The 56,966-nt window shown below is 64.2% G+C and carries 54 protein-coding genes and 1 pseudogene (2 of these 55 cut by a window edge); 21 read left to right on the forward strand and 34 right to left on the reverse strand.

All coding sequences use genetic code 11. From position 1 onward, the window contains the following. The 3 genes from gltB to ABH922_RS23755 all read left to right on the forward strand — a co-directional run. Positions 1–933, forward strand: partial view of a glutamate synthase large subunit gene (gltB, locus tag ABH922_RS23745; protein ID WP_424809269.1) — the final stretch only. It extends 3,666 nt beyond the left edge of the window; only the last 933 of its 4,599 coding nucleotides appear in the window; its start codon lies off the left edge, out of view; its stop codon occupies positions 931–933. Beyond that, positions 926–2,377, forward strand: a complete 1,452-nt coding sequence (locus tag ABH922_RS23750) for a glutamate synthase subunit beta (RefSeq protein WP_424809270.1) — start codon at positions 926–928, stop codon at positions 2,375–2,377. Before gltB ends, ABH922_RS23750 begins: the two co-directional genes overlap by 8 nt. A gap of 387 nt (positions 2,378–2,764) precedes the next feature. After that, positions 2,765–3,499 (forward strand): hypothetical protein, encoded by a 735-nt coding sequence (locus ABH922_RS23755; RefSeq protein ID WP_424809271.1) that lies wholly within the window; start codon positions 2,765–2,767, stop codon positions 3,497–3,499. Positions 3,500–3,514: 15 nt separating this feature from the next. On the opposite strand, the gene ABH922_RS23760 is transcribed toward ABH922_RS23755, so the two are convergent. Next, a complete protein-coding gene (locus tag ABH922_RS23760; RefSeq protein WP_424809272.1) occupies positions 3,515–4,381 on the reverse strand; it encodes an SDR family NAD(P)-dependent oxidoreductase in 867 nt (288 codons plus the stop codon). Positions 4,382–4,464: 83 nt separating this feature from the next. Here ABH922_RS23760 and ABH922_RS23765 point away from each other — a divergent pair, with 83 nt between their 5' ends. Then, positions 4,465–4,755, forward strand: a complete 291-nt coding sequence (locus ABH922_RS23765; RefSeq protein ID WP_424809273.1) for a putative quinol monooxygenase — start codon at positions 4,465–4,467, stop codon at positions 4,753–4,755. Between the two features lie 30 nt (positions 4,756–4,785). On the opposite strand, the gene ABH922_RS23770 is transcribed toward ABH922_RS23765, so the two are convergent. Further along, positions 4,786–5,106, reverse strand: a complete 321-nt coding sequence (locus tag ABH922_RS23770; RefSeq protein WP_424809274.1) for a UBP-type zinc finger domain-containing protein — start codon at positions 5,104–5,106, stop codon at positions 4,786–4,788. A gap of 26 nt (positions 5,107–5,132) precedes the next feature. Here ABH922_RS23770 and ABH922_RS23775 point away from each other — a divergent pair, with 26 nt between their 5' ends. Further along, positions 5,133–6,728, forward strand: coding sequence for a Na+/H+ antiporter (locus ABH922_RS23775; protein ID WP_424809275.1), 1,596 nt, complete (start codon positions 5,133–5,135; stop codon positions 6,726–6,728). On the opposite strand, the gene ABH922_RS23780 is transcribed toward ABH922_RS23775, so the two are convergent. The 3 genes from ABH922_RS23780 to lysX all read right to left on the reverse strand — a co-directional run bounded on the left by ABH922_RS23780 (position 6,729) and on the right by lysX (position 11,689). Continuing rightward, positions 6,729–7,328 carry a histidine phosphatase family protein gene (locus ABH922_RS23780; RefSeq protein ID WP_424809765.1) on the reverse strand — a complete coding sequence of 200 codons (600 nt, stop codon included), beginning with the start codon at positions 7,326–7,328 and terminating at the stop codon, positions 6,729–6,731. It abuts the gene before it with no gap. A gap of 157 nt (positions 7,329–7,485) precedes the next feature. Beyond that, a complete protein-coding gene (locus ABH922_RS23785) occupies positions 7,486–8,361 on the reverse strand; it encodes an alpha/beta fold hydrolase (protein WP_424809276.1) in 876 nt (291 codons plus the stop codon). A 10-nt stretch (positions 8,362–8,371) separates the two neighbouring features. Continuing rightward, entirely contained in the window at positions 8,372–11,689 is a 3,318-nt protein-coding gene (lysX, locus tag ABH922_RS23790; RefSeq protein ID WP_424809766.1) for a bifunctional lysylphosphatidylglycerol synthetase/lysine--tRNA ligase LysX, read from the reverse strand. A 125-nt stretch (positions 11,690–11,814) separates the two neighbouring features. On the opposite strand from lysX, the gene ABH922_RS23795 reads away from it, so the two are divergent. Continuing rightward, complete coding sequence (locus ABH922_RS23795) at positions 11,815–12,042, forward strand: RNA-binding S4 domain-containing protein (protein ID WP_424809767.1); 228 nt, start codon at positions 11,815–11,817, stop codon at positions 12,040–12,042. An 18-nt stretch (positions 12,043–12,060) separates the two neighbouring features. On the opposite strand, the gene rraA is transcribed toward ABH922_RS23795, so the two are convergent. The 6 genes and pseudogenes from rraA to ABH922_RS23825 form a co-directional block, all read right to left on the reverse strand. After that, positions 12,061–12,537, reverse strand: coding sequence for a ribonuclease E activity regulator RraA (rraA, locus tag ABH922_RS23800; protein WP_424809277.1), 477 nt, complete (start codon positions 12,535–12,537; stop codon positions 12,061–12,063). A gap of 23 nt (positions 12,538–12,560) precedes the next feature. Continuing rightward, the gene (locus ABH922_RS23805; protein ID WP_424809278.1) at positions 12,561–13,457 is read right to left on the reverse strand and encodes an oxygenase MpaB family protein; all 897 of its coding nucleotides are present in this window, start codon (positions 13,455–13,457) and stop codon (positions 12,561–12,563) included. Between the two features lie 114 nt (positions 13,458–13,571). Then, entirely contained in the window at positions 13,572–15,218 is a 1,647-nt protein-coding gene (locus ABH922_RS23810) for a long-chain-fatty-acid--CoA ligase (protein WP_424809279.1), read from the reverse strand. Then, a pseudogene (locus tag ABH922_RS23815) lies at positions 15,215–16,168 on the reverse strand (cyclase family protein). The gene ABH922_RS23810 and the pseudogene ABH922_RS23815 overlap by 4 nt, the downstream one beginning before the upstream one ends. Positions 16,169–16,330: 162 nt before the next feature. Then, on the reverse strand, positions 16,331–16,708 hold the full coding sequence (locus ABH922_RS23820; RefSeq protein ID WP_424809280.1) for a DUF5313 family protein: 378 nt from the start codon (positions 16,706–16,708) through the stop codon (positions 16,331–16,333). Between the two features lie 28 nt (positions 16,709–16,736). After that, the gene (locus ABH922_RS23825) at positions 16,737–17,309 is read right to left on the reverse strand and encodes a TetR family transcriptional regulator (RefSeq protein ID WP_424809281.1); all 573 of its coding nucleotides are present in this window, start codon (positions 17,307–17,309) and stop codon (positions 16,737–16,739) included. A gap of 91 nt (positions 17,310–17,400) precedes the next feature. On the opposite strand from ABH922_RS23825, the gene ABH922_RS23830 reads away from it, so the two are divergent. After that, complete coding sequence (locus ABH922_RS23830) at positions 17,401–18,237, forward strand: SDR family NAD(P)-dependent oxidoreductase (RefSeq protein WP_424809282.1); 837 nt, start codon at positions 17,401–17,403, stop codon at positions 18,235–18,237. A 14-nt stretch (positions 18,238–18,251) separates the two neighbouring features. Here the strand turns inward: ABH922_RS23830 and ABH922_RS23835 are convergent, their stop codons facing one another. Beyond that, a complete protein-coding gene (locus tag ABH922_RS23835; RefSeq protein ID WP_424809283.1) occupies positions 18,252–19,259 on the reverse strand; it encodes a GlxA family transcriptional regulator in 1,008 nt (335 codons plus the stop codon). A gap of 70 nt (positions 19,260–19,329) precedes the next feature. Between ABH922_RS23835 and ABH922_RS23840 the strand changes: the two genes are divergently transcribed. The 4 genes from ABH922_RS23840 (at position 19,330) to ABH922_RS23855 (ending at position 23,145) form a co-directional block, all read left to right on the forward strand. Continuing rightward, positions 19,330–20,646: an MFS transporter gene (locus ABH922_RS23840; protein ID WP_424809284.1), complete on the forward strand. Its 1,317-nt coding sequence runs from the start codon at positions 19,330–19,332 to the stop codon at positions 20,644–20,646. 78 nt (positions 20,647–20,724) lie between these two features. Beyond that, entirely contained in the window at positions 20,725–22,278 is a 1,554-nt protein-coding gene (locus ABH922_RS23845) for a succinic semialdehyde dehydrogenase (protein ID WP_424809285.1), read from the forward strand. A gap of 3 nt (positions 22,279–22,281) precedes the next feature. Then, positions 22,282–22,725 carry an SRPBCC family protein gene (locus ABH922_RS23850; protein ID WP_424809286.1) on the forward strand — a complete coding sequence of 148 codons (444 nt, stop codon included), beginning with the start codon at positions 22,282–22,284 and terminating at the stop codon, positions 22,723–22,725. Positions 22,726–22,854: 129 nt separating this feature from the next. Further along, positions 22,855–23,145: a hypothetical protein gene (locus ABH922_RS23855; protein WP_424809287.1), complete on the forward strand. Its 291-nt coding sequence runs from the start codon at positions 22,855–22,857 to the stop codon at positions 23,143–23,145. A 9-nt stretch (positions 23,146–23,154) separates the two neighbouring features. Here the strand turns inward: ABH922_RS23855 and ABH922_RS23860 are convergent, their stop codons facing one another. Genes ABH922_RS23860 through ABH922_RS23870 form a run of 3 tightly spaced genes read right to left on the reverse strand, consistent with a single transcriptional unit; the run spans position 23,155 to position 27,947 of the window. Beyond that, positions 23,155–23,967, reverse strand: coding sequence for a siderophore-interacting protein (locus ABH922_RS23860; RefSeq protein ID WP_424809288.1), 813 nt, complete (start codon positions 23,965–23,967; stop codon positions 23,155–23,157). 57 nt (positions 23,968–24,024) lie between these two features. Further along, a complete protein-coding gene (locus ABH922_RS23865; protein ID WP_424809289.1) occupies positions 24,025–26,343 on the reverse strand; it encodes a molybdopterin-dependent oxidoreductase in 2,319 nt (772 codons plus the stop codon). 8 nt (positions 26,344–26,351) lie between these two features. Continuing rightward, positions 26,352–27,947, reverse strand: coding sequence for an ABC transporter substrate-binding protein (locus ABH922_RS23870; RefSeq protein WP_424809290.1), 1,596 nt, complete (start codon positions 27,945–27,947; stop codon positions 26,352–26,354). A gap of 142 nt (positions 27,948–28,089) precedes the next feature. On the opposite strand from ABH922_RS23870, the gene ABH922_RS23875 reads away from it, so the two are divergent. Both ABH922_RS23875 and ABH922_RS23880 read left to right on the forward strand, forming a co-directional pair. Further along, positions 28,090–28,887, forward strand: a complete 798-nt coding sequence (locus ABH922_RS23875) for a TauD/TfdA dioxygenase family protein (protein WP_424809291.1) — start codon at positions 28,090–28,092, stop codon at positions 28,885–28,887. A 336-nt stretch (positions 28,888–29,223) separates the two neighbouring features. Beyond that, a complete protein-coding gene (locus ABH922_RS23880) occupies positions 29,224–29,661 on the forward strand; it encodes a PAS domain S-box protein (RefSeq protein WP_424809292.1) in 438 nt (145 codons plus the stop codon). Between the two features lie 11 nt (positions 29,662–29,672). On the opposite strand, the gene ABH922_RS23885 is transcribed toward ABH922_RS23880, so the two are convergent. Further along, positions 29,673–30,299, reverse strand: a complete 627-nt coding sequence (locus ABH922_RS23885; RefSeq protein WP_424809293.1) for a TetR/AcrR family transcriptional regulator — start codon at positions 30,297–30,299, stop codon at positions 29,673–29,675. A 50-nt stretch (positions 30,300–30,349) separates the two neighbouring features. Between ABH922_RS23885 and ABH922_RS23890 the strand changes: the two genes are divergently transcribed. Beyond that, positions 30,350–31,273 carry a hypothetical protein gene (locus tag ABH922_RS23890; RefSeq protein WP_424809294.1) on the forward strand — a complete coding sequence of 308 codons (924 nt, stop codon included), beginning with the start codon at positions 30,350–30,352 and terminating at the stop codon, positions 31,271–31,273. On the opposite strand, the gene ABH922_RS23895 is transcribed toward ABH922_RS23890, so the two are convergent. The 9 genes from ABH922_RS23895 to ABH922_RS23935 form a co-directional block, all read right to left on the reverse strand. Further along, positions 31,257–32,126, reverse strand: coding sequence for a DUF1684 domain-containing protein (locus ABH922_RS23895; protein ID WP_424809295.1), 870 nt, complete (start codon positions 32,124–32,126; stop codon positions 31,257–31,259). The two genes, ABH922_RS23890 and ABH922_RS23895, sit on opposite strands and share 17 nt — an antisense overlap. A gap of 32 nt (positions 32,127–32,158) precedes the next feature. Then, positions 32,159–33,460, reverse strand: a complete 1,302-nt coding sequence (locus ABH922_RS23900) for an acyl-CoA thioester hydrolase/BAAT C-terminal domain-containing protein (protein ID WP_424809296.1) — start codon at positions 33,458–33,460, stop codon at positions 32,159–32,161. Beyond that, positions 33,457–34,425, reverse strand: a complete 969-nt coding sequence (locus ABH922_RS23905; RefSeq protein WP_424809297.1) for an Ldh family oxidoreductase — start codon at positions 34,423–34,425, stop codon at positions 33,457–33,459. The genes ABH922_RS23900 and ABH922_RS23905 overlap by 4 nt, the downstream gene beginning before the upstream one ends. Before the next feature lie 38 nt (positions 34,426–34,463). Next, complete coding sequence (locus ABH922_RS23910; RefSeq protein ID WP_424809298.1) at positions 34,464–35,123, reverse strand: GntR family transcriptional regulator; 660 nt, start codon at positions 35,121–35,123, stop codon at positions 34,464–34,466. A gap of 65 nt (positions 35,124–35,188) precedes the next feature. Then, complete coding sequence (locus tag ABH922_RS23915; RefSeq protein ID WP_424809299.1) at positions 35,189–36,010, reverse strand: ABC transporter permease; 822 nt, start codon at positions 36,008–36,010, stop codon at positions 35,189–35,191. Then, positions 36,007–36,777, reverse strand: a complete 771-nt coding sequence (locus tag ABH922_RS23920; RefSeq protein ID WP_424809300.1) for an ABC transporter ATP-binding protein — start codon at positions 36,775–36,777, stop codon at positions 36,007–36,009. The genes ABH922_RS23915 and ABH922_RS23920 overlap by 4 nt, the downstream gene beginning before the upstream one ends. Beyond that, positions 36,774–37,814, reverse strand: coding sequence for an ABC transporter substrate-binding protein (locus ABH922_RS23925; protein WP_424809301.1), 1,041 nt, complete (start codon positions 37,812–37,814; stop codon positions 36,774–36,776). The genes ABH922_RS23920 and ABH922_RS23925 overlap by 4 nt, the downstream gene beginning before the upstream one ends. A 180-nt stretch (positions 37,815–37,994) precedes the next feature. Further along, positions 37,995–38,279 (reverse strand): SHOCT domain-containing protein, encoded by a 285-nt coding sequence (locus ABH922_RS23930; RefSeq protein WP_424809302.1) that lies wholly within the window; start codon positions 38,277–38,279, stop codon positions 37,995–37,997. Beyond that, positions 38,276–38,713: a DUF6325 family protein gene (locus ABH922_RS23935; protein WP_424809303.1), complete on the reverse strand. Its 438-nt coding sequence runs from the start codon at positions 38,711–38,713 to the stop codon at positions 38,276–38,278. Before ABH922_RS23935 ends, ABH922_RS23930 begins: the two co-directional genes overlap by 4 nt. Before the next feature lie 113 nt (positions 38,714–38,826). Here ABH922_RS23935 and ABH922_RS23940 point away from each other — a divergent pair, with 113 nt between their 5' ends. The 3 genes from ABH922_RS23940 to ABH922_RS23950 are packed head-to-tail and all read left to right on the forward strand — an operon-like array spanning position 38,827 to position 44,013. After that, positions 38,827–39,417, forward strand: coding sequence for a DinB family protein (locus ABH922_RS23940; RefSeq protein WP_424809304.1), 591 nt, complete (start codon positions 38,827–38,829; stop codon positions 39,415–39,417). Beyond that, positions 39,393–42,596, forward strand: a complete 3,204-nt coding sequence (locus ABH922_RS23945) for a carboxyl transferase domain-containing protein (RefSeq protein ID WP_424809305.1) — start codon at positions 39,393–39,395, stop codon at positions 42,594–42,596. The genes ABH922_RS23940 and ABH922_RS23945 overlap by 25 nt, the downstream gene beginning before the upstream one ends. A 46-nt stretch (positions 42,597–42,642) precedes the next feature. Beyond that, positions 42,643–44,013, forward strand: a complete 1,371-nt coding sequence (locus tag ABH922_RS23950) for a sulfatase family protein (RefSeq protein ID WP_424809306.1) — start codon at positions 42,643–42,645, stop codon at positions 44,011–44,013. Here ABH922_RS23950 and cysC read toward each other — a convergent pair. The 8 genes from cysC to ABH922_RS23990 form a co-directional block, all read right to left on the reverse strand. Continuing rightward, positions 44,010–45,890: an adenylyl-sulfate kinase gene (gene cysC, locus ABH922_RS23955; protein ID WP_424809307.1), complete on the reverse strand. Its 1,881-nt coding sequence runs from the start codon at positions 45,888–45,890 to the stop codon at positions 44,010–44,012. The genes ABH922_RS23950 and cysC overlap by 4 nt on opposite strands. Beyond that, positions 45,890–46,804 carry a sulfate adenylyltransferase subunit CysD gene (gene cysD, locus ABH922_RS23960; RefSeq protein WP_424809308.1) on the reverse strand — a complete coding sequence of 305 codons (915 nt, stop codon included), beginning with the start codon at positions 46,802–46,804 and terminating at the stop codon, positions 45,890–45,892. The genes cysC and cysD overlap by 1 nt, the downstream gene beginning before the upstream one ends. Next, the gene (gene stf0 / locus ABH922_RS23965) at positions 46,801–47,610 is read right to left on the reverse strand and encodes a trehalose 2-sulfotransferase (RefSeq protein ID WP_424809309.1); all 810 of its coding nucleotides are present in this window, start codon (positions 47,608–47,610) and stop codon (positions 46,801–46,803) included. The genes cysD and stf0 overlap by 4 nt, the downstream gene beginning before the upstream one ends. 87 nt (positions 47,611–47,697) lie before the next feature. Further along, the gene (locus tag ABH922_RS23970; RefSeq protein WP_424809310.1) at positions 47,698–48,639 is read right to left on the reverse strand and encodes a copper resistance D family protein; all 942 of its coding nucleotides are present in this window, start codon (positions 48,637–48,639) and stop codon (positions 47,698–47,700) included. Positions 48,640–48,643: 4 nt separating this feature from the next. After that, positions 48,644–49,162 (reverse strand): copper resistance CopC family protein, encoded by a 519-nt coding sequence (locus ABH922_RS23975; RefSeq protein ID WP_424809311.1) that lies wholly within the window; start codon positions 49,160–49,162, stop codon positions 48,644–48,646. Beyond that, on the reverse strand, positions 49,159–49,818 hold the full coding sequence (locus ABH922_RS23980) for a YcnI family protein (RefSeq protein ID WP_424809312.1): 660 nt from the start codon (positions 49,816–49,818) through the stop codon (positions 49,159–49,161). Before ABH922_RS23980 ends, ABH922_RS23975 begins: the two co-directional genes overlap by 4 nt. Positions 49,819–49,871: 53 nt before the next feature. Then, a complete protein-coding gene (locus ABH922_RS23985) occupies positions 49,872–50,393 on the reverse strand; it encodes a hypothetical protein (RefSeq protein ID WP_424809313.1) in 522 nt (173 codons plus the stop codon). Positions 50,394–50,401: 8 nt separating this feature from the next. Continuing rightward, positions 50,402–51,055 (reverse strand): DUF6474 family protein, encoded by a 654-nt coding sequence (locus ABH922_RS23990; protein ID WP_424809314.1) that lies wholly within the window; start codon positions 51,053–51,055, stop codon positions 50,402–50,404. Positions 51,056–51,258: 203 nt separating this feature from the next. On the opposite strand from ABH922_RS23990, the gene ABH922_RS23995 reads away from it, so the two are divergent. The 4 genes from ABH922_RS23995 (at position 51,259) to ABH922_RS24010 (ending at position 56,271) form a co-directional block, all read left to right on the forward strand. Next, entirely contained in the window at positions 51,259–52,812 is a 1,554-nt protein-coding gene (locus ABH922_RS23995; protein WP_424809768.1) for a TM0106 family RecB-like putative nuclease, read from the forward strand. A gap of 62 nt (positions 52,813–52,874) precedes the next feature. Then, positions 52,875–53,219, forward strand: a complete 345-nt coding sequence (locus ABH922_RS24000) for a hypothetical protein (RefSeq protein WP_424809315.1) — start codon at positions 52,875–52,877, stop codon at positions 53,217–53,219. Then, positions 53,216–55,486 carry a hypothetical protein gene (locus ABH922_RS24005; protein ID WP_424809316.1) on the forward strand — a complete coding sequence of 757 codons (2,271 nt, stop codon included), beginning with the start codon at positions 53,216–53,218 and terminating at the stop codon, positions 55,484–55,486. The genes ABH922_RS24000 and ABH922_RS24005 overlap by 4 nt, the downstream gene beginning before the upstream one ends. Positions 55,487–55,488: 2 nt before the next feature. Next, the gene (locus tag ABH922_RS24010) at positions 55,489–56,271 is read left to right on the forward strand and encodes a hypothetical protein (RefSeq protein ID WP_424809317.1); all 783 of its coding nucleotides are present in this window, start codon (positions 55,489–55,491) and stop codon (positions 56,269–56,271) included. Positions 56,272–56,343: 72 nt separating this feature from the next. Here ABH922_RS24010 and ABH922_RS24015 read toward each other — a convergent pair whose 3' ends face one another. Next, on the reverse strand, positions 56,344–56,966 hold the 3' portion of the coding sequence (locus ABH922_RS24015; RefSeq protein ID WP_424809318.1) for an SDR family NAD(P)-dependent oxidoreductase. It continues 145 nt past the right edge of the window; the window shows 623 of its 768 coding nt (coding positions 146–768); its start codon lies off the right edge, out of view; it ends in the stop codon at positions 56,344–56,346.

Consider the following 56,966-nt stretch of genomic DNA (forward strand, 5'->3'; position numbering starts at 1 on the left):
CTGTCTCCGATCCTCACCCAGGTCGAGTCCGCGTTCATGGACCAGGACGTGCACTGCACCACCACGCAGGATCACGGCCTCGAGAAGGCGCTCGATCAGAAGCTGATCGTCGACGCCCGAGATGCACTCGACAAGGGCGAGGCCGTCACGATCGAGTCCCCGATCACCAACGTCAACCGCACGGTCGGCACCATGCTCGGCCACGAGGTCACCAAGGCGTTCGGTGGTGAAGGTCTGCCGGACGGCACCATCGACATCACGTTCACCGGTTCCGCCGGAAACAGCTTCGGTGCTTTCATTCCCAAGGGCATGACGCTGCGCCTGCTCGGCGACGCCAACGACTTCGTCGGCAAGGGTCTCTCCGGTGGCCGCATCGTGGTGCGCCCGCCGCTGAACTCCGCGGAAGGCTTTGTCGCCGAGGAGAACATCATCGGTGGCAACGTGATCCTGTTCGGCGCCACCAGTGGTGAAGCACTGCTGCGTGGCATCGTCGGTGAACGCTTCGCGGTCCGCAACTCCGGCGCCACTGCCGTCGTCGAGGGTGTGGGCGATCATGGTTGCGAGTACATGACGGGCGGAAAGGTGGTCATCCTCGGAGCCACCGGACGTAACTTCGGTGCCGGCATGTCCGGTGGCGTCGCGTACGTCTACAACCCTGACAAGACGTTCGACAAGAACCTCAACACCGAACTGGTGGATCTCGAGGAACTGTCGGGCGACGACTTCACCTGGTTGAAGGGCGCCGTCGAACGTCATCGCGACGAAACCGGTTCCGAGGTCGCCTCGCGCATCCTCACGGACTGGTCACAGCAGGTGGGTCACTTCGTGAAGGTGATGCCCCGCGACTACAAGAAGGTTCTTTTGGCCATCGCGGCCGCAGAGAAGGATGGCAAGAACGTGGACGAGGCAGTGATGGAGGCAGCTCGTGGGTGATCCAAGCGGTTTCCTGAAGCACACGTCCCGCGAACTTCCGGTTCGCCGGCCGGTACCGTTGCGCCTGCTCGACTGGAAAGAGGTGTACGAGGATTTCCCGAAGGAGAACCTCCAGACCCAGGCCAGCCGTTGCATGGACTGCGGAATTCCTTTCTGCCACAACGGTTGCCCGCTGGGGAATCTGATTCCCGAGTGGAACGACCTGGTGTACAAGGATCACTGGCACGACGCGATCGAGCGTCTGCACGCGACCAACAACTTCCCGGAGTTCACCGGCCGGTTGTGCCCGGCACCGTGTGAGGCGTCCTGCGTCCTGGGAATCAACCAGGATCCGGTGACCATCAAGCAGGTCGAGGTCGAGATCATCGACAAGGCGTTCGACGAGGGTTGGGTCAAGCCGGTTCGCGCCGCGCACGCCACCAACAAGAAGGTCGCCGTCGTCGGCAGTGGTCCGGCGGGTCTGGCTGCGGCGCAGCAGCTCACCCGCGCCGGTCACGCGGTGACGGTCTTCGAGCGCGCCGACCGCATCGGCGGCTTGCTGCGCTACGGCATCCCCGAGTTCAAGATGGAAAAGCGGCACATCGACCGCCGGCTCGAGCAGATGGAAGCCGAAGGCACTGTCTTCAAGACGAACGTCAATGTGGGAGTGGACATCACCGCCGACGAGCTGCGCGAGCAGTTCGACGCCGTGGTGCTCGCCGGCGGCGCCACCGCGGCCCGCGACCTGCCGATCCCGGGCCGCGAACTCGGCGGCATCCACCAGGCCATGGAATTCCTGCCGATCGCCAACCGGGTGCAGTTGGGTGACCTCGACGCTCCTACCATCACTGCCGAGGGCAAGAAGGTCGTCATCATCGGTGGCGGCGACACCGGCGCCGACTGCCTCGGCACCTCGCACCGACAGGGCGCAGCCAGCGTCCACCAGTTCGAGATCATGCCGCGCCCGCCGGAAACCCGCGCCGAGCAGACCCCGTGGCCGACCTACCCGTTGATGTACCGAGTCGCCTCGGCGCACGAAGAGGGCGGCGAGCGTGTGTTCTCCGTCAACACCGAGAACTTCGTCGGTGAGAACGGCAAGGTCACCGGACTCAAGGCCCACGAGGTCCAGATGAAGGCCGGCCGATTCGAGAAGGTGGAGGGCTCGGACTTCGAGCTCGAAGCCGATCTGGTGCTGCTGGCGATGGGTTTCGTCGGACCCGAGAAGCCGGGACTGCTCACCGATCTCGGTGTCGACCTCAACGAGCGTGGCAATGTGGCCCGCACGTCGAAGTGGAACACCAATGTCGACGGCGTGTTCGTGGCCGGAGACATGGGTCGCGGTCAGTCCCTGATCGTCTGGGCCATTGCCGAGGGCCGTTCGGCTGCCGCTGCTGTGGACACCTACCTCGAAGGTGTCACCGCTCTGCCCGCGCCGATCCACCCGACGGCCGCGCCACAGCGCTGATCCGGAAAATCTGGGCTGCACTCCCGAGTGATCGGGGGTGCAGCCCAGATTTCGTTTCGGGGGTCGTCGGAGGTCTGTGCCGGCCCGGGACGCGAGGCCCAGTCGTGCGGTGGGCTCGAACCCGGCAGCGGCGACACGGTCGGACATCGAACAGCTCGAATGCGGTTGCCGCGATCTACTCGGAGGCGTCGGGAACCTGGCTTACTTCGACCTCGACGGTTTGCGGAGGGCTTTCGATCATGAAAGTCCGCAGTCCGTTTCGCCGCAAACCTCTCCCGGAGTGCTGTTCGGGACCCACCCGAACGAGTGCAGTTCCGTTTGACCGGAATTAACTTGTCGCTCAATATTATCGAAGATCGACACATAACTGATGGGGAGTCTTCGAAGATGAGTAGAGATCGAAACCGTATCGTTTTACGGCGTTCCGTGATAGCGGCCGCTGCCACTTTTGTTGCGCTGGGCACCGCATTCTCCGGTTCGAGCGCACTGGCCGCGCCGGTGCCCGCACCGCCTGCCGCAGATGCAGTCAGTTCTGATTCCATTGCGGCAGCACGTATTCTGCCGATCGGGACGACGGTGACCGTCACCGGCACCGCGACATCGCCGTCGGGTGTGTTCGAATCCAGCTTCTACGACAAGGGCTTTGGTCTTCAAAGCGGCAACTCTGGCATCTATATCAGCGATCCGGAGAACTCCGGCATCGCCGTCGGTGACCGCGTGGAGGTCACCGGAGCCCTCGCCGACCAGGAGGGGCTGCTGGTCGTCCGCCCCACCGCGGTGAAGCGCCTGGGGTCGGGAGTCCCCGTGCAGCCGAGGCCCGTTCTGCTCGGCGACATCGGTGAGAACACGGAAGGTCTGCTGGTGTCGGTGACCGGATACGTCACCGGACCGGCCACGGACGACCTTCCGTACGGCTACAAGGTGAACATCGCCGGGGTCACCGGAAGCACCGTCGTCTTCGTCAACACGCAGACGGGAATCGACGTCGGCGCCATCCAGATCGGGCGACCCCTCACCGTCGTCGGTATCAGCGGCCAGTACGCCGACACCTACGAGATCCTGCCGCGCTCCTCCGCTGATCTGAGCCAGAGCTTCACGGGTATCCCGGGCTTCGGCAGCTGACCTGCTGTCACCGGGTCACGTCACCTTCAGCCGAGCTCCGACGCGCATCGCGCCGGGCGACAATCGGCTCAGGGCGCGTCCGATCTTCGCTTCGGGGGTGACGGGTACAACGGCCTTGTTGCTGCGGACGGCCTTCACCACGGCTGTGGCGACACGGTCCGGGGTGAAGTTTCGGCGACGGTAGAGATTGTCGGCGCGGGTCTGCAGCCGTGTCTGCTCCTCGGCGGTGGTCCCACCGAATTCGGTGTTCTTGACGATATTGGTGTGTACCAGTCCGGGGCAGATGGTGCTGACGCCGATGCCGTGTGGAAGTAGTTCGGCGCGGAGGCAATCGGAAAACATGAAGACCGCTGCTTTGCTGGTGGAGTACGCGGTGAGGGTTTTCTGTGGGGTGTATGCGGCTGCCGACGACAGGTTCACGACATGCCCGCCGGTCCCTCGTTCGATCATCATGGGGGAAAACGCCCGACAGCCGTGGACGACGCCCCAGAAGTTGACGTTCATGACGCGCTCGAACTGGTCCTGCGGAGTATCGGCGAACGTTCCCGAATACCCGATCCCGGCGTTGTTGACGACGATGTCCGGTATGCCGTGATTTGCGGAAACCGTGGCGGCGAACCGGATCACAGCCTCTTCGTCGGCGACGTCCACCTGGTAGGAGTGCGCAGGCCCGTCTATCAGTGCCGCGGTGTCTTGCGCGCTCTCGAGATCGACGTCGCACAGCACCAACACGGCACCCTGCGCCGCGAACGCCAGCGCTGTTTCGCGACCGATGCCGCTGCCCGCGCCCGTCACGACCACGAGACTGCCGGTGAGATCGCGCAGTCGCCGCCGAGTTCTGGTTCCGTGGCGCCAACTTCGAAAATCCTTGAGTAGGCCCATGACTGCTCCCCTTTCGTGTCTACTGGTGGAGTGTGCCACGACAGTGGGCGCGCGCAGTCCTGTCAACACGTGAAAGGTATTCGATGAGTGAGCTCCGCGTTGTGGCGACGATTCCGGCCAAGTCAGGTTCCGAGAACGAAGTCCGATCAGCTCTCTCGGCACTGGTCGAGGCCAGCCGAGCCGAAGAGGGCAACGTCTCCTACGAACTCTTCGAGTCCGAGGCGGCACCGGGCACCTTCGTCACCATCGAGACCTGGCGCTCGCAGGACGATCTGAACGCCCATATGCAGTCGGCGCACCTTCAGGCCGCACTCGCGGCAGCGGGACCGCTGCTCGACGGCGCTCCGGCCATTCACCCGCTCAAGGCTTCCTGAATTCCGAGAATCGGCGGTGCGCGTCCGCGCTCAATCCATCAGATCGTGGACGTAGCACCACCGCCAGGACTCTCCCGGTTCGTGCGAGCGCATGACGGGATGCCCTGTCTGGCGATAGTGACCGGTGGCGTGCTGGTGTGGGCTGGAATCGCAGCAGCCTACGTGCCCGCAGGTCAGGCAGATTCGGAGATGAGCCCAGATTGTTTCTCCGGTCTCGGTGCATTCTTGACACACTCCCGGCGTCAATGCCGCCGGATCCGTATCAGGCGTATTGTCCAATTCTTCGCAACCTGCTGGTGAGGCCGCCGGTCGGGGAGTGCGAGCACCGGCTCGCTTGAGGATTTTCTTCATCGCCTTCCATACTGCATGCTGCCAAGGTGAACGGCATACTTTTGGGGGTAGTAGTAGCTGCACTGCTGGTAGCCGCGTTGGCGCGCCGATTCGGATTGCCGTCGCCGCTGATCCTGGTCGTGGTCGGATTGATCGCCTGCCAGATTCCCGGTGTACCCGCTCTCGAGCTCGATCCGGATCTCGTCCTGTTCGTGGTGCTACCACCGCTGCTGTACTCGGCGGCCCTCGACAGCTCGTATCTGGCCTTGCGGTCGAAAGTGCGCCCGATCGGCCTCCTCGCCGTCGGACTCCCGCTCGTCACCACGGCAGCTGTCGGCGTGGTGGCCTATCTGATCGTGCCGGAGTTCTCCCTTGCCGCCGCCCTGGTGCTCGGTGCCATCGTCGCGCCACCGGATGCGGTCTCCGCCAGTGCGATCGGCCGCAAACTCGGCTTGCCACGGCGCATCATGACGTTGCTCGGCGGTGAGAGCCTCCTCAACGACGCCACCGCCTTGACCGCCTACAGGGTCGCACTCGCCGCCGCCGTGGGCACCGGCGCAACGCTCGTCGGCGGTTTCGAGACCTTTGTGGTCGCGGCCGTCGGAGGTACGGTGATCGGCCTCGTCGTCGGCCTGGTGATCTCCAGGGTTCGCGGCAAACTGAAGGATCCGCTGATGGAAAGCGGAATCGGGCTGGTCGTCCCGTTCTTCACGTACCTGGCGGCCGAAGAGGTGCATGCCTCGGGAGTGATCGCCGTCGTCGTGGCCGGCCTGGTCCTCGGGCAGCGCTCCACTCGGGCCTCGTACGCCACCAGACTGCAGGACACCGCCGTCTGGCGAGCTGTGGACCTGATCCTGGAATCGTTCGTGTTCTTGCTGATCGGACTGCAATTGCCGAGCGTCGTCGAGGGACTGCAGGGCTACAGCGTCGCCGTCGTCGTATGGGCATCTGCGGGCGTACTGGTCACCGTCGTGCTGGTGCGCATCGCCTGGGTCTTCCCGGCCACGTACGTGCCGCGTTGGGTCTCGCCGCGAATCCGGGCCCGTGAACCGCAGCCCTCGCCGCGGTCGGTGTTCATCGTGTCCTGGGCCGGTATGCGCGGTGTCGTCTCGTTGGCGGCGGCGTTCGCCATCCCGTTGACGGTCAACAGTGGCGAGGATTTCCCCGGCCGCTCCCTGATCTTGTTCCTGACCTTCGTGGTGGTGGTGGGAACGCTGCTGCTGCACGGACTCACCTTGCCGTGGGTCATTCGCACACTCGGAGTCCACAGTGACGAGTCGCAGTCCGATGCGCGGGCCGAGGCCGCCGCCCAGGACCGGGCGGCGCGGGCCGCGTCGGCGCGCCTGGACGAATTGGTACCGCCGGAAGCCGACGACATCCCGGCCGTTCGCCGCCGGGCCGCCGGAGTGCTGCGCCACCGCAACACCAGTCGCGCCAACTCGGCGTGGGAGCGGCTCGGTCGCAGCGACGCCGACGCGGGGGAGAGCCCGTCCTCGGCGATGCGAGCGCTGCGGCTCGAGATGATCGAGGCCGAGCGTGAGGTGTTCGTCGCCGAACGCGATGCCGGGCGTATCGACGACGAGGTACTCCGGCGGGTGTTGCGCGAACTCGACCTCGAAGAGGCCGCCTTGGATCGGGACTGACTACACCCGCAGCATGTCGCGGACATGACCGGTCTCGTTGACGGATGCGAGTCGCTTGTTCCCGTTGCGCGAGATCAGCACTCGACTGATCGAGGTGTACTCGACCGGGAAGGTCATGGGCCGCTCGAGGCCGAGGAGTTCTTGCGCGACGATGTTGACGACGCCGCCGTGGCAGAACACTGCTGCGGTGTCGTCGTGGTCACCGGCCGCGGCGATGTCGGCGAGTGCGCCGAAGACGCGGGCCCGAAAGGCATCGGCGTCGACGGACTCGGGTAGAAATCCGGCTTTGATCCGCGCATAGGCCTCGGGATTGCGTGCGGCGGCCTCGTGAAACGGGATGTAGTGGCTGTCCTCGAAGTCGTACTCCACCAGTCCGGGGTGCTCGGTGACCGGCAGATTCAAGGCGGCGGCAACGGGGGCGGCGGTTTCGACGGCCCGCTTCTGCGGGCTGCTGTGGAGCGCGGAGATCCGATACGGAGCCAACGCGGCCGGTAGTCGCTCGGCCTGGGCTCTGCCCTCGGCGGTCAGCGACGGATCAGCTCGACCGACCGTCGCTTCGGCGAGTTCGGGGAGCGCGTGGCGGATCAGGAGAAGTTGCACGCTCGACAGCTTGCCATTGCCACGGTCGTGTCCGCTTCGACGTCCCTGCGAGGACACGTCGGTATTGGAACGTACGTTCGAGTCATCGCGACTATCCGGAGCTGTACTGACACTTCTGGACAGTTGAGCGGCCCGAGGTGCGACCTCGCGCCGATCCTTACGGCGCGAGGTCGCGGATCAATCCGGCGAGTTCTTCCGGCTGGTCGATCATCGCGTGGTGGTGTGCCGGGCGCAGGACACGAAACTGCCCGCCCAGATAGGTGGCGAGTCTTTGCTGTTTGGCGGTCCACGCCGTCGACCAGGGTGTGGTGTGGCCGGTATGAGCGGCGACGACGGCAATTGGTATCTCCGGCAACGGATGTTCGCCGCCGTCGCGCAGTTCGCGCAGTTCTTGCGCCATGTCCGTGTATGCGACGTACTCGATCATCGCGGCCTCGAGGTAGTGCGGTTCGCGGTAGATCCGACGCACCCATGCAAGCGTTACCTCGGACGGGCCGCCCGGAGGGACGGACTGATTGAGAATCTTCCTGGTCGTGGTGCCCAGCAGTCGTTGGAGTCCAGTGGTGCTGAACGACACGGCTGCGGCGCGGGATGCGCTGATCAGCAAGTCGCGGGGCAGGATTCGTCGGGGATCGCGGTCGGCGCTGGAATCGAGGAGGAGCATCCCGGCGGCCCGCTCGGGGTGAAGCCTGGCGAAGCCTTCGACGTAGAAGCCGGCGATGGAGTGCCCCACGACGACGGCCGGTCCGGGGAGTGCGAGCATGTCGAGAACGTCGACGATGCGTTGGGCCTCGCCGCGGGTGGTCGGGATTTCCGTCGACGGTTCGCTCAGTCCGAAGCCGGGCCGGTCGAACCGCACGACAGTGTGGTCGGTCCGCAGGTGCCGGGCGCAGTCGTCCCAGTCGAACCAGTTGCCCGCCAAGCCGCCGCACAGGACGACGACGGGGCCGGCGCCCTCGGCGAGAACGTGCAGCCTGTCCTCGCCGACCGTGATGACGTCACCCGGTGGTTTCACGTGAAACATTTCCGGCATGAGAGCCTGCTTACTGGCGTGGTTTCGCGAGCGGGAAGGCGAGCGTCTCCCGGATGCTGCCGCCGGTGATCAGCATGACGACGCGGTCGACGCCCATACCCAGCCCGCCGGTCGGTGGCATCGCGTGTTCGAGAGCCTGCAGGAAGTCCTCGTCCAGCTCCATGGCCTCGGGGTCGCCGCCGGCCGCCAACGTCGACTGCTCGGTGAGCCGGTTGCGCTGATCCACCGGATCGGTCAGTTCGCTGTACGCCGTACCGAGTTCGACTCCCCACGCCACCAGGTCCCATTTCTCGGCGACGCCGGGGATGGTGCGGTGTGGCCGGGTCAGCGGCGACATGGAGGTGGGGAAGTTGGTGTAGAACGTCGGGAACTCGGTGTAGTCCTCGACCAGGTGCTCGTACATCTCCTGGGCTGTCGCGCCTGCGTCCCAAGTGGATTGGTACGGGATCTCGTTGGCGTCGCACAGTCGCTGCAACTCTTCGAGGCTGGTCTCGGGGGAGACGTCCACTCCGAGTTTCTCGGAAACGGCGCCGTGCATGGTCTTGACCGGCCATTCGCCGGAGATGTCGACCTCGACCAGTTCGCCGTCCGGTCCCGGCCGCATGATGATCTCGCGACCGAACGCGGCGACGGCTGCGGCTTGGATGAGTTCGCGGCACATCCGCATCATGGCCTCGTAGTCACTGTGCGCTTCGTAGGCTTCGAGGATCGTGAACTCGGGGTTGTGCTTGAAGTCGACACCCTCGTTGCGGAAGACACGACCGATCTCGAACACCTTTTCCATCCCGGCCACGCAGAGGCGTTTGAGGTACAACTCCGGGGCGATACGCAGATACAGATCGAGGTTGTACGCGTTGATGTGCGTCAGGAACGGTGCCGCATTCGCGCCGCCGTGCACCTGCTGCAGGATGGGGGTCTCCACCTCGAGGAAGCCGCGCCCACTGAGCGAATCGCGCAGCGACTTCACGACGGCGCTTCTGGCCTCGAGTAGCTGACGGGCCTTCGGGTTGAGAGCGATGTCGAGGTAACGCTGACGTACCCGCGTCTCGGGGTCCGAGAGTCCCTTCCACTTGTCGGGTAGCGGATGCAGGCATTTGCCGTTCATCCGCCAGTCGACGGTGATGAGGGAGAGCTCGCCGCGTCGGCTGCGCCCGATGGTTCCGCTGACTTCGATCAGGTCACCGAGATCGAATTCGGCGTCGAACGCGGCCACCTTGGCGCGGCCGACAGCGTCCTGGTCCACCAGGATCTGGATGTCACCGGACCAGTCGCGGACGTCGGCGAAGGTGACTCCGCCGTAGTCGCGGATGCGCAGGATGCGTCCCGCGATGCGCACGCGGGTGCCTTCGGGCGATTGGGTCGCTCCGGCGATGGTGTGAGTCGGCGGGTAGGCGACGGGGTACGCGCTGATGCCGTCGTCGGTCAGTTGTGCGAGTTTGTTCATCCGCACCCGCACCTGCTCGGGTCGGCGAGGCCCCTTCGGCGCGGTCACCGTGACGGAGTCGGGCAGGCTGCCGTCCGCGTGCAGACCTTCGGAGGCGACCAGTGCCTGCGGTACGGCGACATGCGTGCCGGTGTGTTTGACCACCTGCCTGGATTTGCGTCCGATGCTGGGAAGGACCACGAAACCTTCGGCGACGGCGGACGCGAACCCCACTCGGGGAAGCTCACGGTTGTCCTCGAAGCACAGGAATCGTGGTTCCCAGTCGGGTTGGTACTTGACGTTGGAGCGGTACAGCGCTTCGAGTTGCCACCACCGTGAGAAGAACACCAACACGCTGCGCCAGACTCGCAGGATCGGTCCGGCGCCGATGCGCGAGCCTTCCTCGAACACCGAACGAAACACCGCGAAGTTCAGAGATACCCGGACGACGCCGATTTCGTCCGATCGGGTGGCGAGTTCGGCGACCATGAGTTCGACCACCCCGTTGGGGGCGCTGGGCTTGCGACGCATCAAGTCCAGCGAGACGCCGTTCGGTCCCCAGGGCACGAGCGAGAGCATGCCGACCACCGATTCGTCCGGGGTGCCTTCGCCGATGACGGCTTCGACGAGCAGGCAGTCGCCGTCGAGACTGTCACCGAGTCGGCCCAGTGCCATCGAGAAACCTCGCTCGGTTTCGGTGTCACGCCAGTCGTCGGCGCGGGTGATGGCGGCCGCCATGTCTTGCGCGCCGACGTCGCGGTGTCGTCTCATGCGGACGGTGACGCCGTGCCTGCGGACACGGGTGACGGCTTGGCGCACCGGGCGCATGTCGCGTCCGTTGAGATTGAACTCACGGGTGCGCAGGATGGCTTCGTCGCCCAGTTGCAGCACGCTCAGGCCGGCGCGTTTGTATGCGGTGGCACCGGATTCGCTTGCTCCCATGACGGCGGTGGCCCAGCCGTACTGGGAAGCGAGGTCCTGCCACGCGCGGATGGCGTGTGGCCAGGCTTCCGAGTCGCCGATCGGATCGCCGCTGGCCAGGCATACGCCGAGTTCGACCCGATAGGTGATCGCAGCTTTGCCGGTCGGGGCGAAGATGACGGCTTTGTCGCGTCGGGTGGCGAAGTAGGCGAGCGAATCGTCGGCTCCGTAGTTCTGGATCAGCCCGCGGATCGCGGATTCGTCGTTACCGGTGAGAGCGTTGTTGGAGCGTTGCGCACGAAACAGCGTGGCGACGGCGGCGAGTAGGGCGAGAGCGCCGAGGAGCCCCAGGAAGGTGTTGACGAAGGGTCGCGGATGGCCGTCGAAGATCTCGTTGTCCACGGCACCGGCAGCGGTGACGCGGTTGAGCGACCACAGGAATCGCTGATTCTGTGGAAGGTCGCCGGGGAACAGTTCCACCACACCCCAACCGATGACGGTGGCCAGGGCCATGCCGCCGAGCAGCACCCCCAGCGCTTTCCATCCCGCGCCGCGCCGTACCCGGGTGTAGAACTCGGGGCGGGCGGCGATCAGGAGTCCGATGACGACGAGCATGACGACGACGGCCACGGCGTTGTTCGGATTCTTGTCTTTGATCGCCGACGCGACGTTGGTGAGCGTCATCAAGATCAGGTAGACGGTGAGCAACCACCACGCGATTCGCTTGCGGCTGGCGAGGGCCGCGGCGAGGAGACCGACGACCACTGCCCACAGCAGGCTGGTGTCGGGTGCGTCGAAATAGTAGTTGTCGATGTACTCGCGGGGCACGTGCACGATGTGGCGCAGCAGGGGTGAGAAGCTCCACAGGAAGACCAGCACGGAGAAGACTCCGAGGATCAGGCCCGAGATGTGTGGAACCTGGCTCAGTCGGCCTTTGCGAAAGCGACGTGCCTGTCGTGGATTTTCCGGTGGTGATTCCACCAACTCCGCGGTCGTATCGGTCGCATCGGTGACCAGTGACATCGAGTGGTCCCTCCTCTTGATCGGATTCCCACCGACCAGTGTGGTCTCTGGCAGGTCACTTTGGTGGGAGGAGGAAGATGAGTCTCATGACCGACAACGTTCCTACAGTGCCGATTCGTGACGCGATGATCCGACTCGGGCAGTTCCTCAAACTCGCGAACCTGATCGAGTCGGGGGCCGAGGCGAAGGAAGTGATTGCCGACGGTCTGGTGTCGGTGAACGGTGAAGTGGAAGAGCGGCGCGGCCGGCAGTTGCACAACGGTGACGTGGTCGAGATCGGCGGGATGGTTGCCAAGGTGGAAGCACCCGCCTGATCTCGACCGGTTTCTCGGTTACTTCTCGCGAACTACGACGCCGTCCTGGTCGCTGTAGACGATGTCGCCGGGGTTGAAGGTGACGCCGCCGATCTCGACGGGCACGTTCTTCGCACCGGATCCGGTCTGCGTGCTCTTGCGTGGATTGGTGCCGAGTGCTTTGACGCCGATGTCGAGGGTGCGCAGGATCGCCGAATCGCGAACGGCACCGTTGACGATGACACCAGCCCAGCCGTTGTCGACACCGCGTCCGGCGATGATGTCGCCGACCAGTGCCGTGTGGATGCTCGCGGCACCGTCGACGACGAGGACGCCGCCGTTGCCCGGTTCGCTGAGCGTCTGCTTGACGAGCAGATTGTCCTGGAAGCACGTGATGGTGGTGATGGGGCCTGCGAACACCTCGCGGCCACCGAACTGGATGAACTGCGTGTCGCAGCTGCGGATGTCGGGTCCGATTTCGTCGGCAAGGTCAGCGGTGGCTACGGGCTCGGTCATGTTCGACAGGATAACCGGATGGTTCAGGCTTGGGCGCGCCCGTCGGTGTCGAGGTGTCGGACCGGGCAACCGCGCGGGAACGTGCCGAGTTCCTCGACCCGGTAGCCGCCGGGATAGCTGCGGATGTTGGGCAGTTGGCGGGCGAATTTGGGTGTGGTCCTGGCGGGGAAGAAGCGCAGTACCCGAGCGCGGGCTTTCAGGGCACCGCGCGAGAGAAACTGCATTGCTTTGGACGGATGGTGGTACCCGAACGCGTCCAGCAGTGGATCGTCCATGAGTGAGAAGGAGAATTTCCTGATCAGCGCCTTGGGCGCGTAGTTGTTCGGCGGAAAGGTGCACATCAGGTCGAGCGTGGAGTCGGCGACGGCGCGGGCTCCGCGGTCGTAGGCGAAGTGATCCCGCTCGTAGGTGTCGAGGAACGTCGCGAACTCGTCGAAGGTCTGCGGGGTGTCCTTGATGTTCATGTGACGCCCGAGTCGGCGGTAGTAGTTGGTCGATCCGGTGATCTCGTTGGCGGTCATCTTCCGCCAGCCGTACTGGTCGAGCCAGCGGACGGGTGTGACCACGAAGGTCGACAACACGTAGAGCATGTCGTCGTTGGAGATGTCGTAGCTGCCGTGCATCTGATTCATCCGGCGCACGCTCTTGCGCCCTTCGGTGCTGCTCAAGCCGTGCTCGAGGATGGCGTCGAGGATCAGGCTGGTGTCGTCGTAGCGTTTTTGGACTTGGCGGGTGAACTGCCCGGTCTCGTAGAGCAACTTGCCGATCGACGGCACGGCATAGGTGCGGAACAGTGCGAAACTCAGAGCCTGGTTGATGTCCCAGGGGAATTCCTGCGCGGCGAGAAGGCGTGACATTTCCTCGTAGTCCGTCTCGGGATCGAGTCGATCGGTGCGATCACGGATGTCGTAGCGCTTCATGGAATAGCTCCTCGAGATTTCGAAGTGTGAGCTGCACCACCGACCATAGTTCTGACAACATGCGTTGTCCAGCCATTCGGTGGGTCCGGTTGTTCGGTGATGCAGCTCCACATCTCAACTGGTACGCAGCGCCCGCCGCAGGATTTTCCCGGTGACCGTTTTGGGAAGCTCGTCGACCAGTTCCACGGCTCGCGGGTACTTGTACGCCGCCATTCGCTCCTTGCAGTGCTCGATCAGTTCCGCCTCGGTGGCCGCTGCCCCCGCGATCAGGCTGACGAACGCCTTGACGGTCTCGCCGCGGTACTCGTCGGGGACGCCCACGACGGCCGCTTCGCGCACGGCCGGATGTTCGGCCAGAACGTCTTCGACTTCGCGTGGCCACACTTTGTAACCGGAGGCGATGATCATGTCCTTCTTGCGGTCGACGACGAAGAACCAGCCTGCCTCGTTCATGAACCCGACGTCGCCGGTGTGGAACCAACCGTCGCGAATCGCCGAGGCGCTCTCGTTCGGCTTGTTCCAGTAACCGCGCACGACCTGCGGACCACGGACGACGAGCTCGCCGACTTCACCGATCGGGAGGATGTTGCCGTCCTCGTCCTCGACACGCACGTCGGTGTTCGGTACCGGAACCCCGACGGACAGCGCCCCGGAGGTGGGGTCGACGGGTGTGTCGGCGCCCAATGGAACGGCGTGCGTCGGCGAGGTGGTCTCGGTGAGACCGTAGATGTTGTGCAGCGCAACACCTGTCATGGCACGGACGGCTTGTGCTGCCGTCGGCGAGATGGGGGCACCGCCGGAGTAGAGCAGCCGTAGCGACGCGAAGTCCTCCGGTGAACACCCCGGGGTGTTCAAGAGTGCGGTGAACGCGGTGATCGCGCCGATCGTGAAGGTGGGGCGGTGTTCTCGTATGGCGTCGAACACCACGTCCGGCTGGAAACGGTATGTCAACACCAACGGTAGTCGCGCCAGTGCCGATACGGCGACGTGCCCGATCAGGCCGGTGATGTGGAACAGCGGCGCGACTGCGAGCACGTCGTCGCCGTCGCCGAGTCCCATCCAGTCCCGGTACACCTGGGCGTTGAACGTCATGTTGCCGTGCGAGGTCATCGCTCCCTTCGGTGGGCCGGTGGTTCCGGAGGTGTAGGTGAGCACCGCGATGTCGTCCGAATCCAGTTCGGTGGTCACCGGTTCGCCGCCGGAGTGGGTCTCGATCACCGTCGCGAGGTCTTCGGTGCCGGATTCACTTCTCTCGATGCCGCTGAAAACCCTTTTGTCGTACCGACTTTGGTATTCGAGTTCGGATGTGGTGATCACGCGTGTCACCGGGGAATCGGCGACGACGTTCTGCCCGACCGAGTCGTGGAGTCCTTCGAGTGCGATCAGTACGGTGGCCCCGGAATCCTCGAGTTGGTAGCTCAGTTCCCGTTCGCGGCTCATGGGGTTGATCGAGACGGCAACGCCGCCGGCTTTCCAGATTCCGAACAGCGCGAGGACGAATTGCGGGACGTTCTGCAGGAACAGGGCAACTCGATCGCCCTTCTGCAGCCCACCGCTCACCAGTGCTCTGGCCACGGCGTCACTGAGTCGGTTCACGTCGGCGTAGCTGAGCTCACCGTCGAAATACTTCACGGCGGCCGCGGCCGGGTCGGCTCGGACGGTGGCGGCCAGGATCTCGAGCATCGTCGAATACTCGACCTCGAGGTTTCGGGGAACACCGCCACGGTACAGCGATACCCAGGGGCGCTCGCCGTACGTCATTTGACGACGACCGGGTTGACGGGTGACCCACTCGCCTTGGACACCTTGAGCGGTGCGGCGACGTACAGGAAGGTGTACTGGCCGTCGGCCGCGCAGTCCGCGGCCAATTTCTCGAGGTCGCAGATCTCGGTGAAGGCCACGCCGAGATTGCGCATCAGGGCGTTGTGAAGTACCAGTGCCACACCGTTTTCGGGGTCGGTGGTGACCTCGTTGGCAATCGTGTCGGTGACCAGGTTGGGGATCTCCATGTCCTGGAACCACTGAACCAGTTCCGGGCTGTAGATCAGGCCGGGTTCGCAGAAGCCTTCGTAGAACGCGTCGCCCTGATCGAAGAACAGCTTGAGGAAGTTGGTGCGGATGACGAGGATGTCGCGCTTGTCGATGGTGACGCCCTGTGCGGCCGCGCATGCGAGAAGGTCCTCGTGCGTGAAGGTTTCGGCTTTCTCGAGGTTGTCCTTGCCGCGGAACTTCGCCATGTCGAGCAGCACGGCACGGCCGACGACCCCGCGGTCGGCGATGGGTTCGACACTGGCCTTGTCCAGGCCACCGACAGTGGTGTCGGCGGAGAATCCGTTCCAGAGTGTGCCGTCTTACCAGACGTGTCCGAGCGCGTCGTACTGTGTCGAGCCCTGAAGGAACGCGTTGATCTTGTCGTCCGCGTAGTGCAGGCCGCCGGGGAAGTTGGGGGCGTCGTCGCCGTCCCAACTGCTTTCGTCGAGGATCTGGGTGCGTTCGGCGGGGGCGCGGCCGGGCCAGACGGGATCGCCCTTGGGGTCGCCGATCAGTCGTTGCAACGTGAACACCGAACCCTGCTTGACGGACCCGACTCCGCGCAGTACCTGGGCGGCGTCGAGGTAGTTCAACGAACCGACCTCGTCGGCTTCGCCCCACTTACCCCAGTTCGTGGGTGCGTTGCGTAGAAGTTCTCCAAGGTAGGGCGCTTCGGTCATGTTCGGCGGTCCTCTCACTGAGTGCCGAGCGATCGATCGCCCGGCACCTCTCGATGTGACCTACATCATGTTCTCACAGATAAGCAGTAGTCAACCGGTTCGAGGATTGCCGTGGTCCTGGCGGTGCCCATTTTTCGATGTTCAGAAAAACTGAACACTCGATCAGCGGCCGTGGCGCTTCTCGTAGTCCTCACGAGTGCGGTCGGCGCGCTGTTGAGCCTTCGCGCCCAACAGTTCGGGATCGAGGCCGTGGCTGAGCAGTCGATGCCTGCGGTAGATGTTGCCGAGCGCTACGGCGAAGTACAGCAGTGGAATTGCCAGCAGTGCGATCATGGCCAGCGGAATCCACACCGGACCTGGAATCAGGAGGAAGAGCAGCAGGACCAAGGTGATGGGAAGCGTGAAGCGGATGACGTATCGAACCTGCGCCCCTGGCCCCACCAGATCGTTGCGCACCCAGTCCTGCAGTGAATCGGGGAGCGTGCCTCCCAAGAGGTACCTGCAGTACTGCGGAAAGCTCGGGCGAGCGGATTCTGCCATGGCCTACAGCCTAACGGGACGCCTCGTGTCACACGTCGGCCACCAGCGCTGCGACGGTACGTAGAACTGCTGCTCGGCGCACATCGACGTTCCGGCTCGGGTCGACGGCATCGAGTGTTTCGCTCGGTTGCGAAGCCCACATGCGGGCGATCGCCTGGACTGCGAGGACGAGGGTGGGCGCGTCGACTAGCGTCGACAACGTGCCGGCCTGCTGGGCTTCGGTGAGCGCGGCGATCTTCTCGCGCACGGCGTGGGTGATCGGGCTGGATTCCCTGGAATCCTCGTGTTCGAGTTGATACCAGGTGACGAATCGATCGATCTCGGGATTGGCTGTGATCGCGTCGTAGAGGCGGGCCGCGTACCCGGGGAGGTCCTGCGGGGTGATGGGAATCTGATCGACGGTGTCTGCGGTGATGTCGTCGACGACCGCGTCGAACAGTCCTTCCTTGTTTCCGAAATAGGTGTAGACCAGGCCGGCGCTGCACTGCGCGCGTTCGGCGATGGCCTCGATACGGGATCCGGCTATTCCGCGGGCGGCGAACTCCGACAGCGCGGCGTCGAGTAGTTGGCGCTTCTTGCTTTCGGGGTTACGGACTCTCATGTGACCCATGTTAATTATCGACCGATTGAAAACCCGCTGGAGCGGGCGTAGCGTTTTTATTGAACATTTTTTCATTACGAAAGGTATTGCAATGGTAAAGGTTTGGTTTGTCACGGGTAGCTCGCGTGGTCTCGGTCGCGCCATCGTCGAGAACGCTCTCGCTGCCGGGGACCGGGTGGCGGCGACGGCGCGGACGCCGAAGCAGCTCGCCGACCTGGTCGAGCGCTACGGAGAGTCGGTCCTGCCGTTGGGGCTGGACGTGACGGATCCGCAGGCCGTGGCGGCTGCGGTGCAGGCTGCCGTGTCGAGGTTCGGGCGTCTCGACGTCGTGGTCAACAACGCCGGATACGGTGATACGGCTGCCATCGAAGATGCAACACTGGAAGACTTTCGCGCGCAGATCGACACCAACTTCTACGGCGTGGTGTACGTGAGCAAGGCCGTGCTTCCGATTCTGCGCGAACAGGGTTCGGGTCACATCGTGCAGGTGTCCTCGCTCGGTGGGCGCATCGCCACCCCAGGGCTCGGCGCCTATCAGAGTGCCAAATGGGCCGTCGGCGGCTTCTCCTCGGTCCTGGCGCAAGAGGTTGCGCCCTTCGGCGTGAAGGTGACCGTGTTGGAGCCGGGCGGTATGCGAACCGACTGGGCCGGCTCGTCGATGACCATCCCGACGATCAGTGAGCCTTACGAACCGACGGTCGGCGCTGTCGCGCAGATGCTCCGTGCTGCAACCGATTCCGGTCTTCTCGCGGTTGGCCCCGAGAATGTGGCGGCATTGGTGCGAACGCTCGTGGAGCTGCCGGAACCGCCGGTCCGTCTGCTTGTCGGAGCCGACGCGGTGGACTACGGCGCCGCCACGGCTACGCAGCTCGCGGAATCGGATGCGACCTGGCGTGAGCTCTCCGTCTCCGTCGTCGACGCCGAGTGACGACTGCACGCGCGCTACGAGGTGACCGGTCCCTGGAAGGTGCGGCGATAGGTACTCGGTGAGACGCCCAGCGCCTCGTGAAGGTGCTGACGCATGGACGTGGCGGTTCCGAAACCTGTTCGGGCGGCGACGATGTCGATGGACAGATCGGAGCTCTCGAGTAGCTCGCGGGCCCGGTCGACGCGGCGGTTGGTGAGCCAACGGGAAGGTGTCGTGCCCACCTCGTCACGGAACCGTCGGCTGAAGGTGCGCACGCTCATGTTGGCCTGAGTGGCCAGCTCGCTCAGCGTGATCGGATCGTGCAGGTTCTCCAGAGCCCACATGCGGGCAGTTGCAGTCGATTCCGAGGTTTTGGCGGCCAACGGGCGGTGAATGTACTGGGCTTGTCCACCGTCGCGCCACGGCGGTACGACGCAGCGCCGGGCGACGGTGTTGGCTACGTCCGTGCCGTGATCGCGGCGCACGATATGCAGGCAGAGGTCGACACCCGCGGCGACTCCGGCCGAGGTGAGAATGTTTCCTTCGTCGACGAACAGGACGTCGGGGTCGACTTTCACCTTGGGGTACACCCGCTGGAAGTGATCGGAGTTGCGCCAATGCGTGGTGGCGCGCAACCCGTCGAGCAGGCCTGCGGCGGCCAGGATGTAGGAGCCGGTGCAGATCGAGACCATGCGGGTGCCGGGCCGGATCAGCTCGAAGGCGGCCGCGAGCTCGGGGGAGAGGTGGCCGTCTTCGAACGCCGGGCCGAGCTCGTGCGACGCCGGCAGGACGACGGTGTCGGCGGTGGCGAGCAGCTCGCTCCCGTGCTCGACCGAAATGCTGAAGTCGGCATCGGTGCGGACGGGTTTGCCGTCGATGGTGCAGGTGCGAATGTCGTAGAGGGGGCGGCCGAGGGCGTCGAAGGCACGCCCGAAGATCCGGGCAGGTATGCCGAGTTCGAAGGGGATTACCCCGTCGAGTGCCAGGACCACGACACGATGCGGATCGTTCGGTGTCGAATTCGGTTTCGAGTCACCAGTCATGGCCTGATTCTTTCATATATTGGCGATCCGGCCACTGTTGATCGCGGATCGGGATCGGCAGACTTACCTGGTGACTTCAGAGACCGCATTGCCGAACACGGATTCGGCCCGTAACTCCGCGCCTCGATTCCACCGCGCGTGGGCGGTGGCGATTGTGACGTTCCTGGCGTTGGTCGGTGCCGCCGCGTTCCGGGCGGCACCGTCGGTGCTCATCGATCCACTGCACGACGATTTCGGTTGGTCGCGAGCGACCATCTCGGCGTCGGTGTCGGTCAATCTGATCTTGTACGGGCTCACGGCGCCGTTCGCCGCCGCCTTGATGGAACGGTTCGGTATCCGCAAGGTGGTCACTGCGGCGCTGGTGCTGATCTCCCTGGGTAGTGGGCTCACGATCTTCATGACCTCGAGTTGGCAGCTCATCCTGCTCTGGGGTGTGTTCGTCGGTCTCGGGACCGGATCGATGGCGTTGGCATTCGTCGCGACCGTCGTCGATCGGTGGTTCGTCGGTAAGCGCGGTCTGGTGACCGGCATCCTGACCGCGGGCGGCGCGGCCGGGCAGTTGGTGTTCTTGCCGGTCCTGGCGAAGCTCGCCGAGGTCTACGACTGGAAGAGCGTCGCGTTCACGGTCGCCTTCGCGGCCCTGGCCGTCGTGCCGTTCGTCCTGCTCTTCCTGCGGAACTATCCGTCCGACGTGGGTACGACGCCGTACGGCGCGCCGGCCGACTACGTTGCTCCGGCGGTGCACGTCAACGGCCGGGGTGGGGCTGCGGGTCGGGCGCTCTCCGTCCTGTCGAAGGCTGCTCGAACGAAGGTGTTCTGGCTGCTGGCGATCACTTTCGCTATCTGCGGCGCGAGCACGAACGGCCTGGTGGGTACGCATTTCGTGCCGGCGGCTCACGATCACGGCATGCCGGTCACCACGGCGGCCTCGCTGCTCGCGGTGGTCGGCATCTTCGACATCGTCGGCACCATTGCGTCCGGTTGGTTCACCGACCGCATGGACTCACGCAAGCTGCTCGCGTTCTATTACCTCTTTCGTGGGATCTCGCTGCTGTTCCTGCCGCTGCTGCTCGCCAACACCGTGCATCCTCCGATGCTTGCCTTCGTCATCTTCTACGGCCTGGACTGGGTGGCGACGGTACCGCCGACGGTCGCACTGTGCCGTAAGCATTTCGGTGCCGACGCGCCCATCGTGTTCGGCTGGGTGCTGGCCTCGCATCAGATCGGCGCTGGTGTGGTCGCATTCTTGGCCGGTCTGGTTCGCGATCAGATCGGGTCCTACAACGCGGCCTTTCTGGTGGCAGGCGGCCTGTGTGGGATTGCCGCGGTGTTGTCCTTGATGATCGCGGCCCGGCCGAAACCCGAGTTGTCGGAGAGTTCGATCTGATCAGGCACTGTGATCGATGCCACCGACGGGGTAGGTTATGTGTAACTCCAAGAACTACTCACCAGTAGGGGTAACGATATGCCAGCTCCGTCCACAGCGACTTTCTCGCGGCTCGCCGAACTGATCGCCATCGACAATGTCGCCGATCGCCCGACGAAGTCCATCACCGAGGTCTTCACCGGCAAAGAGCTGGCGACGATACCGGTCGGCACCGCCGCCGACGCGCTCGCGGCCATTTCCCGTGCCCGCGTCGCGCAAAAGGAATGGGCGAAGCGGCCCGTCCTCGAGCGCGCCGCTGTCTTCCATCGTTACCGCGACCTGATTCTCGAGAACCGCGACGCCTTGATGGACATGGCGCAAGCGGAGACCGGCAAGTCGCGAGCGGCCGCGCAGGAGGAAGTTCTCGACATCTCGATGACGGCACGGCACTATGCCCGCGTCGCCCCGAAGTTGCTGCGTCCGCGTCGAGTGTCCGGGATGCTTCCGGGTCTGACCAAGACTGTCGTGCGCTATCAGCCCAAGGGTGTCGTCGGTGTCATCTCGCCGTGGAACTATCCGATGACCCTCGCTGTCTCCGATGCGATCGCCGCGCTCCTGGCCGGCAACGCCGTCGTCCTCAAGCCGGACAGCCAGACGCCGTACTGCGCCCTCGCGTGTGTGGAACTGCTGTACAAGGCGGGTTTGCCGCGCGATCTGTTCGCCGTGGTTCCGGGGCCGGGTTCGGTGGTGGGCACCGCACTGGTCGAGAACACCGACTACCTCATGTTCACCGGATCCACTGCCACCGGTCAGCTCCTGGCCGAGCAGGCCGGACGCCGGTTGATCGGCTTCTCCGCCGAACTCGGTGGCAAGAACCCGATGATCGTCGCGGCGGGCGCGGATCTGCGCGAGGTCACCGATGCTGCGGTACGCGCCTGCTTTTCCAACTCGGGCCAGTTGTGCATCTCGATCGAGCGCATTTACGTCGAGGAATCCATCGCACCGGAGTTCACCCGGATGTTCGGCGAGCGCGTGAAGAAGATGAGTCTTGCGGCGGGGTACGAGTTCGGGGTCGAGATGGGCAGTTTGGTGTCCGAGGCTCAGGTGAAGGCCATCTCGTCGCATGTCGACGACGCGGTGGTCAAGGGTGCGACGGTGATAGCCGGCGGCAAGGCCCGCCCGGACATCGGACCGCTGTTCTACGAGCCGACGCTGCTGACCGGGGTTCCCGAAGACGCCGAGTGCTACCGCGACGAGACGTTCGGTCCGCTGGTCTCGATCTACCCGGTCAAGGATGTGGAGGAGGCCATCGCGCAGGCGAACGACACCGAATACGGCCTCAATGCCAGCGTCTGGGCGGGAAGTAAGGCCGCAGGTGAAGCGATCGCGGCACGGATTCATGCCGGTACCGTCAACGTCGACGAGGGCTACGCACCCACGTGGGGGAGTACAGCGGCACCGATGGGTGGCATGGGAGTTTCCGGCGTGGGTCGTCGTCACGGGGCGGAGGGCCTGATCAAGTACACCGAGCCGCAGACGGTTGCCACTACTCGCGTGATGAATCTCGGCGGCCCACGAGGTGTTCCGGCCAAGGCTTGGGCCAAGCTGATGCCTCATGCCATCAAGATCATGTCCTGGGTGCCGGGTCGGTAGTCGGTGGACCGTTCGTTCGCGTACATCGAGTCCGTTCCCGCTCTGGTGTGGAACCTGATCTCCGACATCGAGGGGATGGGCCGATTCAGTCCCGAGAACACCGGCGGCAGATGGACTTCCGGTACACCGGGCACTGTCGGCGCAAAGTTCAAGGGAACCAACCGACACGGTCTGATCCGGTGGAACACACACTGCACGGTGGTCGAGTCGGTGCCGGGGCAGCGCTTCGCCTTCGATTCGGACGAGCCGAAAGCGCGCTGGACGTACATCGTGGAACCGTCGGGCATCGGAACGCTTCTGACCGAGACCCGTGAAATCTACGCCAGGCCCGCCCTGTACGTGCGGCTGCTGTCCGGAAGCGGCCTGCTCGGTCGCGATCGGGATGCTCTGATGCAGTCCGGAATGGATACCACGCTGACTCGGATCAAGGCGTTTCTCGAGAGTTAGCGTGGATGTGGGAGGTGGGGCTGCACTCGGTACGGGTGCAGCTCCTTTTTTTCAGAGGGTCTTGCTTTCGAGCTATTGTCGATATATCGTCGATACGTCAACAAAACAACAACTGTCCAGGAGGACACCATGTACGCACCACATCACCATCCCGAAATGCACGAACATCCTCGCCGTGAGCACGGACCCAGGAGAGGACGCGGACCGCACGGTCGTCGCGGTCTCGGCCGGCCCGAATTCACCGAAGCCGGCGCAACGCTACGTCCGGCAACAGGTCTGCTGCGCGGCGCCGTCGCCGCGGTTGCGGCCGGCGGCAGCCCGGAGCAGGTAGCCAAGGCCGAGGCGATCATCGCCGAGGCGCGGCGCGCATTGTTCGAACTGCTGGCCGAGAAGCCGGCCGAGAAGCCGGCTCAGCAGTGACACCGGCGCTCAGGCGTCGACGGTGACCTCGTCGTTCATACCCGACACGTGACCGTCGGCGCCCTCTCTCCAGTAACCCACGACGTTATGTCTGTCGCGAGCCATTCCGCGAATTTCCCTCAGATGCTTACGAATACGGCGGCTCGTTGCGCTCTCGCACGCCACCCACGCGTACGTGTCATCCGCATCGAGATTCGGGAAGTCCATCGTCTTCACCGCATCGAAGAGTGCGCTCGGCGAGCTGCCGAGACCGCTCCCCACGAGCCACGAGTACGTGACTTGACCGCGAGTGGTGAACTCCTGCCGATCTTCTTCCGCTTCGATCTCGATGATCGCATGTGCGACATCGCCTTCGCGGAGTTCCTCGACGATTCTGCCGAGACCGGGCAAGCCGGTGGCGTCGGCAACGAGTAGTTGTCGACGCGGACCGCTCGGTGACTGGTAGTGCGAGCGCGAGCTTTCCGACCAGAAGACTCCGAGCAGGTGGCCCGGCTCGGCGCGCATCGCCCAATCCGCCGCGAGTCCCCCCGGGTGTACGACGAAGTCGATGTCCAGACGTCGACCCCCGTCGTGCACCTTGCGGACCGTGTAGTGCCGCCACGGCGGCTCGGTCCCGAGATCTGCTCTGCCGTAATCGGGATGGTTGAAGAACTCGTAGTCGGCTTCCGTCTCACCAGGTTTCGGGAAAGCGAGGTCGATACGTTCGTCGCCCTGACCACCGGCAGGCCAGTTCCAGTCGCCTTCCGCTTCGATGCTGATACGACGCATGTGCGGGGTCAGTGAGACGGCGGAGACGACGCGGGCGGGCTCGCAGAAAGACATGGTTCGACCCTACGACTTCGGCGTATCGCAGTGGGGACAGATCCTGTCGCAACGCGGTCACTGCGGTAGTGCGTCGAACACTGTGATCGGGGGGAGTTGTCCCTCGTACTTCTCCACCTGGACGAGAGCGCTGTGTGCGCTCGGTCCCTGGGCGAGCCGCGAGGTTCCCCGGTCGGCGGTGAGCACGTTCGGATTACCGTGTACATCGAGCCCCCCGGGGGTCACGGGGTCGTACCATGCGCCGGTGGACAGCCGCACCACCGAGCGTCGGAGGGTGTTCGTCAACCGTGCGCCGGCAAGGACCTGTCCTCGATCGTTGAATACCCGCACCACGTCGCCGTCCGCTATCGAGCGGTCGGCGGCGTCGTCGGTATTGATGTGGATCGGCTCTCGCCCGCGTACCTTCCCGGCGCGTGAGTGCGACCCGTTGTCGAATTGTGAATGGAGTCTGCGGTCGGGTTGTCCGGAGAGCAGATGCAAAGGATAGGTGTGAGCAGCGTTCGAGCCCAACCATTCTCGAGGTTCGAACCACGCCGGGTGGCCGAGGCAGTCGTCGTAGCCGAACGAGTCGATGGTCTCGGAGAAAATCTCCACTCGGCCGGACGGCGTCGCGACGGGGTGCGCCGCGGGGTCCTGTCGGAGCAGCCGCAACGGTCCGTCCACGGTGGGTATCGGTGGCACCGGAACCACGCCGCGTCGACGCAACTCGTCCCAGTCGGGGATGGGGTGCCCCGCGTCGGCGGCGCGTTGTCTGGTCTGCCGGTACAGCTCGATCACCCATTCGTCCGCAGTGCGATTCTCGGTGAAGGCGGCGCCGAATCCGAGGCGCGCGGCGACGCCGGCGAAGATCTCGTAGTCGGTGCGTACACCTGGGGGTGGCTCGGCGGCTTTCACGATCGCGGACAGGTGATCGTCCGCCCCGGCGGCGAAGTCGTTGCGTTCGAGCCATGTTGCGGCCGGAAGAACGATATCGGCATGGCGTGCAAGTGAATTGGCGAAGTGTTCGTGAACGACTATCGTCTCCGGCCGCTGCCAGGCCCGGACGAGTCGATTGAGATCCTGGTGGTGGTGAAACGGATTCCCGCCTGCCCAGTAGACCAACCGAGTGTCCGGGAAGGTGTATTTCCCGCCGTCGTAGTCGAAAGTGCCACCGGGGTTTTCCAGCATCTCGGTGATACGTGCAACGGGAATGAACGAGTCGATCGGTCGGATACCCTGATCGAATGCGGCGGGCTTGAATCCGTTCGCGGGGACGCCGAGTTGGTGTAGAGCTCCCAGCGCACAGCCGAATCCGCCGCCGGGAAGTCCGAGATTGCCGGTCAGGGCGGCCAAGGTCAATGCCATCCAGGGAGCCTGCTCACCGTGGTCGGCTCGCTGCAAGGAGTACGACGTGGTGAACACAGTTCTCCGGCCGACGGTTTTACGTGCCAGTTCGCTGATGGCCGTTGCGGGCACTCCCGAGATCTGCGCGGCCCAGTGCGGTGTTTTCGGTACGCCGTCGCTGCGGCCGAGCAGGTAGTCCTCGAATCGGGGCCAGCCGACGGTGTGGCGGTCGAGGAAGTCCCGATCGTGGTGACCGGAGACGACCAGCTCGTACGCCAGCGCGAGCATGACCGCCACATCCGTGCCGGGAACGATGGACAGCCATCGGGCATCGAGATCGTGATGAGCGTCGCCCGAGGCGGGGGACACCAGGACGAACTCTGCGCCCGCCCGCCGGGCAGTCACCTGATCGGCGAGGTTGCGGTGCACCCCGATTCCGCCGCCGTTGACCGCGCTGTTCCGCGCTGCCATCCCGCCGAATGCGATCACCAGACTGCGATGGTGGCCGACTTCCTCCCAGGTCGGGTTGGAGGCCAGTACACCCGCGTATCCGCCTGCGACTCGGCGAAGAATCACCTGCATCGCAGCAGAGGAGTACGACTCCACCGATGCGGTGTATCCACCGGCCAGGTTGAGGAACCGGTGAATCTGTGACTGCGGGTGATGGAAACGTCCGGCCGATCCCCAACCGTAGGATCCGCCGAAGATCGCCGAGTTTCCGTGTTCGGTACGTACCCGGTCGATTTCACCGGCTACCAGATCCGATGCGGTATCCCAGTCGACCGCGACGTACGGGTCGTCGCCGCGCACGGACAAGCCACGACGAGTATCGCCTGGTCCGTGTCGAAGGTAGCCGCGCCGCACCAGCGGCGTGGTCAGTCGCGACGGTGCGGCAAGTGTCGACGGCACCCCCAACCCGATCGACGACGGATCGCCGTCGATCGGGTTGGGCCGAAATCCGACGATCGTGTTGCCGTCGGATCGTGCGAGGTACGTGCCGAAATGCCCTGCGGTGGGTACTTCGCGGATTTCTGGCGGTTGGGTGTCGGTCATCGCGGTAGCTAGCTCTCGATCCACGCGTCCACGTACGACGGCCACCACGGAGCCTGGAACGAGAGGCCGTGGACCTTGGGTCCGGCGGCCTGCGTCTGGCTGCCCTCGGTCGCGGGGAACGCGTAACCCTTCTCGACGATGATGCGCTGGATTTCCGCCGTCTGCTGGTTTCGCTTGTCCGGATCGAGTTCTCGGCTCTGCGCTGCGAGAAGATCCTGCAACTGCGGGTCGTAATCCTTGGTGAAGAACTGGCTGTAGCCCGGCGCGAAGGACGAGACCAGGACGTCGGGGTCGGGCCGAGTCAGGTTGCCGTACAGCAACTGCCAGTTTCCGGCGTTGCGGTTGGTGGTCAATTCGCCTGCACTGACCTGATCGATTCGAAGGTCGACGCCGATCTTCTTCAGTTCCTGCTGAGCGAGTTCGTGCAGCGGCTTGTCGCTCGACGCACTGAACTGGATGCCGACCGAGAGCTTCTGGCCGTCCTTCTCACGAATCCCGTCGCCGCCGGGTATCCATCCGGCGCTGTCGAGAATCTGCTTCGCCTTGTCGGGGTTGTAGGCGAGACCGGCACTCAGATCGGTGAAATTGGGATGCGTGGTCGACAGGATGCTGGTGGGCACCTTCTGGTACTCGTCGAAGACGGTGTCGTGGATCTCGTTTCGATCGATACCCACTTGGATCGCCTTTCGGACCGCTTCGTCGCCGAGGACGGGATCCTTCACGTTCGCGTAGTAGGTGTAGACGACGCCGGCCGAGGAGCGGGACACGATGTCGAAGCCCTGAGCCTTGATGTTCTCGGAGTCGTTCGACGGGACGGTGGTCGCTACCTGAATCTGATCACTGAGGAGGGCTCCGGTGCGGACGCCGTTCTCCGGAAGGATCTGGAAGGTGATCCCGTCGAGGTATGCGGCTCCTTTGTGAGCATTCTTCGGCGACGACCATTGGTAGTCGTCACGCCGCTCGACCTCGATTTTCTGGTCCTGAACGACATTGCTGATCACGAAGGGGCCACTGCCGATGACACCTTGGGCGAGTCGTTCCTCGGGCGTCTTGGTGTTGATGGTCTCCGGTGCGATGATCCCGAGGGGTTTCTCGGACAATGCTTGCAGGAAACCGGCTTTGGGGTTTTCGAAGGTGACCTTGATGGTGCGTGGGTCGACGACGGTAGAGCCCTGGTATCCCTGAAGGTAGGCCGACGACTGGAATGCGCGACCCTGCTTGCCCAGTTCGACCACGTTGTCGAAGTTCAGCTTGACGGCGTCGGCATCGAACTTTTCCCCGTTACTGAAGGTGACGCCGTCCTTGAGGTGGAAGACGTAGGATTTGCCGTCCGGGGAGACCTCCCAGGATTCCGCGAGCCACGGCACCACCTCGCCGGTGTCCGGGAGTTGCTCGGTCAGATTGTCCACCACCTCGACGTTGGTGAAGTTGCAGCCGGAGGTCTGGGCCTTGTCCAGCCCGCAGGGCGCGATGATTCCGACGGTGATGTGGCCACCGGATCTCGGTTCCGCGGAAGATGATCCGCCGGAATCCGAGGCGGAGCTGCAACTCGCAGCGACGGCGGTGGCGGCAAAGACCGCGAGGATGGACAGTCCTCGTTTCATGAGCTTCTCTGTTCTGTCTACGTGAGGTGAAGGTGACCGAGCGATAGTCAACGTACTGGTAATCGCGAAATCACGTGGAGTTAGAAGAGCGCTGATTCAAACCCTTCACCACAGGCCCGAGACGAACCTAAGGTCGAACGGTATGACAGCCACGTTGAACACCTACGAGCTACGCCGCGCCGGGACTGCGTTCGGAGCCGAGATCGACGGCATCGACTTGAGTTCTCCAGTCTCCGAATCGGTTCGAGAGTCCTTGGTCCGTGATTTTCGTGAGCACAAGGTGCTCGTTTTTCGCGGGCAGAACCTGACGCCGGATCAACAGGTCGAAGCGGTGCGAATCTTCGACGAACCGTTCGATCATCCGACCGCTCTTCGGCACGAAGCGAATCCCTTGGTCTACCCGTACGACGTGAGGTCCACGGGCAAAGCGAGTACCTGGCATATCGGCGGGTTGTGGCGAAACCCACCTTTTTCGATCGAATCCCTGGTTTTCGAAGAGGTTTCGGAACTCGGCGGTAATACCTTGTGGGCGGATCTGCAGGCAGCGTACGACGATTTGTCCGAGCCGTACAAGGCGCTGCTCGAGGGGGTGTCGGCGGTCTACGATTCGGACGCCCGCCACTATGCGCAAGGCGCCGAGAGGGGCAAGATCGAAACCACGATCGAACACCCGCTCGTGCGTCTCGATCGCAATGGACGTAAGGGCCTGTTCATCAGCAGCAGCGCCTCGAGACTGACCGGCCTACCGGAGTCCGAGGGCAGGTCGGTTCTCGCATTCCTGCTGGCGCACGCGTCCTCACCCCAGTACACCATCAGGTTCGGCTGGAAAGCCGGAGACTTCGTGCTCTGGAACAACCTGGCGACGTGGCACTACGCCATCGACGACTACGGCACCGGTCCCCGTCGCTATCGGAAGGTGTTGGCCGTCGAGCCCGAGTGAGACGAGCCCGAGTGAGAAGTGGATAGAACCGAGTTCACCGACTCGGGGACAGCGGGGAGAGGCTGCTCTCACCCCGCTGTTTCCGTGTGTCCGACGGTCTCGAACCTCGCCCTCCGCGTGGAGAGCGACGGATTTGCTCGATGCGGTGGATGATCGTCGAACTGCTCCTTCTCCCGTGACGCCGGACCTCGCACGTTCAGTCCGGACGGGTCATGTACGTCGAGGCGCAGACGGCTCGTCGGCGACTTCGTCCTCGTCGTCGGGGCGGGAAGTCAACCGCTGATTTGCTGGGAAGCTAGACTGTTCTCGACTTCGGGCAACATGAGAGGACGTGTTATGGAACGCCGCCGCAATGTTGCGCAGCCGACAAAATCGTTGATCGCCGATCTGGAGCAGATGCCGGCCCTGATCCTTCTGGACAGGTTGCCGGTACCAGTGATGGCAGTTCACCGGGACGGCAGCATTGTTTTCGCCAATCCATCCTTTGCGGACATGTTGGGTTATCCCACAAAAGACGTTTCAGCACTTCGTTTGCAGGACATCCTGTACGACAAGGACGCCGACGACGTGAGTGCGGAGCAAGCTCATCGTGAGCTGAGTTCGGAACCGGGCGCGATCAAGGAGTTCGTACACGCCGACAGCACCTTGGTGCGCGCAACGGTCAGTCAGTCCTTGTTGCGACGCGACGACGACACCATCACGCTGGCGGTTTTGCACGATCTGACGGAGCGGTTGTGGAACAATCCGCGGCACGCTCTGGACAAGAACGGATAGCCCGCCACCGCTCAGGGTCTGGTCCTGACCGTTCGATTCAGACCCAGCGTCTCGGCGAGGGTGGTGACCACCCACTCCTCGTAGCGCTTACCCGACCAATCGGACTCGACCACCAGGTCGGTATAGGTTTCGGGACTCGACAGCGTCAAGGCGACGTTCACTGCTGTGTCGAGATCGACGAACGGCGCTTTTTCCACGAGGCCGAGCATGAGGTGCTCCTGCACGGTTCGTCGTTGAGAGCGATTGATTTGCCACAGCTGCGCCGCGTCGTCGTCGGCCGATGCCGCGGCGCGTAGAGCGAGCAGAATGTCGGCGGTCCGTTCGAGGATGAGTCGACCGTGGTGGACTTGAATTCGAAGTTGTCCCAATGGGTGCGGCGAGCCCAATGCAGCGGCCACCCACGGGCGGTCGAGTGTCGGAGTCTTCTCCTGATCGCCGGCAACGGACACGTCGATCAGGGCCGAGAGCACGCTGGGCTTGTTGCCGAAGACGAAGTACACGCTCTGTACCGAGACGCCTGCGGCTGCAGCGAGTTGTTTGATGGTGACGGCTGCGTATCCGGGATTCACGAACAGGCCGCGCGCGGCTTCGATGATCTTGTGCCTGGCCGACGTATCTCCGGAATGCGGGTCGCTCATGTCTGTAGTCTAACTCTAGAGTGAAGCTCTAGCGACGTGGGGACGTGACGATGAAGGTATTGGTTCTCGGTGGTTACGGCGCCGTCGGAATTCACCTGACGGAACTGTTGGCGAAAGATCCTCGGGTGTTCGCAGATGCCGCCGGCCGTGATCGCGCCCGCGCCGACGTCGTCGTCGACCTTACCGATGTGGATGCGTACTCGGCCCTGGTGCCCGGCTACGACGTCGTGGTCAATGCATCGGGGTTCGAAGACGTGCGACTGGCGCAGGGTGCGGTCCGCGGCGGCGCGAGTTTCGTCGAGATTTCGGCCACCACGTCGTACTGTGACGCGTTGGAGAGCGTCGACGGGCCGGTGCTCGTCGGTGTCGGGTTGGCTCCGGGTCTGACGAGTGTGCTTGCCGCGCAAGCGCACAGCGAGGGTAACGGTCCGGTGGACATCGTGATCGGCCTCGGTGGTGGTGAATTGCACGGGCCGGCCGCAACGGCGTGGACGTACTCGAAGCTCGGAACGCACTTCCGCGACCCGGACGGCAGGTCGGTCCGAAACTACACCGGCGCCAAGATGTTTCCAATACCCGGCGTGGTGCCGGGATATCGAACCGGCCCGGCGGTGCGGGCGGACTTCTCCGATCAGCACGCGCTGACCCGAGACCTCGGTGTTGCGGTGCGGACGTATCTTCGCCTTGACACGTCTTCGGCAACAATGGGTTTGGCTGCGATGACGTGGGCGCCGTTTCTGCAGAAGGTGGTGCCGGGGAGGATGTGGGGTTCTGATCGTTGGATCGCCCTGGCTCGCAGCGCATCCGGATCGCAGGTGTGGGCAACGGGACGGGGTCAGTCGCGGGCCACCGCCGCGGTCACCGCGCACGCGGTACGGGTGATCGGGGAGAACCCGATCACCCGTCCCACATGGCTGCACACCGTCACCACCGCGGATGCGGTGCGAGGTGTGCTACCTACCGAAAGGTCGTGACCCGGTCCACATCCTGATCCGGACGCTTCTCGCCGGCGTCGATCGCGAAATCCACGTGGTTCTCGCGCGGCACCAGTGGGCACGTGACGAAGTTCGTGAATGCGCACGGGAGCGCCACGAGATAGTTGAAGTCGACGAAGTCGATGCGCTCACCGGCCTCGTCGGCCCACTCGAGATTGACCACGCGGCCTGCGCCGTAGGTTTCGTTGCCGCTGGTGAGATCACGAACATGCGCCACGGGTGTCACCCCCTGCGCCGAGTCCTTGCCGATGATCGTGAGGTCGTACGTCGATCCACCGTGTTCGAAGGCAATCGTGCCGATCCAGGTGGTGGTCTCCCGCACTCCGGGTTCGACGGTGACGGCCTGGACGTCGTCGCGCGGTGTGGGGGTGAATGTCACCGGAATACGCCAGTTGGGGTTGTAGTCGAAAGCCGACAGCCCGGAGAAGTCCTTCGAGGCGGACACGCGGGGATCACGGACGCGGACCGCGAAGATCGGCGAGCCGGAATCGGTTGTCCGGTCGATGGTCTCGACCTCGAGATCGCCGAAGTAGACGGCAACGCTCTTGCCGTGGCCGAACGACTGGTTGCGACCGTGGACGATCTCCACCGGTGTCCGCTGGTGTTCTCCGTTCACCGAGAGCGTCGGTCCGTCCGCCGGCGGTGTGAAGATGACGGCGCCGTTCTCCACCGACCACGTGCCGGGGAGAAGGTCCAATTCGCGTGGCGCAGAGCCTTCCTCGAGCCAGTGCTGGGCAACCAGAGAAGTCCAACCGTAGGGGCGCGTCAACTCGGCGACCCTCGCGTGACGCCATTCACGCCATTGTCCCTCGAGGTGTTCGACTACGGGCATGAAAATTCCTTTCCGGAAAGCTGGTTGCGTGGTCATTCGCCGCGTAGTGCGCGGGAGAGGAAGGCGCACACCTGTGGGAACGAGTCCGCACCGGCGTGGGCCGCAGCGGCTGGTGTGCCGCCGACGTTGAAGGGGACGCCGTTCTTCGGATGAATCCGTTCGATGTCCGTGGACGGGGTGTTCGGGACCGGGCAGGTATGGCCGGCATCCGGGTAGTCCAGATGCAGTCGCTCCGCGCGGTGGCCGGCGTCTTCGAGAGCGGCCATCACCATCCGCGAATACAGGCTTGCCGGCCAGGCCCGGTCATCCATGCCGGACACGCACAGGACCGGTCCGTGGAACTGCTCGATCGGGATTCGGCTCGCTGCCGCCAACCGGCCGTCACGAAGGCCGTCCCGATAGACGGAGGTGTGGCGGTCGGGCGGAACGTCACCCGTCCACGGCTGGTAGGTGACAGCCCGGTTGTCGTGCCAGAGATGTTCGAGCGGTTGACCGTCGACGGTCCACGTCGGTGCGGTCCATCCGGCGGATCCGCCACCGGTCTGTGCGCCGTGCACCATGGCCCCCGGCGCTACCGCGACCACGGCGTCGACCAGTTCCGGGTAGCGCGAGGCCAGTAGGAAGACGAGTTCCCCGCCGCGGGAGGAGCCGTGGACGGCAACCTTCCCACCCAGTGGGTTCAGCTCTGCGCGTACCCATTTCAGTCCGAGCTCGAGGTACTCGAGGGGAGTTCCGGTGATGTTCACGGGCAGATCCGCGTAACCGAAGTACGCCAACGCCAACACCTGGAAGCCGCGGGAGGAGAGCAGAGCGCCCGCCTCTTCCATGGTTCCGCCCCCGGAACCGGCCAGGATCACGACGGTGGGAAACGGTCCGTCGCCGGGTGGGGTGAAGAGGACTCCGCGCAGAATGTCGTGGTCGAGTTCGCGGCGCGTCGTACCGGCGGTGACGAACCGCTGGGTGAGCGTCGCCGTGGCCGTCGGAGCCGGGTTCGGATCGTCGACGTCGATTTCCACTTCGGCGTCGACGACGGTGGTCAGCGGCGCCGAGCGGACGGCGTCGGTGTGGGTGTGCGGAGCGTCCGGATCGCGGCGTTGGCTCCAGAACAGTCCCATCGCGTCGATCCGGCCGTAGTCGCCGAAGACGGGGGCATCGGTGCTGACGTCGATCGCCCCGTCGCCGTCGGCGAGGTAGGTCGCCCGCGCCAGCCAGGGAACTCCGTGGCGAACTGTTCGGGCGGTCAGAGTCACCCGAGACCTGGCCGGGGCGCCCTCGAGGAGAATCCGTCGTGGTACGTCAACGAGGTCGTCCTCGGGGAATACACTGAGCTTCATACAGTTTCCTCTGTCTTGGTCTTCGAAACAGCCACAAGCCCCTGCCACCACGTCTCGTCGACGTCGATTCGCGCCGCTGGATCGTAGGGTTCACGCTCGGTGGGTAGCGGTACCGACTCGCCCGGGACGTGACCGCCGGCGGTGTGCCAGCGGTGCGCGATCTCGTCTATTCGGGTGGACAGATCCAGATCGTCAGGCGGCGCGATCGCCAGCACGAATCCGCCTCGACCACCGTCGGTGGATTGTTGGCCGCCGAGCGCGCCGGCGAGTGTCTCCACGAGAAGCCCCACCAGAGAGCTGGTCAATCCGTCCGGCAGCAGAGCGAACACGTCTTCGGCGACGCGGGTCGGGACGCCGTCGGAGTCCAGTGCGGTACCGACAGGCAACTCGGCGCCGCCGTCGGTGTATCGGGCCAGTTCCGCAAGAGACATCGATGCCGTCGCGAGATCGACCACCAATGCCTTCTCGGAATCTCGTGGCGCGGCGAATGCCAACGGATTGGTACCGATCGCTCGTCCGGTTCCGCCGAAGGGAGCGACGACGGGAGGGGACTGCAGGGCGATGACGCCGATCAGCCCTCGATCGGCGATGGCCGCGACATACGGTGCGAGCCTGCCGGTTCCGGTGAGGCCGGTCATCGTCGTCACGCCCACTCCCGCGGCCACTGCACTGTCGCCGGCCAGGCGGCAGGCCAGCGCCAGGGCCATCGGTCCCACCTGACCGTTCGCGTCCACGGCACACGTCGTCGCGGACCTACGAGTGCTCGCCTGATGTTCGTCGGCGTTCGAACGTGCCATCTCGCGGGCGAGCAGATCGGTGCCGAGGGCCTGCCATCCGGAGAGATCTGCCCATACTGCTGCGGTTGCGACCACGTCGGCGTCCGCAGTGTCGCCGCTGAGCGCAGCGGCGATTGTTTCAGTCGCGTCCCCGGCCGAGACCTGGACGCGACTCGTGCTTCGAACCACGGACAACCAACTTTCGATTTTCGACGACCGGTGCACTGTCAACTGTTGAAGAACGCGCCGCTCGCGACGGCAAGGGCCAAGATGGCGGTACGTGAGGTTTGGATGTGTGCCAGTTCGATCGACATGGCCAGATCGGCGTCACGGGCGCGAAACGCCGCGAGCAGCGCCCGGTGCTCGACGAGTGACGTTTCGCCGCCCCGGTGTGGTTCGGCGCCGCAGACGCGCAGGGATCTTTCCAGGTCTTGCAGGCACAGTTCGGTGATCTGGTGCAGCCGAGCGTTTCCGGACAGCAGGGCGACCCGGCAGTGGAAATCGTGGGAAGCGCTGAGAATGGTCTCGACGTGGTCGGCACCGTCGTAGACCTGCTCGACCACTTCCTCCAAGGAGTCGATGTCGGCGTCCGTCGCGTACTGCACGACCAGTCGGCAGCACATCGGGCCCGTCGCCTCGCGGATGTCGAGAACGTCGACCAACGACTTCAACGTGACCGGCTTGACCCGCGTCCGAGCCCGCGGCGAGACTTCCACGAGTCCGTCACGGTCGAGCACCTGGAGGGCGTCGCGTACCGGAGTGGGCGAAGTGCCGAATTCGTTTGCGATATCGCGGATGTGCAACAGACTTCCCGGACGCAGCTCCGTCGAGATGATCCGTCGCCGCAACTCGGCGTAGATCCGGTCCGCCGCCACATCGGTACTCATCGAGAACCCCATTCCGCTTGTCACTCACACAGTTGTCCAACCAGATAGTGTCACTGCTCGAACGGTCATTGTTTGGACCAGGGCACCAGCCGCCGTTCCAAGAATCCGACCAGAAGCGCCGCGAGGTAGCCGTACAGGGAGATCGTGATGATCCCGACGTACATCTTCGATACGGCAAACGTCGACCAGGAACTCCAGACGAGGAATCCCAGACCCTTTTCGGCGCCGACGAACTCGGCTGCCGCAATGATCACGAACGCACCCGCGATGGAGAGACGGAGTCCGGTGAAGATGTTGGGCAGCGCCGACGGCAGCGCCACGGTGAGCCAGCGTTGCAGTGCGCTCGCCCCGTTGGCCGTCGCGACGTCGAGGTAGACCGGTGGCGTCTGCAGGACACCGCTCATGGTGTTGAAGAAGATGTAGAAGAACACGCCGATGGCGACGATGGCGTATTTCGACATCTCGCCGAGGCCGAAGATCAGGATCAGCAGTGGGAAGATCGCCACTTTCGGCACGGGCAGCAGGCTCGTGATGATCGGGCCGAATACGGCCCGGAGCACTCGCACCGATCCGAGTGCGATGCCCAGTAGTACCGCCGGTACCGCTCCGATGAGGAAACCGACGAACACTCGCGTGAGCGTGGCCGCGCTGTCGTCCCACAGATCCCCGGAGGAGATCATGTCGCCGAACGTACCGATGATCGTGGTCGGTGGCGGGAAGAACCGCGCGTCGATCATTCCCGATCGGGAGGCCCCCTCCCAGACGAGGAGAAGAAGGATCGGCGAGAGTGGGCTCAGCTTCCACAACCAGGATCCTCGGCCGCGACGGCGAGTTGCTTCCTGTACTCGCTCTCGAACTTCGGTCAGGTCCCTCTCGGCACTGGTCATGTGGTAGCTCCTGAGTTTTCCGCTTGCGACGCCGCGCCTTCGAGCAGCGACCACAGTGTGCTGGTGAGCTCTACGTAGGCGGGATCGCTACGCAGGCGCAGAACGTCGCGAGGGCGGGCGATGGGAACCCGGATGTCGGCGACGATGCGACCGGGTCGCGGGGACATCACCACGACGCGGTCCGCGAGTGCGATCGCCTCGTCGACGCTGTGCGTGATGAAGACTACCGACTTACCGGTACTCGACCAGATGTGGAGCAGTTCTTGTTGGAGGTCGACGCGGGTTTGCTCGTCGAGTGCTCCGAAAGGCTCGTCCATCAACAGGATCGGGCCGTCGTCGGCCAAGGCCCGGGCGACGGACGTACGTTGGCGCATGCCACCGGAGAGTTGGTGTGGGTAGTAGGCGGCAAAGTCGGCCAGCCCCACGGTGTCCAGTAGTGGACGCACTTTCTCCCGCCGCTCACGCTTGCTCATCCCACGCAGGCGAAGTGGGTAGGCGACGTTGTCGATCACCGTCAGCCAGGGCAGAAGGCCGTGGTCCTGGAAGACCATCGACGGCCGTCCTTCGGTGTGGACGGCCCCCTCATCCGGGGTCTCGAGGCCGGCGAGTACGCGCAGCAACGTCGACTTTCCGCAGCCCGAAGGGCCTAGGACGCAGATGAATTCACCGGGCGCGATGTCGAGATCGATGTCTTCGATCGCGATGAGAACTTCGCGACGCCGCGCGTCGTAGAAGCCCTTCCACAGGTGTTCGACCTTGGCGCTCACGATGTCGGGAGGGCAGCGACGGCCTTGGGCAGGAACTCGGGCGCGAAGAGGGTGGCCTCGAGGCGTCCGGTGTCCTTGTACGAGAGAACACCGATCTCCTTGGAGTACTCCTCCTGGGCCGTGACGTTGTCCCAGTCGATGCGCCCCTGCGGGTCGTAGACCGACAGACCGATCTCCGGGATCAGATCGGCCGAGAGCTTCGTGTACTTCGAGATGATCGCCTGGATCTCGGGGTCCTGCCAGCCGCCGTTCTCCACGCTCTGCACGCCACGCAGGTAGGCCGTGATGAACTTGACCGCCGAGTCCGGGTTGTTCTCGAGGAAGCTCGTCGACATGGCCAGGGCCCCGACCTCGGTACCGGCGTGATAGGTGACGGGCAGGATGTCGACGGCGAGACCTTCCCGCTCGAGCGCGCTCGACATGGGCTCGATCGTCCAGGCTGCGTCGACGCCGCCGTTCTCGAACGCTGCCGGAAGGCTCGAAAGATCCACGTTGACCAGATTGACGTCGTCGATCGAGAGTCCGGCCGACTCCAACGCCAGATGTGTCGAGTAGTAGCCGAATCCACCCTTGGCCAGGGTGCCCACTCTCTTGCCCTTCAGATCGGCGACATCGGTGATGCCGGACTCCTTGCGAACCAGGAACGGTGCCGGATTCTTGCCTGTCGTACCGATCTTGGAGATTCCGCTGAGAACCTTGACCGACGAGGCGGCGTCGGAGTTCGCCTGGTTGAAGAGTGCTGCGGCCCAGGAGATGCCACCGGCTTGAGCTGCGCCGGTGGCAAGCAGTTGGACCGTGTCGCCGCTGGAGGGTTTCTGTGTCAAGGTGACGTCGAGTCCCTCGTCGGCGAAGTAGCCCTTCTCCTTGGCGACGAAGAAGGGGGCGTAGTCGGCATACGGGGAGTAGAGGAACGTCATTGCGTTCCCCGACCCGTCGGAGCCGCCGTCACCACTTTTCGCACCGCACGCGGTCGCTGCAGCGAGCAGCGCGACTGCGGAAGCTCCGGTGAGAAAACCGCGACGACTGAACTGCGCCATGAAACGCCTCCTTTAGGTTCTTTTAGCTTTCGGAGTGCAGTTCATCTGATGCATCAGATGCTGTCAAGTAATACATCAACGTCGGATACATCACATTCCCGGGGCCCGCACGGACTGTGTCACCGCACGAAAAGGGCCGACCGTGTGACGAAACGGTCGGCCCTACGAGGGTGGTCTCGATCAGCTCGCCAGAATGCGCGCCTTCTGTGTCTCGAACTCCGCGTCGGTCAGGACACCGGCTGTCTTGAGTTCACCGAGCTTGGTCAGTTGCTCGATCTTCTCGTCCATCGACACCTCCGAGCCAGGTTGCGGGGGCAAGGGTGGCAGATCGGGAATCGGCGTCACCGGCTGCGCTGCTGCCTTGGCCTGATCCTCGGCAGCCCACCTGGTGCGCTGGCGACGCTGGACGTTTCCGTGAATGGAACTGGCCACGGCTACCCGGCTTGCGCGTCGGATGAAGCTCATTTGTCGTTCTCCGTTTCGTCCAGGACGGTCGCCAATTCGTCGACGGACAGATGTCCTTCGGCGAGAACCTGTACGCCGCTTCGATTCCAGGCCTCGAGGACGGACAAGATCGCCAACTCCTCGTAGACGAGTACCGCGCCGACGCTGCCCGGCGCCAATTCCTCCCCGACGGTCGCCACGTCGTCGGCGTCGAGCAGACCGGAGGCGGCACCGTCGAACTGGGCGAGGTCGAAGTCGTCGAGCTCGAACGTGGACGCCGGTACCACCGTGAGGGCGCCGTCGGCGGCCTTGGTCACGAACTCGAGGTCCAGGATGCGGATGACACCGTTGTCGACGAGGGCGAGTAGTTCCTCGAACCCGGCTGAGGTCGGTTTGCCGCCGGGGAACTCGACGGCGACGTATTCGATCGGACCGAATTGGTCTCGAGTGGACATGGTGGTGTGTTCGCCCTTCGTGGATGCCGATATACCTATGCCGACATTAGTCCGAAATGTCCGAAGACATGGATGGGTGACGGTGTGAGATCAGTGATGGAAAACTAGGCCCCATGACGGGGGACTCGGCAAAAGCGGATCTGCACCGATACCTGCAAACAGGCCGCGACGCCCTGCTGTGGAAGCTCGACGGACTGTCCGAGTATTCGATCCGTCGGCCGATGACGTCGACCGGAACGAACCTCCTCGGTCTGATCAAGCACGCGATCGGCGTCGAACTCGGATATTTCGGTCCGGTCTTCGGCCGTGCCGTGCCCGATCTGGCGTCGTGGCTTCACTCGGACGAACCCAACGTGGACATGTGGGCGCGCGCCGACGAGTCCCGGGAACACATCGTCGACTCCTACCGCCGGGCCTGGACGTTCGCGGACGCCACCATCGACGAACTCGACCTGGACTCACCCGGATTGGTTCCCATGTGGCCGGAGGACCGCCGCCACGTGACCCTGCATCTGGTGCTCGTCCACGTTCTCGCCGAAACGCACCGTCATGCCGGTCATGCGGACATCGTGCGGGAGTCGATCGACGGAACTGCCGGGCTACGCCCCGAGCACAGCAACGTGGCACCGGGGGACCGGCTGTGGTGGGCTGGATATCGTGACAGGCTCGAGCACGTTGCATGTTCGTTCGAGGAGGACAAGTGAAGCTGTTGGTCGCCAATCGCGGGGAGATCGCGCTCCGGATCATTCGCAGCGCCCGTGAACTCGGTATCGAGACGGTCGCGGTGTACGCCACTGACGACGCAGCGAGCCCGCATGTCACGGCGGCAACCGACGCCGTGGAACTCACCGGCTCCGGCGGCTATCTCGATCAGAACGCGCTGCTGAAGATCGCGTCCGCCGCCGGCGCCACCCACGTTCACCCCGGCTACGGATTCCTGAGCGAGAATGCCGCATTCGCGCAGGCGTGTGTCGATTCCGGCACGGTGTTCGTCGGCCCGGACCCCTCGGCGCTGCGTATCTTCGGCGACAAGGCCGCGGCTCGCGCTGCTGCGGTGGCGTCGGGAGTCCCGGTTCTTCCCGCGACCGAGGGTGATGCCACCCTCGGCGATGTGCGCGCGTTCTTCGAGCGAAACCCCGGCGGCATCATGATCAAAGCGCTCGGTGGCGGCGGAGGGCGAGGCATGCGGGCGGTCCGCGATCCGAATCTCCTCGACGACGCCTACCGCGCGTGCGCGGCGGAGGCGCAGGTCGGGTTCGGTACGTCGACGCTGTTCGCCGAGGTTCTCAGCGAGCATGCGCGGCACATCGAAGTGCAGATCGTCGCCGCACCGGCCGCCGGTGGCACGCGCGCGCGTGCGCTCGGTGACCGTGACTGCAGTGTGCAACGTCGGCACCAGAAACTGATCGAAATTGCTCCGGCACAGGGTTTGTCGGATGCGCTCCGTGAGCGCCTGCACGGCGCAGCCGCTCGGTTGTGTGCTGACGTCGGCTACCGAGGCATCGCCACCGTCGAATTTCTGGTGGAGCAGCGCGGGTTCGTATTCCTCGAGGTGAACCCCCGAATTCAGGTGGAGCACACGGTGACCGAGGAGGTCACCGGAGTCGATCTGGTGGCAGTGCAACTCGCGATCGCCGGTGGCCGCCGATTCGACGAACTCGATCTTCCTCCCGGAATCACGGCGGATTCCGCCACCGGCGAGACCCGCGGCGCGCCGGCCGTGGCAACGGGCATCGCGATTCAGGCTCGCGTCAACACGGAGGTCATGGCGCCGGACGGTAACGTGCTGCCGGCGTCGGGAACGCTCGACGTCTTCGCCGGCCCCAGTGGGCCTGGTGTGCGGGTGGACACGTTCGGCGTCACCGGCCTGGCCCTGGGCCCCCGTTACGATTCACTGCTCGCCAAGGTGATCACCCATACCCGGCGCTCGGATTTCCCTGCTGCGGTGCGTAAGTCGATTGCCGCACTGGACGAATTCGTGATCCACGGCGTCGACAACAACATTTCCTTCTTGTCGGCGATCCTGTCCGACAAGGATTTTCGCAACGGACTGGTGGACATCGACTGGCTCGGTTCACGTTTGGCCGATCTGGTCCCCGTGGCCTCGCCGCAGGCCGTTCCCGTCGACGTCGAGCCCGGTCACTCGGTGATCCGAGCCCGGTCGGCCGGTGTTCTCGTCGAACTCGCCGCAGTCGGAGACGGTGTGTCGGCTGGTGGTCAGGTGGCGGTGCTCGAGGCGATGAAGATGCAGCACGTACTTTCGGCGGAAAGCGATGTCGAGGTGGTTCGGGTCCTGTCGGCGGCAGGCAGATCGGTCGGTGCCGGTGAACCGCTACTGATAGTTCGCAGTGCCGCGTCGGGAGCAAGCCTGGCCGAAGCCGAGTCGGTCGACCTCGACGACGTACGTTCGGATCTCGCGGAAATCCTCGCGCGCCACGAGGTGACACTCGACGAAGCGCGTCCCGATGCGGTCGCGAAGCGGCACCGGCTCGGGCGTCGCACAGCGCGGGAGAACATCGACGACCTGGTGGATGCGGACAGCTTCGTCGAATACGGTGCACTCACGTTGGCGGCGCAGCGGAGTAGACGCTCCGAGGAAGATCTGATCGCCAACACCCCGGCCGACGGGCTGGTCGGCGGCGTCGCCACCGTCGGTAGCGGTGACGCCGTCGTGATCTCGTACGACTACTCGGTACTCGCCGGAACGCAGGGTATGCGCAATCACGCCAAGACCGACAGGTTGATCGAGATCGCGCAGCGCAGACGGATTCCACTGGTGCTCTTCGCCGAAGGTGGTGGCGGTAGGCCGGGTGACACCGACGCCGGACCGGGTTCCGGCCTCGAACTGGGAACGTTCCGGTCCATGGCGGGGCTCCGGGGGCAGGTGCCGACGGTCGCGGTGGTGTCCGGTCGCTGTTTTGCCGGCAACGCCGCTCTTGCCGGAGCGTGCGACGTGTTGATCGCGACGCCGGACGCGAACATCGGAATGGGTGGTCCGGCCATGGTGTCGGGCGGCGGACTCGGCGATTTCCGTCCCGAGGACATCGGTCCGATCGACGTGCAGCGGCGCAACGGCGTCGTACATCTGGTGGCAGGCGACGACGCTCACGCCGTGGCACTGGCCAAGCAGTACCTCGCCTACTTCCAGGGTCCGGTCTCGCCGTGGTCGGCCCCGGACGAACGGTTGTCCCGGCACGTGATCCCGGAAAATCGACTGCGCTCCTACGATGTTCGGCGCGCTGTGGAATCGATTGCCGATGTCGGTACGGTGCTCGAGTTGCGCCGCGACTACGGTCGCGGTGTACTCACTGCCCTGATTCGGGTGGAGGGGACGGCGTACGGGGTGCTCGCGAACAGCAGTGAGCATCTCGGCGGTGCCATCGACGCCGAGGCCGCAGACAAGGCCGCAGATTTTCTCGAACTTGTCCAGGCTCATGGCATTGCACTGGTAACTCTCTGTGATACACCAGGGTTCATGGTAGGTCCGGAGTCGGAGGAAGAGGCCACCGTCCGCCGGTTCGGCCGGCTCTTCGTTGCCGGCGCACGCCTGACCGTGCCGTTCGGCACCGTCATTCTGCGTAAGGGGTACGGTCTGGGCGCGATGGCGATGGCGGGTGGTTCGTTCCGGGCGCCGCAGTTCACGATTGCCTGGCCGACGGGTGAGATCGGGCCGATGGGGCTCGAAGGAGCCGTGCGGTTGGGATTCCGCAAGGAGCTCGAGGCAGCGCCGGACGATGCTGCTCGGGAAATCCTGTTCGGGCAACTCGTGGAGTTGGCCTACCTGCACGGTAAGGCGCTGACTGCGGCCACCACGTTCGAACTCGACGACGTCGTCGATCCGGCCCGAACCCGCGACTGGATTCGACAACTCGATTCCAGGTGATCAGAAATGTTGCCCCGAGTTCACCGGAACGCTAGCGTTGAATCTCGTGTCACACGCCCGAGATAACGTCCTGATCATCCACTGGCACGACCTCGGGCGGCATCTGGCCAGTTACGGGGTGGCGGGGGTGGTCAGCCCCAATCTCGACCGTCTTGCAGCCGAAGGTGTCCTGTTCACCGATGCACATGCCACGGCGCCGCTGTGCTCGCCGTCGCGCGGTTCGCTGTTCTCCGGACGCTATCCGCACGACAACGGTCTGATCGGGTTGGCCCATCACGGCTGGGAGTACAACGACGACGTGCAGACGCTGCCGCAGATTCTGGCGGAGAACGGCTGGTACACGTCGCTGTTCGGAATGCAGCACGAGACGGCGTACCCGAAACGCCTCGGTTATCACGAGTACGACGTCACCAACTCGTTCTGTGACTACGTGGTGCCTCGTGCGCAGAACTGGCTACGACGCTTCCCGCCGGAACCGTTCCTGCTCACCACCGGTTTCTTCGAGACGCACCGTCCGTACCCGGTGAACCGCTACACCCCGGCGGATCCGGATGCTCTCGACGTTCCTTCCTATCTGCCGGACGTGCCGGCTGTCCGCGAGGATCTCGCCGAGTTCCACGGCAGTGTCGAGGTGGCGGATGCGGCGGTCGGTGATCTACTCGCGACTCTCGCCGAGGAAGGACTGGACGAGAACACCTGGGTTTTCTTCGTCACCGACCACGGTGCGGCGTTCCCCCGCGCGAAATCCACTCTGTACGCACCGGGTACCGGAATCGCGCTGATCGCTCGGCCACCGGCCCGGTATCGCAGTGGTGGAAAGGAATACGACACGCTGTTCAGTGGAGTCGATCTGGTGCCCACCATCTTGGATCTACTCGACATCGACATTCCGGAGAAGGTCGAGGGTCGTTCCCACGCGGATGCACTCTTCGATCGCGGCGTCGACGTCGACGAGCCGGTACGCACCTCGCTGTTCACGGAGAAGACGTTCCACGACAGTTTCGATCCGATCCGCGCGGTGCGGACCAAGGATTTCAGTTACATCGAGAACTACGCCGTCCGGCCCGCCCTGGATCTGCCACTCGACATCGAGAACAGCCTTTCCGGTCAAGCGCTGGGAACCGAACACCTGGCGGTGCGCCCGTCGCGTGAGCTCTACGACTTACGATCCGATCCGGACGAGAAGATCAACCTCGTAGACCGGCCGGAAGTCGCTGCAGTACAGGCGCAGTTGTCCGCTCAACTGCAGAGTTGGCGCGCCGAAACCGATGATCGTCTCCCCGACGAAGCCCTGGGCAATTCCATGGCTGTGCATCGGATGGCCGCGTATCTGGCTAAAATCGGTGTCCGGCCCAACGTTCGATCGGCATACAGCGCTGATCGCGGCTACCTTGAACCGGACACCAATTCTCCCTAGTTTCGGGTGCTTTCGTGCTCGGCCAGAAGATCGAGCACCTGGCGTACCAGGGCGTCGATGTCGGCTCCGGTCGTGTCGATCGCAAGATCCGGGTTCTCCGGCGCCTCGTACGGTGCGTCGATTCCGGTGAGCCCCTTCAGTTCCCCGGACCGGGCGCGGGCATACAGGCCCTTCGGATCGCGCCGTTCGCATTCCGACACCGGGGTGGTGACGGCCACTTCGAGGAAGATCAGCCCGGCGGCTTCGTTGAGAGCACGTGCAATGGCGCGATCGGAACTGAGTGGGGAGACCATCGAGGCAATGGCGACGACGCCCGCGTCGGCGAACAGTCGGGTCAGATGTCCTACCCGACGGATGTTCTCGGCGCGATCACCGGGCGAGAAACCGAGGTCGTCGGAAATCCCGTAGCGAATGTTGTCGCCGTCGAGAAGGTAGGCGGTGCGACCGGCGTCGACGAGGGCACGCTCGACTGCCACCGCCACCGTGGACTTCCCGGACGCAGGCAGGCCCGTCAACCAGATGGTGGCACCGCGCTGGCCGGTGGCCGCCCACCGCCGTCCACGTTCGAGCGAGGACGGGTGCCACTTGATGTCGTTACGGGTCTGTTCTCCCGGAACGACGACGCGGGCCTGCGCGATGGTGCCGGCACCAACGGTGTCGTTGCTCTGTTCGTCGATCAGGATGAAGGCCCCGCTGTCGCGGTTGCGCCCGTATGGATCGGCGATCACCACGGAGCTGGTGCGCAGCGTCACCGTACCGATGTCGTTGAGCCCCAACTCGACCGGTTGATCCTGCTCGTCGAGCGTTTCCGGATCGAGCCTGGTGTGCAGTTCCTGAACGGTTGCGCGCACGGTACGTGTCGTGTGCTTCAAGGCGATACGATCGCCGGCCCGCAGTGGTGTCTCCGCCAGCCAGCACACCGTCACATCGAGTTCACGGGCTGCCACCGGGAGATTCGCCTGCTCTGCTCCGCTGACCAGCACGTCGCCGCGCCCGACGTCGATGTCGTCCGCCAACTCCACCGAGACGGACAATGGTGCCACGGCGACGGTTCGGTGCTCGTCGAGGGTGTCCAGTGCCGTCACGGTGCTTCGTGAACCGGAGGGCAGGACGGTCACCGCGTCGCCGACGGTCAATGTTCCAGCCGAGATCCGGCCCGTGTATCGTCGGCGATTCTGTGTATCGGGCCGCGACACCCACTGGATCGGAAGGCGTAGTTCTTCCGAACGTGTTGCCGGGGCGTGCAGTTCCACTCCCTCGAGGTATTCGAGCAGGGTCGGACCCGAGTACCAGTCGGTGTTCGCCGAACGGTGCACCACGTTGTCACCCGCCTTGGCGGAGACCGGGATGGCCAGGAAGTTCTCACGTCCGATCTGATCGGCCAGCTTCTGCAGTTCGAGCTCCACCTCGGCGAACCGTGCAGGATCGAAGTCGACCAGATCGATCTTGTTCACCACCGCTACGAGATTCGGCACCCCGAGCAGGGCGGCGATCCTGGCGTGGCGACGGGTCTGACGTAGCACACCGGTGCGGGCGTCGACGAGCAGTACCGCGACGTGGGCGTTGGAGGCGCCGGTGAACATGTTGCGGGTGTACCGCTCGTGGCCGGGTGTGTCGGCGAGAACGAAACTTCTGGTGGGAGTGGAGAAGAACCGGTACGCCACGTCGATGGTGATGCCTTGCTCGCGTTCGGCTCGTAGACCGTCGGAGAGCGCCGCCAGATCCGCGACGCCGTGCTCGTCGGTCACCGAGTCGAGGTGATCGGTGGGCAGGCTGTCGGTGTCGTGCAGCAATCGGCCGATCAGAGTGCTCTTGCCGTCGTCGACACTTCCGGCCGTCGCGAGCCGCAGGAGTTGGCGAGTGATGTCGGTGCTCATCAGAAGTAGCCCTCACGCTTTCGGTCTTCCATCGCGGCGACCGAGGTTCGGTCGTCGGCGCGAGTCTCGCCTCGTTCGGATACCGTCGCCGCCGAAATTTCGGTGACGACGTCGTCGATGGTGGTGGCGCGGGAACGAACCGCACCGGTGATGGTGAGGTCGCCGACGGTCCGGTACCGTACCCATTCGGTCGTGGCCGAAGCGTTCTCAGCCGCTGAGCTGAACTCGGATGCCGCGAGCAGCATTCCGTCGCGTTCGAACACCTTGCGTTCGTGCGCGAAGTAGATGGGTGGCAGTTCCAGTCCCTCCTGGGCGATGTACCGCCAGATGTCGAGTTCCGTCCAATTGCTCAGCGGGAAAACTCGAACGGACTCGCCGCGCCTGATCCGGCCGTTGTAGAGCGACCAGGGTTCGGCGCGTTGTGCCCGTGGATCCCACTGGCCGAACTCGTCCCGAAAACTCAGAACCCGCTCCTTGGCGCGTGCTCGCTCCTCGTCGCGGCGAGCGCCACCGAACGCGGCGTCGAACTGCCCACCTTCCAGAGCGTCGAGCAGCGTCCTGGTTTGCAGCCGGTTGCGGGAACCGCTGGATTCGGTCGATTCCTGCACGCGGCCTTTGTCTATCGACTCCTGTACCGAGGCGACGACGAGGTTGTGACCGCTCTCGGCGATCCGGCGATCACGGAACTCGATCACCTCCTCGAAGTTGTGGCCGGTATCGACGTGGAGAACCGGAAACGGTAACGGTGACGGGCGGAACGCCTTCTCCGCGAGCCGCAGCAGGACGATGGAATCCTTGCCGGCGGAGAACAGGAGAACTGGTCGCTCCAGTTCGGCCACCACCTCTCGGATGATGTGGACCGCCTCGGATTCGAGTACGCGGAGTTCGTCGACAACTTCTGTTGTGGTGCTCATGCGAGCGGATATCCGTTCTCTTCGGCGTCGGCGCGATAACGCTGCACCCATTCGTTGGATCGTCCGTCACTCTGACGACGCAGTGGTGGCGGTGGTGCAAGTCGAGCGTCGAGTCCCAGTGCCGTCAAGGTCTTTCCGACTACGGCCTGAGGATCGGCGGTGAGTTCGCGGAACCCGATTTCGAGGGGAGTGATGTCCTGTTCGGCGAACCAGCGTCGCCACTGGCGCTCCTGATCGGCGAGGATCGACACCAGATGCGCTATCCCGCCAGGATGGTATTCAGGGGTGACGCGTGCGGCGTCCTCCGGCACGTCACCATCACGCCAGATCTGAGTTTGGACGGCCTTCCACATCGACACCGCCTGGGGGATCACGTCTTCGCGGTGGACATGGATGAAGGTCACCTCGCCCAGAACGTCGCGTAGTGCCGACCGGAGGTCGGTACCACTGCGTACGGGTAGCCCCGCCGCGCGGTCGATGACCAGGGGAGTCTGATTCCACATGAGCTTCCCGCCCCACACGCCGTTGTCGGTACGACCGGCGGCGAGGAGGTCCTCACGCCACTGCTCTGATGTGCGGGTGTCGGGTGCGCCGACTTTCAAGGGCGCCAACAGACGGAGTATCGATTCGTCGGTGACGGACGCGAACCACTCTCGCGGTTGTGGTGCCAACGAGGTGTGCGGAAGGTATTGGAAGAACTCCTCCGGCTCACCCGCAACACCCGTTGCGCGCAACGATTCCACGAGGAGAGTGCTGCCACTACGCTGCGATGCGCAGACAAGGTACGAGTGCTGTGCCAGTGTCATTCGTGCAAGGGTAAGGCTGCACGTAAACGTCTGCAACCTGGGCAAATAAACTCACGCCGAGCTTAAGTATGGACTTTTGGTCCCCAATCAGGCAGTGGTTGCGAGGGCTGCAGCGAGGCCGAACGCCACTGCCATGAATACTACTTCGCCGACCGCGCGACGCAGCGAACCGTCCGAACTGATGCGGTGTGCGGCGCTCGCGACCACCCAGGTTCGTCGCCACCACCAACCCAGCGCCACCAGTAGTGTCACCGCGACGATCTTCGCGAGGACCACCCGCCCGTAGGCGGTGTCGTAGAACGCGCTGACCGATCCGAGTCGAACTGTCGCATTGATCGTTCCGGTGATCACCAGGGCGAGTACGCATCGCCACGCGAGAGCGGAGTATCGGGGTAACCACACCGCCCATGCGCCACGGGACGGCATGGCGAGAACCAAGGCCGCGAGCACACCGAACCACAGGGCAGCGGCCAGAACGTGTACGGCGTCGAGGATCGAGCCGAAGCTCTGCTGCGCCATGTGACCGGTGATGGGCCGGGCGGCCAGCGCGAGAGCGGTTACCGCCAATGCCGGCGCCATCGGTACTTTTCGGGGTTCGGTGAAGCCGTACACGCTGTAACAGACCACGGCGAACGCGCAGACGATGATGGCGGCCCCGACTCGACCCACATTGACGTCGCCGACGAACGTACCGAAATCTCCGACGGTCAAGTCGGTGACAGCAGTGCCGCCCGCTGCCGCTGCATTCAGTGCCAGCAAAGCGATTTCGGCGATCAGCCACAGGCCGGACACTGCGGTGAGCTGAGCCCATGCGGTACCGGGGGTGGCCGCCGGGCGCCGCTCGCCGCGTCCCATCCACGAGAGGGTGGCGATTCCCAATGCAACGGAACAACTTCCGATTGCAATTACCCGAACCGTGCTCGACCCTTCCGGCCCGAGCGGGTTCGCCAACCCCCAGGCGATCAGCACTCCGAGAAGAGCTGCGGGTACGGCGAGCAGCAACCACCACCTGTTCGCCGCACCCGTCATCGGATCAGCTCGACTTCGGCTTGCGTAGCACGAAGAACAGGGCACCGCCGAAGACCACCACGCCCACGGCGATGAACGGCAGCACCGGAATGCTGCTCGAGTCGGATTCGCCGGTGGCCGCGGCTGCCGACGCACCGGGAGTTCCGTTGCCTGCTTCGGTGAGCGTGAACGCAATGGTTCCGCTGACCGGATGTCCGTCGGCGGATGTCACCCGGTAGGCGATGGTGTACGTGCCGGCCGGCCCGAGTTCGCCGAGATCGGCGCTGACGGTGGCACCTTGGACGGCGGGATCGCTCTTGGTCCAGAGGTTGCCGTCCGGGCCGGTGACGGTCAGTGCGGCGAACTGTTCCTGCAACGCTTCGTTGAACGTCACCGAGACCTGGTCCGGCCCGGTCGCCACGGAGGCGTCGTTTCCCGGGTTCGAGCCGACCACAGCGGAGTGCGCACTCGCGGTGCCCACGCCGAGCATGGTGCTCAGCATTGCGAGCAGTCCGACGGCTACGACTTTGAATCGGGTTTTCATGCGCGCTTGCTCCGCACCAGGGCACCGAGGCCGAGGGCCGCGCCAAGGGCACCGAGGACCAGGCCGACGCCGCCGAGCCAGCGGGCGGTGTTGTCGGTGTTGTCGGTGTGCACCTCGGTGGCCGTAGCCGTGCTGTCGGAGCCGTGGCCGTCGCCGGACGCTGCAGCGAGGGTCAGCGACGGTGCCGGCTTGTCCGGCTCGCTGCCGTCGGCGAGCGCTTCTTGATCCCAGTTGACGACGGTGCCGTCGCTGTAGGTCTGGGTGGCCTTGAACTCCACCGTCTCCTCGGTGGGCAGTGGCCCGGCGGAGAGAACGAACTGCTGGAACTGTCCGGGAGCCACGCCGACGCCGGGATCGGCCGTCCAGGTGACCGACTTGGCGACGAGGGTGGTCGGGTCCTTGTCCACGACGGACGTCCAGCCGGGAAGTGGTTCGGTGCGGGCCGACTTGAGCTCTGGCAACGCGACGGTGACCTTGGTGGTGGAGGCGGTATCGGATTCGGTGGGCACGCGGAACGTGAGGACGCTGTAGCCGCCCTGCGCGGCGCCCGGTGCGACGACGGTGACGTGGGCGGACGCGAGTCCGGCGGCGAGCAGTACGGCGCTGCCGGTGGCGACAGTGGTGACGAGCGCACGCGAAAGCAAGGTGTTCTTCATCTGGGGAGGTGTCCTCTGTGGTCTGTCGAAGAAGGGGTGATGTGGAGGCGTCTTCAGACCGGTAGAGGTGGACCGCGCCGGGAGATGGCGGCGCGCAGGTATTCGTCGATCGGGCGTCGGTGAATGCCCGTGGAGATCGCGTGCCTTCGAGTTCCGACGACAGGCAGGGTGGGCGGGACCAGAACGGCGCGCAACGCCCGACCGAGAACGTGGAAGAGGCGCTCGGCTGCCAACACGAGAAGCGCGCACACGAACGTGGCACCGATATGGGCTCCGAGCATGGCGAGGCCGGGAGATGCCGAATGGGAGTGCACCGTCAGCGTCATCGCGGTGTGCGCCGAGAGTTGTCCCGCGGCCAGTGCGCCGACCAGCGCGAGCGGACCGCGGGCGAGTCCGGGCAGCGTGGCGACCACCGCGCCCACCGCGGCGCAGACGGCGATCAACAGCGTCAGTGACGACACCTGTGGCACCGCCCCGCCACCCATCCCGTGGGCGGCGACGGACAGAGCCGCCGATGCTGCCCCGACAGCTGTGCCCCGCAGGGGTGCTGTCGGGGCAGCATCGGCACAGGACATATCGGGGCTCAGCGAACGCCGAGACGCACGAGGAGATCTGCTTCGACCCCGTCCAGTTCGGAAGAAATCGCCTGGTGAGCAGCTTTGCGGCGAGCTTGAGGCATCTGTTCGGCAGCATGCACAGCGGTGCTGAGGTCACTGAGACGTTCACGGATCGCGGTAGCGAAACGTTGTGTCTCCGCATCACCGGACTTCTTGCCCAGGAGTTCGGTGGTGGAGCTCTCGGCGCCGGCGATACGTGCACTGAGCTTCGCACCGTGTCCGGTGAAGTCGCCGAGCTGATCGACGGTGACCCCCATCTTCTGGGCGCGGGAGGTATCCAGCTGAGCGCGAACCATGGTGGCTGCCCGGTAGGCGATCGGAAGCAACACCGGTGCCAGAAGGCGTGCGACGCCGAGGTACTTGCGCACCTTCGCCACGGTCAGCCCCTGATTCGCGGCAGCTTTTTCCTGTGCTCTCAAGGTCGCGATCTGGGCTTTTTCGATTTTCTGCTTCGAGCCGAGTTCGACCTTCTCGAGCTTCTTGAGCGATTTGGTCGACGCCTTGTCGAGTTTGCGCTTGCTCTTGGCATTGAGCTTCGCCTCGACTGTGGCCTTGTGCTTGAGGGCCTTGGCCTCGGCCTTACGGGTGGCGCGAGACTTCCGCTTCTTGAACAACCCCATCGAAAAAGACCCCTTTTCCAGGTGTTTGTGCGCCGTCAGGTGCATGGTCACGGCTGCAGCGCTATCGCCTTGACGCTACCAATTACCACCGTCGCTTCGATGCAAGCCTAGGGGAGCACATAATCTTCGTCATCGTGTGTTCCGATATCTCGCCAGCGCCCGCGCCACCCGTCATCACCTCGGGGGGCGCGCAGGCAGCGGTGCTGATCGATTCGGGAGCGCTGACGAGGTGCCGTCATCGCGTGCGGCTGGACGGCGAGTTCCCCGGGAAGTGGTCCGACGCGCCCGTCGACACCGGGATCAAGCAGCGTCAGGACGCGGCGATCGCCAAGCGCACCGAGATCGCCGAACTGGTGATCGGGGCCGCGCCCGATCTGTGGGTGCGGATCGATTCGGAGCAGCCGGTGTCGGCTCAGGCCCGCCACACACTCGCAGCCTGCGCAGCCGGTGCCGAACGCATCTGGGGTGCGGTGTTCCCGTCGGAACGCGACACCGGGCGCAAGGGTCGCTGCGAGATGCTCATTCGCGATGCCGACGGCGGGTACATCCCCGTGATCGTCGTCAATCACAAAGTGACCGATCCAGGCCAGGGGGCGACCACATCGTCGCTCTTCGCCTGGGAACCGGCCCTCGACGCCACACGCAAGGTCCGCAGCCAGGTTCGGGATCAGATGCGCCTGGCGCAGGTGTATCGGATGCTCGAGCGCCACGGGTTCGCGAGCGCGTCACGGCGCGGCGGTGCGGTGGGATACAACGGCGACTGCATCCTGGTACACGATCTCAGTGCCGTCCTCGAGGACTACGACGCCCGGTACGCCGACCGCATCGCGGTGGCGCGCGGCTCCGTCATGACAGCGCCGTCGCAGATCGCCGAATGCAAATCGTGCCCGTGGTGGGGTGACTGCAAAGCGGAACTGGTCCGCAACCGCGACGTCAGTCTCGTGGCAGTCGGATCACGGGCAGAGTTGTTGCGGGACGTCGGCTGCAACACCGTCGACGATCTCGCGTCGTGGACGGGTGAGCCACTCGAGGACTGGCCGCACGGAAACTTCGAGGACGCGATCATCACGGCGAAAGCGTGGCTGGTGGGCGCGCCGTTGGTACGCCGGTTCGAGAAGATCTCCGTCACCCGCGCCGATATCGAGATCGACGTCGACATGGAGAGCTATCAGGAACACGGCGCATACCTGTGGGGAACGCTGCTCAACGTCGGCGGCTTCTCGATGTACCGCGGGTTCGTGACGTGGGATCCACTACCCACCCGCGACGAAGCCCGTTCGTTCGCGGAGTTCTGGGGTTGGTTGATGGCCGAGCGGGCCGCGGCCGCCGCGTCGGGTAAAACCTTTGCCGCGTACTGTTATTCACGCTCTGCCGAGGATAAATGGTTACTCGATTCGGCGAAGAGATTCGCCGGAGAACCGGGCATCCCCACCAAGGAAGAGATTCGCGAATTCATCGACAGCCCACAGTGGGTAGACATCTACCAGGCCGTCAGCGACCAATTCATCTGCCCGAACGGAAAGGGACTCAAGAAGATTGCGCCGGTCGCCGGGTTCAACTGGCGTGACGCCGAGGCCGGTGGGGAAGCATCCATGGCCTGGTATCGCGAAGCCGTCGGCTACGACGGGGAGGTCGACGAGAGCCAGCGGACGCGGATTCTGCAGTACAACGAGGATGACGTGATCGCGACTAAAGTCCTGCGGGAGTGGATGACCGATCGTGCGGAGCAGGAAATTCCGCTGGCATCACAGCTGTGACGTAGCGGGCTTTATACTGCTTCCATCATACGGTCGGGGGGTCTGACCGCGGGGGAGATGGCATGGGTACTTTCAAAGCCGACGTGCAAGAACTGAAACGACTGGGTGGGGTGTTGCAGTCTCTGGGGCAGGAGGCTGCCGGTGTGCGGGTCGGTCCGGCCGCGGGCCCGTACCTGTCCGGTCCGGGTGGGATGTTGTCCTCGGTGCTGGAGGCGTCGTCGATCTCCGGAGACCTCATCGAAGGAACACTCGTACCCGGACTGCAGGAGCGGCTTTCCGAGACCGGTGAGGTGATGATCCACCTCGCCCACCAGTTCAGAGATCGAGACGAGCAGTCCGCGGCCGAAATGGCCAGAGCCTTCACCGAAGCGAGCGGCGACTGGAACCCGGGCGAGCCGATCCGATGAGTGTGACACGAACCCAACTGCAGTCGTGGGACCCCGGGATACTCAACGGTGTTGCCGACGCCTGGACGAAGGTGGGGGAGAGCGCCGCAGAACTTTTCGAGCGGTACCACCGCAGTGTCATCCGGGTCGGAGACGAATACTGGGAGGGGTTGACCGCCGAAGCCGCAGAGCAGCGGGCAATGGCCGACAAGCGGACCGTCGCAGAAGTGGTCGAGGCGCTCGGAGCAGCAGTGGAAATTCTGCGTCAGGGGTACTTCGACATCGATGCACCGCTGAAGAGGGCCAGGGGCGCGATCTCCGACGCGGAGGACGCCGGATTTGCCGTGTCGGACTCGTTGCTGATCACCGATACTCGGCCTGGCACCGATGCAGCGCGGGCGGCCGTGATGATGGATTTCGCCGAACGTTTGTCCGAGGCAGCCGGTTCCACGGTCGAAGCCGACAATTCTGTGCGCCGTAAGCTCTCGGCGTCGCGGGCCGGACTGCGGGCCATGTTCGTCTCGGCTGCGACCCTGGGCGGCGATCAGGGCCGTTCCGACGCCAAGGCGTTTGCCGATCACCCGAACGACGTATCTGCGGAACAGGCACGCCGACTGGCCGAGGGTGGGCATCTGACTGCGGAACAGCTCCACGCAATCGAGCGGGGCGAGACTGCCGCAATTCCCGCGTCTCAGATGGAGTACCTCAACCAGGTCGGCCGGGCATTGGACGGGAAAACTCCGCAGGAGATCGAAGATCTGCTTTCGAAGCTGCCTGCCGATGCGAGGGCCGGTGTGGCCAATTCCCTGCAGATCCTCTCCAACGAACACGTCACCGCATCCGTGCGGGGAGATTCCGAGGTGCCGACCACAGGTGGTCTGGACTTGTTGCCGAAGGAGATCCGGGAGTCTCTGACGCGCGATGATCTGGTGACTTCCGAGTTCAAGATCACGCAGGCCGGCGGGTTCAGATCGGTGGACCTCAACGGAGTTGCCGACAATCAGGCCATCGCTTCGATCGTTGCGATGGGTGACGAGATGTACAAGGGCGGAACCGCACTCGACAAAAGCCTGCTCGATGTCGGGCGGCAGTATCTGGACGCGCAGGTTGCGCACGAACAGAGCCCGAACCGCACGTTCGAGGCCTTCATGGTGGACGGCAGGGGAACTCAGGACATGGCGATCACCGAACAAATCTTCAGCGCGGTGGGCGGGGACAAGATCGCCGTCGACGCCGCGGTGAACGATCCCGTGCACGGTAGTGATTTCGTGAAAGACATTCTGGCCCATGACTGGACCGATGACGGTCAGGCCGTATCGAGTCTCTTCGCGTTCGGTGAGCACGACGGCACTGTGGAGGATCCGGACAATCCTGTCGATGTGGCAACCGCCACCCGAACCGGCAACATCATGGAAGCACTGGGCCGATCCGTCAGTTCCGACGAGGCGTGGAAGTATCTGTCGAACATTCCCGGAACAGATGGGCAGTCGGTGGGGCAAGTGAATCCTGAACTCCTGCAAACAGTGTCACGAAGCATGAGTCCGTATGTTTCGGACCTGGCCGGAGCAGATCCGGCCGATCGCCCGGGGTTCGACATCGGAAACTGGGCCGATCCGGATAGAACTCGACATTATGCGGGTTCAGCGAACGTGTTCGCGCTCATGAACACCGACGAGGCGGCAGGTACCCACTTCACACAGGCTGCCTATCAGGCGATGTTGGAGAAGCAGGGAGAGTACGGCGCAGACCCGATGAACCCGGAATCCGAACCCAAGCTGCGAACTGCCGGGTTCATTGCCGGTCTGGTCGACAAAGGAATGATGATCTCCACCCAGGACCAGTACGACGACACTGCCCAACAGGCTGCAGAAAGCTATCGGCGGAGAGCTGCCGGGTTCGACGCTCTGCTCGGGTCGTTCGGGCTGGGGCAGATCGACGGGGGTGACTTGTCCAACGCCATTCTCGGAGGCGGAGGGCTATCGATGAAGGATGCGGTGATCGGAGGTCCCCCTCTCGGGGCCGAAACCGCACGACTTACAGGATTCGATGATATTGGAAATGCGTACAGCACCCTTTTGGCCATCCGGGAACTACCTCTTGACTTCAAGAATAGTTATGAGTGGGCGTTCAATCCGAATGGGGAATTGAAAACTTGGGAAGAAGTGCAGGATCTCAGGCTTTCCGATGAGAAGATGGGTGCATTCAAAGTTATGCTCAGTAGAGTAGGAAGACCTGACGACGGGCACGGCTCCGCGATGGACTCGGCCTACGACAAGGTCGTACAGTAGTGATGTTGAAAGGTCTGCGAATATCGTTGCTCTTACTTTCGACGGTGACTCTGGTGGGCTGCGTCCCAGATGCGCAAAACGGCGAGAATAATATTTCAGTCCCACCGCCGCGGATTGAGTACGCGAATGTGTGGTCCGCGCAAGATGGTTTTGATTTGTTTTCTCGAGGTTCGGAGCTGATTCGGGCCACCCGCGAGGCTGGATATATGTCGTTCACTCTCGGAATTGAAAAATCATTTCCTGGATACGAATCGCTGATCCAAGATGGATTAAGTAACCGCGAATCTGAACTGAATAGTGTTTTCAAGGGTGGTCGGAGTCCTGCTGGGCAGAGCCCAGTCACCAACTATTTTCATATTGTAGATCTGGTAGAGAGTGATCACTCGGTGTCGGCGACCGTGTGCCTTTACACGATTCAGTCGATCGAAAACTCCTCGGATCGCGGTGAAGTATTCTCTACGGCAACGTATATTTCGCTGGAAAACTCAGAAGCTTCGCCGGGTCCTCCAGGCCTGATCGACAGAGATATTGCCGCGCATGACGCGGCGGCGAAATTCCCGCCGGACTGGAATGTCTTCGGTACCTGGAGAGCCGAGCAGCTTCGTGTCCTGACAGCAGACGAAGTGCCCCGGGGCTGTACGCAATGGTGGAGTGAGAGATTCCCTGAATACGTGAAGCGAACACCGGACAGTCGAACGCTCGTCCCACCGGAAGGCTATGTGCCACCGGTGATGCCGGTTGCGGTGCAGTACCCGGAGTGGATCGGTCCGGGCGACGTCAGTTGACGCGCAGAGCGTTGCCTCGGCAACGAAAGGGCCGCTGCGATGTTCCCGCAGCGGCCCGTCGTGGTCGGATCTCTACCGCGGTGTCATGCGGAGTGCGCCGTCCATGCGGATGGTTTCGCCGTTGAGGTAGTCGTGCTCGACGATCATCTGTGCGAGCTGCGCGTACTCGGTGGGTTGACCCAGACGCGACGGGAAGGGGACGCCCGCCTCGAGGCCCTTGCGGTATTCGTCGGTGACGCCCGCGAGCATCGGGGTGTCGATGATGCCGGGGGCGATGGTGTTGACGCGGATACCGAACTGCGCGAGGTCGCGGGCGGCCGGAACCGTCATGCCGTGCACGCCGCCCTTGGACGCGGAGTACGCGATCTGGCCGATCTGGCCTTCGAAGGCGGCGACGGATGCGGTGTTGATGACGACGCCACGCTGGCCGGACTCGTCGACGGTGTCGGTCTTGGAGATGGCGTCGGCGGCCAGACGCATCACGTTGAAGGTGCCGAGGAGGTTGACGGTGATGACGGTGCGGAACAGCTCGAGGTCGTGCGGTCCCTTCTTCGACAGGATGCGTCCGGCCCAGCCGACGCCGGCGCAGTTGACGACGATGCGCAGCGGTGAGCCGGATTCGACGATCTGGTTGACGGCAGATTCGACCTCTTCGCCGCTGGTCACGTCGGTGGGGATGAGGGTGACGCCGGCGG

The organism is Rhodococcus sp. 27YEA15, from assembly GCF_049739425.1.
In the GTDB taxonomy this organism is placed as follows: Bacteria; Actinomycetota; Actinomycetes; order Mycobacteriales; family Mycobacteriaceae; genus Rhodococcus_F.

Coding starts and splice junctions, on each gene's coding strand:
- ABH922_RS23755 (WP_424809271.1), top strand. CDS start 2,765: ATGAGTAGAGATCGAAACCGTATCGTTTTACGGCGTTCCGTGATAGCG.
- ABH922_RS23760 (WP_424809272.1), bottom strand. CDS start 4,381: ATGGGCCTACTCAAGGATTTTCGAAGTTGGCGCCACGGAACCAGAACT.
- ABH922_RS23765 (WP_424809273.1), top strand. CDS start 4,465: ATGAGTGAGCTCCGCGTTGTGGCGACGATTCCGGCCAAGTCAGGTTCC.
- ABH922_RS23770 (WP_424809274.1), bottom strand. CDS start 5,106: ATGAAGAAAATCCTCAAGCGAGCCGGTGCTCGCACTCCCCGACCGGCG.
- ABH922_RS23785 (WP_424809276.1), bottom strand. CDS start 8,361: ATGCCGGAAATGTTTCACGTGAAACCACCGGGTGACGTCATCACGGTC.
- ABH922_RS23795 (WP_424809767.1), top strand. CDS start 11,815: ATGACCGACAACGTTCCTACAGTGCCGATTCGTGACGCGATGATCCGA.
- rraA (WP_424809277.1), bottom strand. CDS start 12,537: ATGACCGAGCCCGTAGCCACCGCTGACCTTGCCGACGAAATCGGACCC.
- ABH922_RS23805 (WP_424809278.1), bottom strand. CDS start 13,457: ATGAAGCGCTACGACATCCGTGATCGCACCGATCGACTCGATCCCGAG.
- ABH922_RS23810 (WP_424809279.1), bottom strand. CDS start 15,218: ATGACGTACGGCGAGCGCCCCTGGGTATCGCTGTACCGTGGCGGTGTT.
- ABH922_RS23820 (WP_424809280.1), bottom strand. CDS start 16,708: ATGGCAGAATCCGCTCGCCCGAGCTTTCCGCAGTACTGCAGGTACCTC.
- ABH922_RS23825 (WP_424809281.1), bottom strand. CDS start 17,309: ATGAGAGTCCGTAACCCCGAAAGCAAGAAGCGCCAACTACTCGACGCC.
- ABH922_RS23830 (WP_424809282.1), top strand. CDS start 17,401: ATGGTAAAGGTTTGGTTTGTCACGGGTAGCTCGCGTGGTCTCGGTCGC.
- ABH922_RS23835 (WP_424809283.1), bottom strand. CDS start 19,259: ATGACTGGTGACTCGAAACCGAATTCGACACCGAACGATCCGCATCGT.
- ABH922_RS23845 (WP_424809285.1), top strand. CDS start 20,725: ATGCCAGCTCCGTCCACAGCGACTTTCTCGCGGCTCGCCGAACTGATC.
- ABH922_RS23855 (WP_424809287.1), top strand. CDS start 22,855: ATGTACGCACCACATCACCATCCCGAAATGCACGAACATCCTCGCCGT.
- ABH922_RS23860 (WP_424809288.1), bottom strand. CDS start 23,967: ATGTCTTTCTGCGAGCCCGCCCGCGTCGTCTCCGCCGTCTCACTGACC.
- ABH922_RS23865 (WP_424809289.1), bottom strand. CDS start 26,343: ATGACCGACACCCAACCGCCAGAAATCCGCGAAGTACCCACCGCAGGG.
- ABH922_RS23870 (WP_424809290.1), bottom strand. CDS start 27,947: ATGAAACGAGGACTGTCCATCCTCGCGGTCTTTGCCGCCACCGCCGTC.
- ABH922_RS23875 (WP_424809291.1), top strand. CDS start 28,090: ATGACAGCCACGTTGAACACCTACGAGCTACGCCGCGCCGGGACTGCG.
- ABH922_RS23880 (WP_424809292.1), top strand. CDS start 29,224: ATGGAACGCCGCCGCAATGTTGCGCAGCCGACAAAATCGTTGATCGCC.
- ABH922_RS23885 (WP_424809293.1), bottom strand. CDS start 30,299: ATGAGCGACCCGCATTCCGGAGATACGTCGGCCAGGCACAAGATCATC.
- ABH922_RS23890 (WP_424809294.1), top strand. CDS start 30,350: ATGAAGGTATTGGTTCTCGGTGGTTACGGCGCCGTCGGAATTCACCTG.
- ABH922_RS23895 (WP_424809295.1), bottom strand. CDS start 32,126: ATGCCCGTAGTCGAACACCTCGAGGGACAATGGCGTGAATGGCGTCAC.
- ABH922_RS23900 (WP_424809296.1), bottom strand. CDS start 33,460: ATGAAGCTCAGTGTATTCCCCGAGGACGACCTCGTTGACGTACCACGA.
- ABH922_RS23910 (WP_424809298.1), bottom strand. CDS start 35,123: ATGAGTACCGATGTGGCGGCGGACCGGATCTACGCCGAGTTGCGGCGA.
- ABH922_RS23915 (WP_424809299.1), bottom strand. CDS start 36,010: ATGACCAGTGCCGAGAGGGACCTGACCGAAGTTCGAGAGCGAGTACAG.
- ABH922_RS23925 (WP_424809301.1), bottom strand. CDS start 37,814: ATGGCGCAGTTCAGTCGTCGCGGTTTTCTCACCGGAGCTTCCGCAGTC.
- ABH922_RS23930 (WP_424809302.1), bottom strand. CDS start 38,279: ATGAGCTTCATCCGACGCGCAAGCCGGGTAGCCGTGGCCAGTTCCATT.
- ABH922_RS23935 (WP_424809303.1), bottom strand. CDS start 38,713: ATGTCCACTCGAGACCAATTCGGTCCGATCGAATACGTCGCCGTCGAG.
- ABH922_RS23940 (WP_424809304.1), top strand. CDS start 38,827: ATGACGGGGGACTCGGCAAAAGCGGATCTGCACCGATACCTGCAAACA.
- ABH922_RS23945 (WP_424809305.1), top strand. CDS start 39,393: ATGTTCGTTCGAGGAGGACAAGTGAAGCTGTTGGTCGCCAATCGCGGG.
- cysC (WP_424809307.1), bottom strand. CDS start 45,890: ATGAGCACCGACATCACTCGCCAACTCCTGCGGCTCGCGACGGCCGGA.
- cysD (WP_424809308.1), bottom strand. CDS start 46,804: ATGAGCACCACAACAGAAGTTGTCGACGAACTCCGCGTACTCGAATCC.
- stf0 (WP_424809309.1), bottom strand. CDS start 47,610: ATGACACTGGCACAGCACTCGTACCTTGTCTGCGCATCGCAGCGTAGT.
- ABH922_RS23970 (WP_424809310.1), bottom strand. CDS start 48,639: ATGACGGGTGCGGCGAACAGGTGGTGGTTGCTGCTCGCCGTACCCGCA.
- ABH922_RS23975 (WP_424809311.1), bottom strand. CDS start 49,162: ATGAAAACCCGATTCAAAGTCGTAGCCGTCGGACTGCTCGCAATGCTG.
- ABH922_RS23980 (WP_424809312.1), bottom strand. CDS start 49,818: ATGAAGAACACCTTGCTTTCGCGTGCGCTCGTCACCACTGTCGCCACC.
- ABH922_RS23985 (WP_424809313.1), bottom strand. CDS start 50,393: ATGTCCTGTGCCGATGCTGCCCCGACAGCACCCCTGCGGGGCACAGCT.
- ABH922_RS23990 (WP_424809314.1), bottom strand. CDS start 51,055: ATGGGGTTGTTCAAGAAGCGGAAGTCTCGCGCCACCCGTAAGGCCGAG.
- ABH922_RS24000 (WP_424809315.1), top strand. CDS start 52,875: ATGGGTACTTTCAAAGCCGACGTGCAAGAACTGAAACGACTGGGTGGG.
- ABH922_RS24005 (WP_424809316.1), top strand. CDS start 53,216: ATGAGTGTGACACGAACCCAACTGCAGTCGTGGGACCCCGGGATACTC.
- ABH922_RS24010 (WP_424809317.1), top strand. CDS start 55,489: ATGTTGAAAGGTCTGCGAATATCGTTGCTCTTACTTTCGACGGTGACT.